Genomic DNA, 56,704 nt, shown 5'->3' with positions numbered 1-56,704 from the left:
GCGAAAGCCGAAAAAACCGCGCCGAAGGCCAAGAAAGCCGACGCAGGCACCGACGACCTGAAAGAGCTGAGCGGCGTTGGCCCGGCACTTGAGAAGAAGCTGCACGAAGCGGGGATCACTTCCTTTGCCCAGATCGCAGCATGGACCGAAGCGGATATCGCTGAAGTTGACGAGAAACTGTCTTTCAAAGGCCGTATCCAGCGTGAAGGCTGGGTCGATCAGGCCAAAGAAAAGACCAAAGGCTAAGGAGAGACCGAGATGGCACATAAAAAAGCAGGCGGTTCATCCCGTAACGGGCGCGACTCAGCTGGTCGTCGCCTTGGCGTGAAAAAATATGGCGGCGAAGCCGTTATCCCCGGCAACATCATCGTGCGTCAGCGCGGGACCAAGTTTTGGCCTGCAAATGGCGTTGGCATGGGCAAAGATCACACGATCTTTGCAACCGTCGACGGCGCTGTGACCTTCCACAAGGGTCTGAAAAACCGCACGTTTATTTCGGTTCTGCCACGCGCGGAGGCCGCTGAATAAGCCGTACCCCAAAGGGTTTGAAAAAATCAGGGATCGGCGATACCGCCGGTCCCTTTTCTTTTTCCGGGACATGTCCCATGCGTTTGTTTTTCAGTTCAAGGCTCGACGGCCTGTCAGATCGTTTTACCGTTCTTGGCGGGACAGGGCCGAATTTTGATAAAGTCGTTACATTCGGCAGGGAGGAATATGTCGGATGTATCAACGCCCCGAAGCGCTGTTTGCGCCTCATCGGGGCAGGGGCGGCCAGCTTGGACCAAAGCCCCCAATCCAGTCTGTTCGGAGGAGGAACATGACGATGCAGTTGGAAGCGATTGTGAACCAACCAGTTATTGAGACAAAGCGTTTTGACCTACGCCCGGTGCGCCGGTCGGATATGGGCATGATTGAGATGTATGCCAGCGACCCTCGGGTCGCCAATGCGACATCCTCTATCCCGCATCCGCTGCCGCCGGGCAGTGTCGAAGCCTATGTGACCCGCGCAATGTCGGATGACCGGGAAGAAGACGTCTGGGTCATGGATGGCACCCGCGCGGAGAGTTCCGAGGTCATGGGGGTGATCTCTCTCACCCGGCTCGACCGGAACCAGTCCGAAATCGGCTATTGGGTCGCCCCGGCGTTCTGGAACACCCATCTGGCCTCCGACGCGGTGCAGGCTTTGGTGGATGCCAACCCCTTGGGCAATGACGCGCTTTTTGCCTCTGTTTTCCATGACAACCCGGCCTCGGCCAAGGTGCTCACCAACGCAGGGTTTGTCTATCTCGGCGACGCGGAAACCTATTGCTTGGCCCGCGATGCTGCCGTACCCACATGGACCTATAGCTGCAAGCTGTAGCTCCGTTTCCCGCGCCTGAAAGGCAAGACCATGAAGTTTCTCGACCTGTGCAAAGTCTATATCCGATCCGGTGCCGGGGGCGGCGGCTGTGTGTCGTTCCGACGCGAGAAATACATCGAATATGGCGGTCCGGATGGCGGCGATGGCGGCACCGGCGGCTCGGTTTGGGCCGAGGCAGTGGATGGGCTGAACACGCTGATCGATTTTCGCTATCAGCAGCACTTCTTTGCCAAGAACGGGCAACCCGGCATGGGCAAACAGCGCACCGGCAAGGATGGCGATGACATCATCCTGCGTGTGCCCGTCGGCACGGAGATCCTCGACGAGGATCAAGAAACGGTCATCGCGGACCTGACAGAGCTGGGCCAGCGCGTCCAGCTAGCGCGTGGTGGCAATGGCGGCTGGGGCAACCTGCACTTCAAATCCGCCACCAACCAAGCGCCGCGCCGCTCAAACCCGGGCCAAGAGGGCGTCGACCGTACGCTCTGGCTGCGGCTCAAGCTGATCGCCGATGTGGGGCTTTTGGGTCTGCCGAACGCGGGTAAGTCGACCTTCCTCGCCACGACATCGAACGCGCGGCCAAAGATTGCGGATTACCCTTTCACCACGCTGCACCCGAACCTTGGGGTGGTTGGTGTCGATAACACAGAATTCGTCGTAGCCGATATTCCCGGCCTTATCGAAGGCGCTTCCGAAGGGCGCGGGCTGGGCGATCTTTTCCTAGGCCATGTCGAGCGTTGCGCGGTGTTGCTACACCTGATCGACAGCACGTCCGAGACTGTGGCGGAAGATTATCACACCATCATCGGCGAGCTGGAAGCCTATGGTGGCGATCTGGCGGAAAAGCCGCGCGTCACGGTGTTGAATAAAGTTGATGCGCTGGATGAAGAAGAGCGGGCAAGTCGTTTGAGTGAATTGGAAAAAGCTTGCGGCGGCGAGGTGATGATGATGTCCAGTGTCGCCGGTGAAGGCGTGACCGAAGTGTTGCGGACCCTACGCCAAAACATCGATGACGACCGCCTGCGCTTCCGCACCACCGAGGAAGACACGCCTTGGCAACCCTAAGCACCGCCCGCCGTGTCGTTATCAAGATCGGCTCCGCCCTTTTGGTGGACCGCGACAGCGGTAATTTGCGCCGGGACTGGCTGACCGGATTGGCGCAAGATGTATTGTGGCTCAAAGGGTTGGGCTGCGACGTTGTACTGGTTTCCTCGGGCTCCATCGCACTTGGACGGGGTGTCTTGGGCCTCCCGCCGACTGTCTTGGCGCTGGAGCAAGCACAGGCGGCGGCGGCTGTCGGGCAAATCCGCCTCGCGCGAGCTTACGAAGAGGTGCTCGCCCCCCATGGCATCACGACCGCGCAGGTCTTGGTCACGCTGGAAGACAGCGCCAACCGTCGCCGATACCTCAACAGCCGCGCCACGCTTGAGCAGTTGCTTTCGCTCGGCGTCGTGCCGATCGTGAATGAGAATGACACGGTGGCGACCGATGAAATCCGCTTTGGCGATAACGACCGTCTCGCGGCGCAGATCGCGGTGACAGTGGGGGCGGACCAGTTGATCTTGCTTTCCGATGTGGATGGGTTCTACAGCGCCAATCCTTCGCAGGATCCCACCGCGCAACGCTATGAGGTGATCGACAGCATCACGCCCGAGATTGAGGCGATGGCGGGCGATGCCGGGTCGGGTTTGTCCAAAGGTGGCATGAAGACCAAACTGATGGCCGCGCGCACGGCGACCACGGCAGGCTGCGCGATGGCGATCACCGATGGTTTCGTCTCGCGCCCGCTCACTGCGCTTGAAGGTGGGGCGAATGCCACGTGGTTCAGCGCGCAGAGCGATCCGCAGGCCGCGCGCAAACGTTGGATCGCCGCGATGAAACCGCGCGGGGCGGTCACTGTGGACGCCGGCGCGGTCGCGGCCCTGGCGCGGGGCACATCGCTGTTACCCGCGGGGGTGACGGCTGTCGAAGGCCGTTTTGAGCGCGGTGACAGCATCGCCATGTACGACCCGGCGGGGCATGCCGTGGGCCATGGTCTCAGCCGCTATTCCGCCGAAGAGATCGGGCAGATCAAGGGCCACAAAAGCGCAGAGATCGAGTCCCTGCTGGGCTATCCCGGGCGGGCGGCCTTGATTCATCGGGACGACATGGCGCTCTAGGCGCGCGCGAGATTAAGACAGGGGCATAAGGCTATGAGTGACATCGAAAATATCTCTAAATTGATGGCCGATATCGGGGCCCGCGCCCGCGCCGCAGCAGCGCGTCTGGCAAGCGCCACGGCAGAGCGTAAACATGCCGCATTGATCAGCGCCGCCGACGCCGTTTGGAAGAACCGGGCCGAGATCATCGCCGCCAATGCGCAGGATCTCGACTTTGGTCGCGATAAGGGACTGTCGGATGCGATGATGGACCGGCTGATGCTGGACGAAGACCGCATTCGCAGCATGGTCGACGGGCTGCGCTCGGTCGCGGAACAGGCCGACCCAGTGGGAGAGATCATCGCCGAATGGGACCAGCCTTCGGGGCTAAACATCCAGCGTGTTCGGACCCCGCTTGGCGTGATCGGCGTGATCTATGAATCGCGTCCGAATGTAACGGCAGACGCGGGGGCGCTTTGCCTCAAGGCCGGTAACGCGGTGATCCTGCGCGGCGGGTCTGAGAGCTTTCATTCTTCCCGCGCCATCCACGCCTGCCTGCAACAGGGGTTGCGGGATGCGGGCATGCCCGAGGATGCGGTGCAACTGGTGCCCACACGCGACCGGGCGGCGGTGCGTGAAATGCTAACCATGACCGATACCATCGACGTGATCGTGCCGCGGGGCGGCAAGGGTCTTGTTGGGTTGGTACAGCGTGAGGCGCGCGTGCCGGTCTTTGCCCATCTTGAAGGGATCGTGCATATCTATATCGACGCCGAGGCCGACCCTGAGAAAGCGCTTAAAGTGGTGCTGAACGCCAAGACACGGCGCACGGGAATCTGCGGCGCGGCGGAGTGTTTGCTGATCCACGAGGGTATCGCCAAGACCATTGGCAAAGGTGTGATCCGGGCCTTGATCGATGCCGGTGTCGAAGTGCGCGCCGATGCGGCACTGCAGGATATCCCCGGCACGGTTCCGGCGAGCGAGACGGATTGGGGGCAAGAGTACCTCGACATGATCGTGGCGGCGCGCGTCGTGCCCGATGTCCAGGCCGCCATGGCCCATATTCGCCAGTACGGGTCGGGCCATACGGACTGCATCCTGACCGAGAACACTGAGACAGCGACGGAATTCTTCAGCGGGTTGGACTCGGCGATTCTGATGCACAACGCCTCCACTCAATTCGCGGATGGGGGAGAGTTTGGCATGGGTGCGGAGATCGGCATCGCGACGGGCAAACTGCACGCCCGCGGCCCCGTCGGTGCGGCGCAGTTGACGAGCTTTAAGTACCTCGTTCGGGGCGCGGGAACGGTGCGCGGCTGACCCTTAGAAAGACAGGGTGAGGACCGTGTCAGCGCTGTCTACTGTGATTTCTTTCCCCTGCGCTTGGGCCAAAATGGGCAAGAGCGCGAATTGGACCTGTGCAGGTTGTAGCGACTGGTCTGGATTCGGCTGAGACAATAGCGCCCAAAGTGCGGGGTCTATCGCGATCTTGTCGGCTTCGGCATGCAGACGCCATTGGCCAGCCTCTACGATAATGGTGATCCGCCCGCCATGGTGCAAAGCCGTCTCCATACAAAGCAGCGACAGGAACGCCAATCGCACGCAGTTGCGCGATTGGGGGCTTGTGATCTGCCAGTCGATCTCAACCCGTGAGGCGGTATAGAGATCGCGCAGGATCGATGTCACTTCATTCTGGCCCATGGTCTGATCGCCAGCGGCCCCGAAAGCAATGCGGAAAAACCGGATACGGGCCGAGGCGCTTTCGACACTTTGGCCGATCAGGGCAAGCTCTGGCCCCGGTGCGGCCCCGGTGCCAGCCATTTCAAGCAGTTCAAGCCCGTTGTTGATGGCGCCGATTGGCGATATTAAGTCGTGGCAGATGCGGCTGCCGATCAGCGCGGGCAGGTCGATGTTAAATTGGTCCATGGTGGCCCCTTAGGATGATTGGAAACGGCATGGATGATCTGAACGCGCTGCTGACGCCGGGCATGCTGGTCATGCACCCGCAGCATCCCGAATGGGGCACGGGCCAAGTGCAAAGCAACATCGGCGGCAAGGTGACGGTCAACTTTCGTGACCAGGGTAAGGTGGTCATAGACAGCTTTCGTTTGGAATTAATGCCGGTCTTTGATGAGGGATGACCCTTTCCAAATCCTTAATGGTGGAAGAAATTTTCTTTGAAGCAACCAGAGGGAGAGTAGCCGGTTTTCGCTTTCCTTGCAACTGTTGCGCCTTGCCAGCCGATTGCCTATCAGGCGAAGACTTTCATTTCGGGCATAGGATTGGCCGATGCCGCGGGGCGTTGCAGCAGATTTTCAAGTCAGACTGGCGCAGACGGACGCTGATGTGCAGGCCGCGCAGCGGCTCCGCTATGATGTCTTCGTGCAAGAGCTGGGCGGCGGCGGGCCGATGGTCGATCACACCGCCGGGCTGGAGCAAGACCGGTTCGACCCCTACTTTGATCATCTGCTTTTGACTGATCTGCGCAATGGCGAGCTTGCGGGCGTTTACCGGGTGATGCGCGGGGATATGGCCGCGCGGGCAGGCGGGTTCTATTCAGAGACGGAATACGATCTGACACCGCTGAAGAATTCGGGACGTAAACTATTGGAATTGGGGCGGTCTTGCCTTGATCCTGCCTATCGCGGTGGCACGGCGATGCACCACCTTTGGGCCGCGCTCGGGCGCTATGTGGCCGAGCATGAGATCGAGGTTCTGTTCGGCGTGGCAAGTTTTCACGGCACGGATACGGCCGCCTTGGCCGAACCGCTTTCGCTGTTGCATCATCGGCACTTGGCGCCCGCAGACCTGCGCGTGCGCGCCAGTGAAATCACACCGATGGACCTGATCCCTGAGGCCGAGCTTGACCGGCGCAAAGCCATGCTGGCCGTGCCGAGCCTGATCAAAGCCTATCTCCGGCTGGGCGGCACCGTGGGCGAGGGGGCCTATATCGACCGTGCCTTTAACACCACGGATGTCTGCCTGATCCTAGACACGAAACAAATGAGCGCGCGTCAGGCGCGGTTCTATGGCGGAGGCGCAGGATGACCACGACTTGGGACAGTGACCAGCCACCGCCCAAGCGGCACCTGACCCTTTGGGGGATGTTGCGCGTGGCGCTGCGCGGTGTGCTCTTGGCGCTTTTTGTTTTTGGCGGGCTGGTGGTCTTGTTGCTGTTGCGGCTGATCGAGCGGCCAATTTTCGGCCTGCACCGGCCCATCACGCCCCATATCACGCAAATGGTATGCCGAGCCGCATTCTGGGTGCTTGGCATGCGCTTTGTCAGGCGGGGCACCCCGATGGAGCGGCGCGGCGCGGTGGTGGCCAACCATACGTCGTGGCTGGATATTTTCGCGCTGAACGCGGCCAAACGGATCTATTTCGTCTCCAAATCCGAAGTCGCGGGCTGGCCCGGCATCGGCTGGTTGGCGCGGGCGACGGGGACGGTCTTTATCCGCCGCGACCGGGCCGAGGCGCGCAGCCAGACAGAGGTTTTTCGGACGCGGCTGTTGGCGGGGCATAAGCTGCTGTTCTTCCCAGAGGGCACCAGCACCGACGGGCTGCAAGTGCTGCCCTTCAAAGCAACCCTTTTTGAGGCTTTTTTCGACCCGGCCTTGCGTGACGAGATCGCGGTTCAGCCGGTGAGTGTGATCTACCATGCGCCTCAGGGCGAAGACCCGCGATTTTATGGATGGTGGGGGGATATGTCATTTGGGGCGCATCTGCTGACGACACTGGCCGCGCGAAAACAGGGTGCGGTCGAGGTGGTCTATCACCCGCCGCTCCCGGTGGCCGATTTCGCCGGGCGCAAGGCACTGGCGCAACATTGCGAGGCGATCGTGCGGGCAGGGCATGCTGATCCCCGGTCGGGCCTGCAATAAGCCCCTTGCGCTGCGGCGCGCGCTGGCATATATGCGCACCACTTGAACCCGCAGTCGGGGTTGGGCCTTTTGGGGAGAAATCCCAAAACGTCCGCCGGTTGGCAGCATGACGCTGTCATACCCCCGATGAGGCTAAACCGGAAAGGTATAAAGACATGGCTCTTCCTGAGTTCTCCATGCGCCAGCTGCTTGAAGCAGGCGTGCACTTTGGTCACCAGACACAGCGCTGGAACCCCCGCATGGGCCCGTACATCTACGGCGCACGCAACGGCATCCACATCATGGACCTCACGCAAACCGTTCCTATGCTGGACGATGCGCTGAAAGTGATCCGTGACACCGTCGCCAAAGGCGGCAGCGTTCTCTTCGTTGGCACCAAGCGTCAGGCTGCTCAGCCGATCGCCGAAGCCGCAGAGAAATGCGCACAGTATTACATGAACCACCGTTGGCTCGGCGGCACGCTGACCAACTGGCAGACTGTTTCGCAGTCGATCAACCGTCTGAAAAACATCGATGAACAGTCCGAGCGCGGCTTTGAAGGCCTGACCAAGAAAGAGCGTCTTGGTATGGAGCGTGACCAGTACAAACTGGAAGCATCGCTGGGCGGCATCCGCGAAATGGGCGGCCGTCCTGACCTGCTTTTCGTCATCGACGTGAAAAAAGAAGCACTGGCCATCGCCGAAGCCAACAAACTGGGCATCCCAGTTGTGGCCGTGGTTGATACCAACTGCTCGCCCGACGGCGTTGACTACATCATCCCCGGCAACGACGACGCGGCCCGCGCCATCTCGCTTTACTGCGATCTGGCATCGCGCGCTGCTCTCGACGGCATGTCCGCTCAGCTGGGTGCGGCAGGCGTTGATCTGGGCGCCATGGAAGAAGCCCCCGAAGAGGAAGCCGTAAGCGAAGAAAGCACCGGCGTCGAAATCGGCAACGCATCCGAAGAGACCGTGCATGACGATGCCATGGGCAAAGACGCGCCGCTGGACATCGAATCCAAGAAAGAGACCGTCGCAAAAGCCGAAGGCTAAGCGTCACGGACCTGAAACACGGGGCAGGGTAACCTGCCCCGATTTCCACCAGTAGCGGGCCTTGGGCCTGCACCCGATTTCCAAAGGAGAACCAAGAGATGGCAATCACAGCATCCATGGTCAAGGAACTGCGCGACAGCACCGGCGCAGGCATGATGGACGCCAAGAAGGCACTGACAGAAAGCAACGGCGACATGGAAGCCGCCGTTGACTGGCTGCGCACCAAAGGTCTGGCCAAAGCGGCGAAGAAATCCGGCCGTACCGCAGCCGAAGGTCTTGTGGCTGTTAAGGTCGAAGGCAGCCGCGGTGTTGCGGTTGAGGTGAACTCCGAAACCGACTTCGTTGGCAAGAACGCCGAGTTCCAGTCCATGGTCAGCAACATCGCCGATGCAGCGCTGAAAGTGGACGATGTCGAAGCGCTGAAAGCGGCTGAGATCAATGGCAAATCCGTTGAAACCACGCTGACCGACGCCATCGCCAAAATCGGCGAGAACATGTCCCTGCGCCGCATGCAGAGCATCGAAGGCGAGACCGTTGTCTCTTACGTGCACAACGCAGCCGCGCCCGGCATGGGCAAGATCGGTGTTCTGGTCGCCATGAACGGTGGCAACGAAGAACTGGGCAAGCAGATCGCGATGCACATCGCCGCTGTGAATCCTGCATCGCTGTCCGAAGCTGATCTGGACCCAGCCGTGGTCGAGAAAGAAAAGCAAGTTCAGATGGACATCGCCCGTGAAAGCGGCAAGCCCGAAGCCGTGATCGAGAAAATGATCACCGGCCGGATGCAGAAGTACATGTCTGAAGTGACGCTGGTGAACCAGTCCTTCGTTGTGAACCCTGACTTGACCGTCGGCAAAGCTGCCGAAGAAGCGGGCGCGACCATCACCGGTTTCGTGCGTCTGGAAGTTGGCGAAGGCATTGAGGTCATCAAAGAAGACTTCGCAGCAGAAGTGGCAAAAGCCGCGAAAGGCTAAGCCTTTTCGTCATGCTGAATATGGGGCGGCGCATTCCAATGCGCCGCCCTTTTTCGTTGGAGGGATACGCATGGCGGCGCTGCCAATGCGCAGCGCGGGGGCCGTGAACGAAGAGTATCTGGGGATGGGTCGGGATCCGGTCAGCCAGGTGAAAAATAAACCTGACTGAAACCGGCGGACCAAAAAGCGCCTTGGTATTACAAGGATTTAGAGCCCGTCGTACCGTTGATGCGAACACCCGCGATACTGGCGGACCATGGCCATCTACTACCTGAGGTGCCAGTAAGGTATTCCATACCCTAATATATTACGGATCCATCACAAACATCTGGTTCGCAAAAGCGGCCTTCAGCACCGCCTGAGCTGTCGTCTCAACCGACAGCGCCTCTCGGGCGAGGCGAAGGTGTTTTTCGACGGTGGGGGCTGTCAGACCCATCAACAGGGCGATGTCCTGCGTTGTTTTGCCATCTCCGACCCATTGCAGCACCTCCAACTGGCGCCGCGTGAGGCTACGGTTGGGGCTGCTATAGGGCAGGGACAGGATTTTTAGGTGTGCGATTTCATTCATCAACTGAATGTCGGCGCCATGCTCGTCCCAGATTGCATCGACCTCGTCTTGGGTCAGGCCACGCCGTGCCGTCAAGGCGATCGCGCCTTTGGACCGCGCCGAGATTGAGCGGAAACTGATCGTGTAGCCCGCGGTCACCTCCATCCGCGCGTTGAAATCAACCACCCGTTTCTCGGACTCCGACAGGTCATCGCCATGCGTGATCTCGGGCAGGGCGCCCCAGCTACAAGCGCCTTCGTTGTTCAGCGCCCATCTGAGCATAGGCGCGTTGAAGTACAGCCCGCTATGAAGATAGCCGTTAAGATACTCCGGGCTTTGATTGCTCAGAATAACAAAATCCGCCGGATCCCCCAGCGATGTCGGCGTTCGGTAGCGCGTAAACCCGTAGATCAGCCGGTCAAACCCATAGTCAGCCATCTGTCGTGTATGGGCATCCCAGAGTTCTTCGATTGTCGGGCTATGCGCGATTTGATGAAGATAATCGCGCAAATTCATTAGCTTACAATGCAACGTTGAAGGGCTTGGATGGCCAAAACATAGCCGTGTACACCGAAACCGCAGATTTGTCCGATGGCCACAGGGGCGATGTAGGACCTATGGCGAAAGCTCTCACGGGCATGGATATTACTCAAATGCACTTCGACCACAGGGAGTTCGACCGAGGCAATGGCATCCATCAGCGCGATCGACGTATGCGTATAGGCGCCAGCATTCAGAATGATACCAGCATGTTGGCCACGGGCTTCATGGATCAAATCGATCAACGCGCCTTCGTGATTGGACTGCGCAAATTGCATCTCCAATTCCAGGCGCGCAGTTTCCGCCGCGCAGAGAGCCTCAACATCCGCCAAGGTCGTCTTGCCATAGACCTCAGGCTGTCGCGTGCCCAATAGGTTCAGGTTCGGGCCGTTCAAAATAAGTACAGAGGCCATAATCACTCGCTTTAAAACATCTAGATAGTGTTAGCGGAGCGAAACTGGCGCTGTCCAGCGTCAGGTGGCATTGAGGTGCTACTGTGGCGAGAAGATCGCAACAACGGGGCCAATACCGTAATATGTAAAACTCATAATCAGTATTATGTAGATAAATGGCTTCCTAAGGATGAACAGAATGCCTTAGCCCAAAGCATAACCCGCGCCCCGCACAGTGCGGATCGGATCACCACCGCCTTCACGGGTTAACGCCTTGCGCAGTCGTGCAATGTGAACGTCCACAGTGCGCGTGTCGACATAGATATCGCGGCCCCAAACGTGGTCGAGCAACTGGTCGCGGCTGAACACGCGGCCGGGTTTCTCAAGCAGCGTTGTCAGCAGCCGATATTCTGTTGGCCCCAGTTTCAGTTCATTGCCCGCACGGCTTACGCGATGGCGTTCTGGATCAAGCTGGATGTCATCGAAGCTGAGCAGCGCGCCTGCGGCTGCTGGTCGCGTGCGCCGCAACTGCGTACGGACCCGCGCCATGAGTTCGCGCAGATTGTATGGCTTGATCACATAGTCATCCGCGCCGGTCTCAAGGCCCCGCACGGTGTCCACTTCCTCGGATCGCGCCGAGAGCATGATGACCGGGATATGCCGGGTGCTCTCTCGCGACTTCAGCTGGCGGCAGACTTCGATGCCGCTCATTAAGGGCATCATCCAATCGAGGATTACCAGATCAGGTGCGGCCTCTGACACCAGCAACATGGCTTCTTCACCATCCTCGGCGCGCCGCACCTCAAAGCCTTCGGCTTCGAGGTTGTAGGCCAATACCTCACGTTGCGCGGGTTCGTCTTCTACCAGCAAAACCTGTGGCCGGGTCACGTCCATGGTTTCAGTCCTTCGTGGTGATCGAGGTGCGGTCGGCCTTGGGCCTGTCGTCCTCAGGCGTCTCACCGGTCACCAGATAGACGACTTGTTCGGCGATGGCGGTCACATGGTCACCCATACGCTCGACGTTTTTGGCGATGAAATGCAGGTGCATGCAGGCGGTGATGCTGCGCGGGTCTTCCATCATGAAGGTCAGGAATTCACGGAACAGCGCATTATACATCTGGTCGACATCTTCGTCGCGGGTGATCACGTCACGCGCAAGATCGGCGTCGCGCTGGATATAGGCGTCAAGCGCGTCTTTCAGCATCGCCTCAACTGCGCCGGCCATGCGGCGGATCGCACCGGTGCTGTCGCTGACTGGCTCCATCTGGTTCAGCACGTTGCTGCGCTTGGCCATGTTTTTCGCATAGTCGCCAATACGTTCGAGGTTGGCGCTAATCTTGATGACACTCAATGTCAGCCGCAGGTCAATCGCCGTGGGCGCGCGCAAAGCGATGACGCGGGCGGCGCTTTCGTTGATCTGCTCTTCCAGCCCGTCGATGGCCTTGTCCCCTGCCCGCACCTCATTGGCGAGCTCTTCGTCGCGGGTTTCAAGTGACTGTGCGCCACGGCGGATGGCGTCTTCGACCAAGCCGCCCATTTTGAGGATCTGGGCCTGAACCGCTTCCAGATCGCGGTCGAATGCTGATGCAATGTGTTGATCTGACATGATATTATCCAATACGGCCGGTGATATAGCTTTCGGTGCGCGGGTCTTGGGGGCGCGTGAAGATGTCGTCGGTGTCGCCAAATTCCACAAGGTTGCCGAGGTGGAAGAAGGCGGTTTTCTGGCTCACTCGCGCGGCCTGTTGCATGGAGTGTGTGACGATCACGACGGAGTAGTTCTGACGCAATTCGTCAATCAATTCCTCGACTTGCGCGGTGGCGATCGGGTCGAGTGCGGAGCATGGTTCGTCCATCAAAAGTACTTCTGGCTCCGTGGCCACGGCGCGGGCAATGCAGAGGCGTTGCTGTTGTCCACCCGACAGGCCGGTGCCCGGCGCGTGCAGACGGTCTTTCACCTCGTTCCAGATTGCCCCACGGCGCAGCGCTTGCTCGACGATATCGTCCAGATCTGCCTTGTTGCGCGCCAGCCCGTGGATGCGCGGGCCATAGGCGACATTGTCATAGATCGACTTGGGGAACGGGTTCGGCTTTTGGAACACCATGCCCACCTTGGCGCGCAGCTGCACCGGATCGACGCGCTTGTCATAGATGTCTTCGCCGTCGATACGGATGTCACCGGTCACGCGGGCCGCATCAATTGTGTCGTTCATCCTGTTGATACAGCGCAGAAAAGTCGACTTGCCGCAGCCCGAGGGCCCGATAAAGGCGGTCACGGTTTTGTCGTTGATGTCGATGTCCACGTCGCGAATGGCGTGGCTGTCACCGTAGTAGACCTGCACATTGCGGGCCGCGATCTTGACGGGTTGGGTTGTCACGTCACTCTCCGAATATCTGTTGTCTTTCATGGGTCCCGTCCTTTGTTTACCAGCGTCGCTCAAAGCGGCGGCGCAGCAGCACGGCGATGGCATTCATCGAGATCAGGAACACCAGCAAGATGATGATACCGCCCCAAGCGCGTTCATAGAAGGCCGGGTCGGCGCGTTTGGCCCATTCGTAAATCTGGGCCGGCATGGCGGAGTTCGGGGACATCAGCCCTTCGGCGATGCTTTCCGGTGGGTTGGAGGCGATGAAGCCGACCATGCCGATCAGCAGCAAAGGTGCCGTTTCGCCAAGGGCTTGCGCCAGCCCGATGATGGTGCCGGTCAGAATACCTGGCGCGGCCAAGGGCAGCACATGGTGAAAGACCGATTGCATCTTCGAGGCCCCTACCCCAAGCGCCGCATCACGGATCGACGGCGGCACGGATTTCAGCGAAGCGCGGGTCGAGATGATGATCGTCGGCAGGGTCATCAGTGTCAGCACCAGACCACCGACCAAGGGGGCGGAGTTCGGCAGGTGCATATAGTTGATAAATACCGCAAGGCCGAGGATACCAAAGACGATCGACGGCACCGCAGCGAGGTTGCTGATGTTCACCTCAATGATGTCGGTGATCCAGTTCTTGGGGGCGAATTCTTCGAGGTAAATCGAGGCCGCAACACCGATGGGCAGCGCCAGCACCAGCACCACCAGCATCATGGCAAAGGAACCGATCATCGACACCCCCATGCCCGCCGCTTCGGGCCGCGCGTCAGAGGCGTCGGCGCCCGTGATGAAGTCGATGTTAAAGCGCTTTTCGAGGCTGCCGTCAGCAATCAAAACATCTACAAAATCAAGCTGTTCGGCGCTGATGTTCTTGTCATTGGCGATGCTTTCGCGGGTCACACGGCCCTTGAGGTAGCCATCGACGCGGCTGTTGGTCAGGAACTCGAACTCGGCGGCGGTCCCGATCAACTCTGGGCTCGCCAGAACATGATCGCGAAGCTGTGCAGCGGCGTCTTTCGACAGGATGTCAGCCATGTCTTTCGACTTGAGATCAGTCTCGATCCCCGCCGCTTCGACCTTGTTTTCAAAGGCCGCTTTCAGCAAAGGCGAATAGCCGAAGGTCGAGACCTTTTTAATGTCTTCCAGATCACGGTTGCCGTTCTTGTCGAGCTTGTCCTCCAGAAGTGGCACGGAAAGCGTCACATAGGTCTGCTGGAACGCGCCGGTACCGCGGGAGATGATGGTGAAAAGCAGCGTCAGCAGCATCAGTAGGCCGATGACGATGGCAATGATCCCATAGAGCTTGAAACGGCCCTCGGCGGCGTTGCGGCGTTTGGTCCGCCCGTCTTGCACCAGCAGGGACGCACCGCGCGGGTCTGCAAAAGGGGCTGCGGGGTTGGGGATATCGCTCATTCGTACTGCTCCCGGTATTTACGCACGATGTAGAGGGCCAGCACGTTCAGGCCCAAGGTCAGGACGAAGAGGGTCAGGCCAAGGGCAAAGGCCACCAGTGTTTCTGGGCTGGCGAAATCGCTGTCCCCGGTCAACTGGCTAACGATGCGGGTGGTGATGGTGGTCATGGCTTCCAGCGGATTGGCCGAGATGCGGGCGATGGCCCCTGCCCCCAGCACGACGATCATCGTCTCACCGATGGCGCGGCTGGCGGCCAGCAAAACGGCCCCGACGATGCCCGGCAAAGCGGCGGGGATCACGACCTGACGGATTGTCTCGGACTGCGTTGCACCCAAGCCGAAGGAGCCGTCGCGTAGCGACTGGGGCACCGCGTTGATGATGTCGTCCGACAGGGAGGAGACGAAAGGGATCAGCATGATGCCCATGACCAAACCAGCGGTCAGCACCGAGGTCGCGCCAGACATCCAGTCAACGCCCAGCAGCCCTGCATCCCCCCGGCCAAAGACCTGCACAAGGAACGGCCCAACCGTCAGCAGCGCGAAGAGACCGTAAACGATGGTGGGGATACCAGCGAGGATCTCCAGCAGCGGCTTGGCTGTGGCGCGCACTTTGGGACCGGCATATTCACTTAGGTAAATCGCCGCGAAAAGCCCGATGGGCACAGCCACCAGCAGCGCAATGAAAGAGATATAGAGCGTCCCCCAAAGCAGCGGCAGGATCGACAGGTCACTGTCCCCGCGGAAATTCGGCGCCCACGACGAGCCGAAGAAGAAATCGGTCCACGGATGCAGATTAAAGAAGTTGATCGTCTCGAACAGCATCGACAGCACAATGCCCACGGTGGTGAGGATCGCGAGGGAGGCCGCAAGGATCAGCAGCGCTTTGATGCCACCCTCGACTCGGTTGCGCGCGCGGAATTCGGCATCGGTTTCGCGCAGCACCAGAAAAAGCGCGATCAAGGCGATGAGTGCGACGACAATGTTGCGCCAAAAATTGCCCGTGGCCGTCATCTCGCGGTAGGCCTGCGCGGCGGCGAGGACTTCGGGGCTGATCTCGGCCCCGATGGCGACGCCGCGTTCGGCCAGCCATGCGCGCAGATCGTCCGCGGCAGATAGGTCCGTTGCGTCGCCCGCGCTGAGAGCGCCGGCAGAAACCGCCGCATCCAGCCCATCGGCCAACCGGCGTACATCGCTCATGATCAGGTTAACAGAAGACCCTTCGGGCACAGCCTCGGCAGGGATCATGTCGACCACCGAAGATTGCACCAGCATCGGCTGCACCAGCAGCCAGAGGCCCAGAACCAAAAGCGCGGGCACTGCCACGCTCATCACCGCGTTATAGCCGTAATAGCTTGGCAGCGAATGCAGATTGCGGCTGTCGCCTTGGGCAGAGGCCAAAGCCCGCCGCCGCGCAAGAAAGTAGCCGCCCAGTGCCAAAGCCGCGATCAGGATGACCAGTGGCAGCACCGCGCCTGTTGTCAGTATTTGTCCCACATGTCCCCCGGTGGATCAAAAAGCGAAAAACCGGGGGCAGTTGCCCGCCCCCGGCGTCGTTTAGGTTAGGTTTAGGAACCGCTGCCCATGACGGTCTCGTCGGCAACCACGGACTGGGTGTCGGCCAGCTCGGGGTCGGACACCAGACCGTATTCGGCCAGCGGGCCGTCGGGGCCAGCAACTTCGTCCGCGACGAAGAACTCAGCGTATTCTTTCAGACCGGGGATCACGCCGATGTGGGCTTTCTTGACGTAGAAGAACAGCGGGCGCGACACGGGGTAGTCACCCGAGGCGATGCTCTCGGTGGTTGGCTCAACGCCGCCCATGGTGGCAACCTGCAGCTTGTCGGTGTTGTTCTCATAGAAGGCCAGACCAAAGACGCCGATGCCGTCTTGGTTGCTTTCGATGCGTGCCAGCGTTTCGGTGTAGTCGCCGTCGATGTCGACGGATTTACCATCGGTGCGCAGGCTGATGCACTCTTTCTCGGCGGCTTTCTTGTCGCCGTCCGCCGCTTCGAGGAAGGCCTCAAAATCGCCGGTTTCTTCGCAACCCGCGAGGATCACCTTGTCTTCGAACACTTCGCGCGTGCCGTGCTTGGTGCCGGGAACGAAGGCTTGGATCGGCTGGGCGGGGAAATCGGGGTTGACCTGATCCCAAGTTGTGTAAGGGTTTTCAGTCACTTCGCCGTCTACGACAACCTTGGCGCTCAGGGCTTTGTACCAATCGACCGGCGTGAACTCAAAAGTTTCGCCGTTGATGTCGGAGGCAAAGACGATGCCGTCATAGCCGACGCGCACTTCGATGATGTCGGTCACGCCGTTTTCGGCACAGGCCGCCACTTCGGCTTCTTTGATCTGGCGCGAGGCGTTGGCCACGTCGATGGTGTTCTCGCCCACGCCTTCGCAGAAACGCTTGAGGCCAGCCGAAGAGCCGCCCGATTCCACGACCGGTGTCGGGAAGTCAAAGTTTTCGCCGAAGGCTTCGGCGACGATGGAGGCATAGGGCAGCACGGTCGAGGAACCGGCAACCTGTACTTGGTCACGCGCGGCAGCGGCAGTTGCGGATACGGCGGCAATCGCCAGGGCGGAAGTGGTGAGTTTTGCGAGTGACATGATATCTCCTGTCAGATGCGAATTGGTGACCACCCCATGGTGATCTGCGCCCCGTCTATGAAGGCGGTGCTGTGCTTTTGTGACAGCAACGTTACAGTTTCATGACAGTCGGCCTGAATCACCAAATTTCTGCAAAATTTAGTCAGATTCCGTTTTCATCGGCAAAATCACGCGGAATTCGGCCCCTTGGCCGGGGGTGCTGGTCACCTTAAGCCGCCCGCGGTGGCGATTCATGATGTGTTTGACGATGGCCAGACCCAACCCTGTCCCCCCAAGCGCGCGGCTGCGGTGACTGTCGACGCGGTAAAACCGTTCGGTCAGGCGCGGCAGGTGAATTGCATCAATGCCGGGGCCGTGGTCGCGCACGCTGACATAGACCGCCGGGCCGCGCATGGCGGGGTCATGGGCCGTGCTTTTGACCGAAATCTCGACCCTGTTGTCGCGCCCGCCGTATTTGATCGCGTTCTCGATAAGATTGGTAAAGACCTGCACCAATTGGTCCGCATCCCCCAGCACAAGCGCCGGGGCATCGCCCAATGTCGGCGCCAGTGTCACGTTGCTATCCACCGCCAGCGGGGCGAGGTTGCGCAGGGTGCCGCGCAGCACATCGCGCAGGTCAATCGGCACTTCCGGGCGCACGCGCTCTTCGGCCTCGACCCGGCTGAGCGACAAAAGCTCGCCCACCAGTCGGTTCATCCGCTCGGCTTCCTGCGCCATGATCCCCAGAAAACGCTCGCGCGCCGCCGTGTCATCACGCGCCGGGCCTTGCAGCGTTTCGATAAATCCGATGAGCGCGGTCAGCGGGGTGCGCAACTCGTGGCTGACATTGGCCACGAAATCGCGGCGCATTTGCCCGGCCTGCGCCATCTCCGTCACATCGTTGAAGCTGAGCAGGACAATCCCATGCGCCCCCACCGGGCGCAGGCTGACGTCATAGGTGGTGCCGTGTTCGCCGCCAATGCTGGTGAAACGCGCTTGGCAGGGGCCCGCCCCCGAAAGACACCGCTCCACCGCTTCGACCAGCCCCGGCTGGCGCAGCGCGGTGACAAAGTGGCGGCCCAGTAGCCCCTTGCCCAGCAAATCTTCGGCGGGGGCGTTCAGAACGGTGATCCGCTCTTCGGCGTTGATGGCCACGCTTGGCAGCGGCAGCGCCGCCACCACATCGGCAAGGGTCACGGCGGTGTTGCCCATGTCAGAGCGGTTCAAGATCGCGACGGAAGCGCGCGGCGTTTTCGGCATAGTGTTTGGCGCTGGCGGTCAACTGTTGGATCGCCTGTGCATCGAGTTCGCGCACCACTTTGCCCGGCACGCCCATAACGAGTGATCCATCGGGGATCACCTTGTTTTCGGTGATCAGCGCCCCTGCCCCAATCAGGCAGTTTTTGCCGATCTTAGCGCCGTTCAGCACCGTGGCTCCCATGCCGATCAAGCTGTTGTCGCCGATGGTGCAGCCGTGCAGCATGACTTTGTGGCCGATGGTGCAATCCTCGCCCACGGTCAGCGGATAGCCCATATCGGTGTGAAAGACGCAGTTCTCTTGCACGTTGCTGCCGCGGCCCACGGTGATCATCTCATTGTCGCCGCGCAGGGTGCTGCCGAACCAGACAGAGGCGTCAGGCCCGAGTGTGACTTTGCCGATCACATTGGCATCCGGCGCGACCCAAGCATCGGGAGAGACATCGGGGCGGGCATCAGCAAGGGCGTAAAGGGTCATTTCAACTCCTCAAATTCAGATTGCAGACGGCGGACATGGTCCTTGATCGCGGGCTGTTGGCTCAGCCGCAGCCGCGCGGCGGTGATGATGGATTTCAGCCGTGCCTCGGTCTGATCAAGGTCGTCATTCACCAGCACGAAGTCATAGCCATCCCAGTGGCTGATCTCGTCCCAGCTTTTGCCCATGCGTTTGGCAATGGTCTCGGCATCGTCCTGCCCACGGCTTTCCAAACGGCGTTTCAATTCGGTGATCGAGGGCGGCAGCAGGAAGATCGACAGCGTGTGGGTGTTCAGATCCGAGTTGCGGATTTGCTGTGCGCCCTGCCAGTCGATGTCAAAGAGGATATCTTGCCCCTGATCGATCGCCGCCTGCACGGGCGCCTTGGGCGAGCCGTAGAAGTTGCCAAAGACATGGGCATGTTCCAGCATCTCGCCCTCAGCCACGGCCTGACGGAAGTGCTCTTCGCCGACGAAGCGGTAATCGGTGCCGTCCTCCTCGCCCGGACGGGGGGCGCGGGTGGTGGCGGAAACCGAGAAGTTGATCGTCGGATCCCATGCGCGCAGGGCGCGGGCCATGGTCGATTTGCCCGCCCCAGAGGGGGAACTGAGAATGATCAGAAGGCCGCGTCGGCTTGGGTTGGTCACGTCTTACTCCACATTTTGCACTTGTTCGCGCATTTGGTCGATCACCGCCTTCAGGGCCAGACCGACAGTCGTTAATTCCGTGCTCTGCGCCTTGGAGCAGAGCGTGTTGGCTTCGCGGTTGAACTCCTGCATCAGGAAATCCAGCTTGCGCCCCACCGGCCCGCCCTGCCCGATCAGCGCCCGGGCGGCGGCGACATGGGCAGCAAGGCGGTCAATCTCTTCGGTGACATCGGCTTTGACCGCGATCAAGGCCAGTTCCTGCGCCACCCGGTCGGCATCCGCGCCTTCGCTGTTGTCGAGCACCCGCGCGAGGTTGCGGCGCAGGTTGGCGGCGCTGTCTTCGCGGCGCGCCTCGGCCAATGCGGCGGCTTCGGCGGCAAGGTTTTCGACCTCGGTCAATTGCGCTTGCATGACCGTGGCCAGCGCCGCGCCTTCCTGCTCACGCATGGCGTTGAAGTCGCGCAGCAAGGCGGGCATTTCCGACAGCAAAGCGTCGCGCAGCGCGTCGATGTCCTGTGCCTGCTCGGCCTGTTCCAGCACGCCGCGCATGGTGAGAATGTCGCTTGCCCGCGAGGGCGCGAGCGACACACCGGCATCCATCGCGCGGGCCTCAATCTCATGCAGGGCGGTCAGCAGCGTGTCGACATGCGCCGCGTTGACCTGCAAGCTGCCGTCGCTCTCAGCCGAGGATATGCGCAGGTTGCAGGTGATATTGCCCCGCGCCACCTGAGCCGTCACCTGCTTGCGCAGGGCGACCTCCAGCCCGTCGACCCAATCGGGCACACGCAGCCGCAGGTCGAGCCCTTTGCCATTGACCGCGCGCAGTTCCCAAGACCAGCTCCAGCCTTCCAAAGTGCCGGAGGCAGAGGCGAAACCTGTCATGGACCTGATCATCGGTGCGTTCCTTGCAAGGGCGGTCATGTCCTGCCTTACGGCGAAACCCCCGCGAGGGGCAAGCCCCCGGCCCCGATGGACCGGCTGATCCCAAGGCAATGTCGTTAACCACTTCGCCGAAAGCGGGACGAATTCTCTCTCGGGGTGCGGTATTAATGATTTGGTAATGTTTTCGGCCACATTGTGCCGCTGTCGTTTCAAAAACGGCAGCTGTATTGGCCAAGTCCTTATGGGTGAGTTTTAATGGGCAATACAGGCCACACCGCGCAGAATGTTGTCGCCATGTCAGATCATCGGACGCATGTTGGCTATGGCCCGCTGGCGCAGGTCGAAGCCTATTGGGAAGCCTTGCGTGGCAACAGATTGATGCCGCGGCGGTCCGATATCGACCCGCGCGGAATAGAGGCCGCGCTGGAATACGCCTTTATCCTTGAACGTGTCGCGGTGGGTGTTGGGCGGTTGCGTATCGCGGGCGGCCATCTGCGCGATCTCATGGGGATGGAGGTGCGCGGCATGCCAATCACCGCCTTTTTCGGCACGCAATCGCGTCCCCGCGTCAGCGAGGCGCTGGAAGAGGTTTTTCAACTGCCCGGTCAAACCACCCTGCATCTCAGCGCGGCTGCCTCCTATGGGCGACCGGCTTTGACGGGGCGCATGCTGCTTTTGCCGCTTAAAAGCGATCTGGGCGATGTCAGCCGGGTGCTGGGCTGTCTGGTCGTACGAGGCGAGGTCGGCCAAACCCCGCGGCGTTTCGATCTGGCGCAGGCGACGCGGCGCAGCGGCATTGGCGGAGCGACCAGACCGTTGCGCTATGCCGCCCCGTTGCAACAGTCGACTTTGCCAAGGGAAACCGGATTTGCAGAGGGAAAAGCCAGCTTCACCAGTGCCACGACGGGAAATCTGCCGCCCTACCTGCGGTTGGTGAAGTCAGAGCAGGAATAGCGCGCAAACCTGCCCTTCGAACGTAAAAAAACGCCGCCCTGCATTATGCGGGGCGGCGTCAATCTCATCGTGGGTCGGCCAAGGCCGCGTCTGTTACCCAGCTGCCCGCGCTGTCTGTGCCGTGCGGCGGTTCGACAGTTCTTCGGCAACCAAGAACGCCAATTCCAGCGATTGGCTGGCGTTAAGGCGCGGGTCGCAGGCGGTGTGGTAGCGGTCCGACAGGTCTTCGTCGCTGACCGCCCGCACACCGCCGGTGCATTCGGTCACGTCTTGGCCGGTCATCTCGAAATGCACACCACCGGGGACAGAGCCTTCGGCGTTATGCACGGCAAAGAACTCATGCACTTCGCGCAGCACGGAATCAAACGGCCGGGTCTTGTAACCGGTCGAGGATTTGATCGTGTTGCCGTGCATCGCGTCACAGGTCCAGACGACATTCGCGCCCTCTTCCTGCACGGTTTTGATCAGACGCGGCAGGTGATCGCCCACCTGCCCCGCACCAAAGCGCGAGATTAGCGTCAGACGGCCTTCTTCGTTGTCGGGGTTCAGCTTGGCCATCAATTGCTTGAGGTCATCGCTGGTCATCGAGGGGCCGCATTTCAGGCCGATAGGGTTTTGCACACCGCTGGCGAATTCCACATGCGCGCCGTCGGGCTGCCGCGTGCGGTCACCGATCCAGATCATATGGCCCGAGCCTGCTAGCCACTTGCCAGTCTGGCTGTCACGACGGCAAAGCGCCTCTTCATACTCCAGCAACAGCGCCTCGTGGCTGGTGTAGAATTCCACCGATTGCAAGGTATGCGCGGTTTCGGCGGTCACGCCAGCGGCGGCCATGAAATCCAGGGTGTCAGAGATGCGGTTGGCAATCTCGCGGTATTTCTCGGCCTTTTCGTCATCGGTGAAGCCCAGCGTCCAGCCGTGGACTTGATGCACATCCGCATAGCCCCCGGTTGAGAATGCCCGCAACAGGTTCAGCGTGGCGGCGGCCTGTGTGTAGGCGCGCAGCATCTTTTGCGGGTCCGGAATGCGGGCCGCTTCGCTAAAGGCCAGATCGTTGATGATATCACCGCGGTAGCTGGGCAGTTCCACACCATCGACCACTTCGGTCGGAGCCGAGCGCGGTTTGGCGAATTGACCGGCCATACGGCCCAGTTTGATCACCGGCACTTTGGCACCGTGGGTCAGCACGATGGCCATCTGCAACATCACTTTGAATGTGTCGCGAATGGCGTCCGAGCTGAACTGCTCAAAGCTCTCCGCGCAATCGCCGCCCTGCAAAAGGAAGGCTTCGCCACGTCCAGCGGCGGCCAGATGTTTCTTCAGTCGGCGTGCTTCGCCCGCAAAAACGAGGACCGGATAGCGTGCCAGCTGTGCCTCAACCGCTTGCAATGCGGCTTGGTCAGGGTAATCGGGCATCTGGACGCGCGGTTTGCTGCGCCAGCTTGAGGTGCTCCAGTCTGTCATCTTTCTACTCCGCTCCACAGCGCCGAGTGTCGGCGCTTCGTGATCTTTCTCTATACAAAGGCGCGGGTAAAGTGACCAGAACCGAAATGCGCCCTATTGACGTTACGACAGGCCCGTGGGCAATGTTTTCGGCAAGTTCTGGCGGCTATGGCACATGTCGGCAGAGACGACCTGAGTAGAAAGACGCCGAGATGTCCCAACCGCGCCCGGCCACCCGCATGCCCCCCCAGACCGACAAGCCGCGGCGCTTCGTCTTTGTGCTGTTGGAGAATTTCACCCTGCTGAGCTTTGCCTCGGCGGTGGAATGCCTGCGTATCACCAACCGCATGCTCGAACGCGAGGTCTATCAATGGCAGGCCGTGGGCGAAAGCGGTGAGACCTGCACAAGCTCAGCCGGCGCGGTCTTTGCGCTTGATGGCGGGTTAGAGGAATTGGGCCGCGACGACACGATTGTGATCTGCGGCGGCCTCGACGTACAGGCGGCGACTACCAAGAAACTGTTGGCTTGGTTGCGCCGCGAGGCCCGCAAAGGGTTGGTGGTGGGCGGCCTGTGCACCGCAGCGCACACGCTGGCCAAGGCCGGGCTGCTGGATGGCAAACGCGCAACAATCCATTGGGAGAATCAAGACAGCTTTGGCGAGGAATTCGAAGAGGTTATCCTGACGAAATCGGTTTTCGTGGTGGACGGCAACCGGTTGACCACGGCGGGCGGCACCTCGTCTCTGGATTTGATGCTGAAACTCATCGCCGATGATCACGGCGAAGAAACAGCCAATGCCGTGGCGGATCAGCTGATCTATTCGTCGATCCGCACGGACCAAGACACGCAGCGCCTGTCGGTGCCCACCCGAATCGGTGTGCGGCATCCCAAGCTCAGCCAAGTCATTCAGCAGATGGAGCGTAATATCGAAGAGCCGATCAGCCCTTCGATCCTTGCGCGGGATGTTGGCATGTCGACCCGCCAGCTGGAGCGGCTGTTCCGGCGTTACCTGAACCGCAGCCCCAAACGGTACTATATGGAACTGCGGCTGCAAAAGGCGCGTAACCTGTTGATGCAGACGGATATGAGCGTGATTAACGTGGCGCTGGCCTGCGGCTTTGCTTCGCCCTCGCATTTCTCCAAATGCTACCGGGCGCACTATCAAACCACGCCCTATCGCGAGCGCGGCAGCCAATCCACCCGGCAGCCCGCCTGAGGGTCAAGGCGTGATCCGGTAGACGGTGCCATTGCCCTCTGAAATGAACCAGATCGCCCCTTCGGGGCCTTCGACAACATCGCGCACGCGGGCAGTCTCGGCGGTTTTGATCTGCTGGACCTCTTCCAGCGGGTCACCGCTCAGCCGAGCGATATAGTCGAACTTGAGCGAGCCTACGAAGATATCGCCCTCCCATTCGGGGAATTGCGCGCCGGAGTAGACCACCAGTCCCGCAGGCGCGATGGAGGGATCCCAGTAGAATTCGGGCTGCGCCATTCCCTCTTTCGAGGTGCCCTCGCCGATCTTCGCACCCGAATAATGCTCCCCGTAGGAAATTACCGGCCAGCCGTAATTCGTGCCCTTGGTGATGCGGTTCACCTCGTCGCCGCCCTTGGCCCCGTGTTCCGACACCCAAAGCCGCCCGTCCAAATCCAGCCCCGCGCCTTGCGGGTTGCGGTGGCCATAGGACCAAATCTCGGGCAGCACATCGGGCATATCGACAAAGGGATTGTCGTCGGGGATCGAGCCGTCGCGGTTCACGCGGATGATGCTGCCGTTATGGGTGCTGCGGTCTTGGGCTGCGGGGCGATCGCCCCGTTCGCCGATGGTCACCAGCAGCGTGCCATCCCGCGCCTCGACCACGCGAGAGCCGAAGTGCTGCCCGCCGTTGCTGCCCGGTTTCATGGCGAAAAGCTCGGTCAAGTTTTCCAGACTACGGGCATCTTCCGACAGGCGCGCGCTGGCCAAAGCGGTGCCCGCGCCGCCGCCTTCTTGGGGTTTGGCATAGGTCAGGAACAACAGGCGGCTCTGCGCGAAATCCTCGGCCAGGGTGATGTCCAACAGACCGCCCTGCCCGACCACGGCCACCTCGGGCAGGCCCGACACCTCATGCCGTGCGCCGTCTTTTTGGTAGATCAGCCGCCCGGCTTTCTCGGTGACCAACAGGCCGCCGTCGGGCATGGGGGCGATGCCCCAAGGCGCCTCTAGACCCTCGGCCATGGGGGTGATCGTCAGGCTGCTCTGGGCGCTTACCGCGCCTGCGGCGCAGAGGCTGCTAAGGCTGATGAAAGTGGCGGTCGCGAATTGTTTGGCGGATGTCATGGGCAGGCTCCTTTGGGCGTGGGGGCTTGGAACAAGACATAGCCAGCAAGCGGCCCATTTCCAGCATTCCACTCGGCACACGCGAAAAGCCGCCCGCGCAGACCACGTGATAAATCGCCTTTTCTTTTTCGAAACCACGACCTAACGTTCGATCAGAACGAGAGTTCAACTAAGGGAGAGTTCCAAATGAAAAAAATATTGATGGCCACAACGGCCGTAGCTTTGCTCGCCACCGGCGCGCATGCAGAAGACACAAAAATCGGCATTCTGCTGGGCTTCACCGGCCCGCTGGAATCGTTGGCCAATGACATGGCTGCCGGTGCTGAACTGGCGATTTCCGAAGTTAATGAATCCGGCATGTTCCTCGACGGTGCCACCGTTTCGTCCGAGCGTGGCGACACCGGCTGCATCGACGCGGGTCTGGCCGTGGCTTCTGCTGAGCGTCTGATCACCTCTGATCGCGTCAGCGGCATTGTGGGCGGCATGTGCTCGGGCGAGACGACAGCCTCGCTGCAGAACGTCGCCATTCCGAACGGCATCGTGATGATCTCGCCATCGGCGACATCGCCTGCTCTGTCGACCGTCGAAGACAACGGCCTGTTCTTCCGCACATCACCGTCTGACGCGCGTCAGGGTCAGGTCATGGCCGACATCTTGAACGACCGTGGCATCAAAGAAGTCGCCGTCACCTATACCAACAACGACTATGGTAAAGGTCTGGCCGACAGCTTTGAAACCGCGTTTAAGGAATCCGGCGGCACCGTCACAATCAACACATCGCATGAAGACGGCAAAGCGGACTATTCCGCCGAAGTCGGCGCGCTGGCCTCTGCCGGTGGTGAAGTGCTGATCGTTGCAGGCTACGTCGACCAAGGCGGTGCGGGCATCGTGAACGGCGCGCTGGACGCAGGCGCGTTCGACACCTTCATGTTCCCCGACGGCATGGTCTCCGACACGCTCGAAGAAAAATTCGCCGAGATCGCGGATGGCTCTTTCGGTCAGAACCCAAGCGCCTCTGGCGAAGGCCCCGACAACTACAAGAAGATGGGCGAAGAAGCCGGTTTCGAGCCGACCAACGCCTTCTCGCCCGAAGCCTATGACGCGGCGGCTCTGATGCTGCTGGCGATGCAGGCCGCAGGGTCCAACGATCCGGCGATGTACAAAGAAAAAGTGATGGAAGTCGCCAACGCACCGGGCGAAAAAATCCTGCCGGGTGAGCTGGGCAAAGCGCTGCAGATCATCAAAGACGGCGGCGATGTCGACTATGTCGGTGCGTCGGCGGTTGAGCTGATCGGACCGGGCGAAAGCGCGGGCAGCTACCGTGAGATCGAAATGAAAGACGGTAAGATGGTGACGGTCGGCTACCGCTGATCTAAGCTTCGTCTGAAACACTTGCAGAGGCCCGGTTGCATCGCGATCGGGCCTTTTGCTTGGGAAATCGGCTTTTCTTCCGCGCAGGCAGCCAGTACAAAACTCCTATTGAGGACGTGGAAAACACGTCCCGTCTGGGAGGACAGGATGAAAAAGCAACAGATGGCCGTGCCGGTCAGGGCTCTGAGCATGTATCTTGCTGAGTGTGATTTCGGCAATGCTGTGCGATCTGCCTTTAACGAGGCAGCGGCAAGCTTTCTTCATAAAAGGACCGCAGCGGTCCCTTCCAAGAATCTCAGCAGACTGTAAACAGGTAAGGCAGCGCGGATATGCGCGGCCCACCGCAAGACGACCAATAAAAACCAGCCACAAGGTGGCGGACACGGGGATGGACATATGATCGTCGTAGACGACGTACACAAACACTTCGGCGGGTTTCACGCCGTCGACGGGGCAAGCCTGTCGATTGAAAAGGGATCGATCACCGGATTGATCGGCCCCAATGGCGCGGGTAAAACCACGCTGTTCAACGTTATCGCAGGCGTGCTGCAGCCCACTTCGGGCCGGGTGACCATGGACGGTGAAGACATCACTGGCCTGCCCCCGCATGAGCTGTTCCATAAAGGGCTGCTGCGCACCTTCCAGATTGCGCATGAATTTTCGTCGATGTCATGCCGTGAGAATCTGATGATGGTGCCGGGCAACCAGTCGGGCGAAACACTGTGGAACACATGGTTCGGTACCAAGCGCATCGCCGATGAGGAACGCGCACTGAAAGCCAAGGCCGATGAGGTGCTGGAATTCCTGACCATCGAACATCTGTCCGAGCAAAAGGCCGGTCAGATCTCGGGCGGCCAGAAAAAGCTACTGGAACTGGGCCGCACCATGATGGTGGATGCCAAGATCGTCTTTCTGGATGAGGTCGGCGCGGGCGTGAACCGGACGCTGCTCAACACCATCGGCGACGCCATCATCCGCCTGAACCAAGAACGCAATTACACATTCGTCGTCATCGAACATGACATGGATTTCATTGGCCGCCTTTGCGATCCAGTGATCTGCATGGCCGAGGGCCACGTGCTGGCCGAAGGCACGCTGGATGAGATCAAGGCGAACGAGCAGGTGATCGAGGCCTATCTCGGCACTGGTCTGAAGAACAAGGACAAGGTAGGCGCATGAGCAATGATCCCTACGGCGACCGCGGCAACAAAGATTGGTCGGTCGGCAACGCAAAGGGCCAAGGCAGCATCATGCCCAAGGCCAGCGGCAAAACTCACCCCGCCCCCGGTGGCCCCTTTCTGATCGGCGACAGCATGACCGCCGGATACGGCGCAGGCCCCGACATTCTGCATGACTGCACCATCGCGGTGGATCGCGGCGAAATCGCCGTGATCGTCGGCCCAAATGGTGCGGGCAAATCCACGGGTATGAAGGCGGTCTTTGGTATGCTCGACATGCGTAAAGGCCATGTGCGGCTAGATGGGGAGGATATTACCAACCTCAGCCCGCAAGACCGGGTGGCCAAGGGCATGGGCTTTGTGCCCCAGACCTCAAACATCTTCACCTCGATGACGGTCGAAGAGAATCTAGAGATGGGGGCCTTCATCCGCCGTGACGATTTCCGCGATACGATGGCGCAGGTCTATGACCTCTTCCCGATCCTCAAGGAAAAGCGCAATCAGGCGGCGGGCGAATTGTCGGGCGGTCAACGCCAGCAGGTCGCCGTGGGCCGGGCGTTGATGACGCAGCCGAAGGTTCTGATGCTCGATGAGCCGACAGCGGGTGTCTCGCCCATCGTGATGGACGAACTCTTTGACCGGATCATCGAGGTGGCCCGCACCGGCATCCCGATCCTGATGGTCGAACAAAACGCCCGTCAAGCGCTTGAGATCGCGGACAAAGGCTATGTGCTTGTGCAGGGGGCGAACGCCTTTACCGGCACCGGCAAAGAGCTTTTGGCCGATCCTGAAGTCCGCAAATCGTTTCTGGGGGGCTGAACATGGATCTGCTCAACGCAATTATTGCACTTTCGAACTATGTGCTCATTCCGGGCATCGCCTATGGCTCGCAGCTGGCGCTTGGCGCGCTTGGCGTGACGCTGGTCTACGGCATTCTGCGGTTTTCCAACTTCGCCCATGGCGACACGATGGCCATGGGAACCATGGCGACGATCCTGATAACATGGCTGTTCCAATCCATGGGCCTCAGCCTCGGCGTGCTGCCCACGGCGCTTCTGGCCCTGCCCTTCGGCATCGCCTTTGCCATGCTGCTGGTGCTGGGCACCGACAGGGTGGTCTATAAATTCTACCGCGAGCAAAAGGCCAAACCGGTGATCCTTGTGATCGTCAGCCTCGGTGTGACCTTTATCTATAACGGCATCACCCGCTTCATCATTGGCGCGGACGATCAGAACTTTCTCGACGGGCAGCGCTTCATCATGTCGGCGCGGGATTTCAAAGAGATGACCGGCCTGCGCGAAGGTCTGGCCTTCAAGACGACCCAAGGCATCACCATCATCACCGCGATCATCGTTGTGGCCGTGCTGTTCTGGTTCCTCAACAAGACCCGCGCGGGCAAATCCATGCGGGCCTATTCCGATAACGAGGATCTGGCGCTTTTGTCGGGCATCAACCCTGAGCGGGTGGTGATGATCACATGGATGATCGTGGCCGCACTCGCGACCATCGCGGGCACGCTTTACGGCCTTGATAAGTCGTTCAAACCCTTCACCTATTTCCAACTTCTGTTGCCGATCTTCGCGGCGGCCATCGTCGGCGGGCTTGGCTCTCCGGTGGGGGCGATCGCGGGCGGTTTCGTGATCGCATTCAGCGAAGTCACGATCACCTATGCGTGGAAAAAGGTGCTGGGCTATGTGATGCCCGAAGGGCTGCAGCCTGACGGCTTGGTGCAGCTTATGAGCACGGATTACAAATTTGCGGTCAGCTTCGTCATTCTTCTGATCGTTCTGCTGATCAAGCCCACCGGCCTGTTCAAGGGGAAATCGGTATGACCCAGACTGTGAAAAACACGATCCTTTTCGGGATCATCGCCCTGATGATCATCTACACTGGCTTTGCCCAAAGCTGGAACTCTGCCCTGCTTATCATCGCCATGGGCCTGATCTCTTCGATCATGGCGCTTGGGGTGAACCTGCAATGGGGTTTTGCGGGGCTGTTCAACGTCGGCGTCATGGGCTTTGTCGCCTTGGGTGGTCTGGCGGCTGTGCTGGTCTCCATGCCCCCGACCGAGGGCGCTTGGTCCACCGGTGGTTTCGCCATTCTGGGGGCGCTGGCCCTTGGGGCGGGCACCGTGGTGGCGGCGGTCATGCTGATGAAACGCATGGCCCCCGGCACGGCGCGCACCCTTGCGGTGATCGCGGTGCTGGTCATCGGTTTCTTCATCTTCCGCGCCCTGCTCGATCCTGCGGTTGAGGCTGTCGAGGCGATCAACCCCGCGCAGACCGGCTATCTCGGTGGTCTTGGCCTGCCGGTGCTGATCTCTTGGCCTGTGGGTGGTCTCTTTGCTGCGGGGGCGGCTTGGCTGATCGGTAAGACGGCGCTTGGCCTGCGGTCGGACTATCTGGCGATTGCCACGCTGGGGATTGCCGAGATCATCATCGCGGTGTTGAAAAACGAAGACTGGATGAGCCGCGGCGTGAAAAACGTGATCGGCCTGCCCCGTCCGGTGCCCTATGAGATCGATCTGCAGAACAGCACCTCCTTTGTGGAACGCGCCGCCGGCTTCGGGTTTGACCCGGTGGAAGCCTCGACGCTTTGGGTAAAACTGCTTTATATCGCGCTTTTCGCGGCGGTTCTGATCCTTTTGCTGTGGATGAGCCAGCGTGCGCTGCATTCCCCATGGGGTCGGATGCTGCGGGCAATCCGTGACAACGAAGTCGCGGCTGAAGCCATGGGCAAGGATGTCACCGCGCGGCATTTGCAGGTTTTCATCCTCGGCTCTGCCATCTGCGGCATTGCGGGTGCGATGATGACCACGATGGACAGCCAGTTGACGCCGGGTACCTATCAGCCGCTGCGCTTTACCTTCCTTATCTGGGTGATGGTGATCGTTGGCGGGTCGGGCAACAACTTCGGCGCGATCTTGGGTGGTTTCCTGATCTGGTTCCTCTGGGTGCAGGTCGAACCGATGGGTCTGTGGCTGATGAGCCTGATCACCGCTGGCATGTCCGAAGGCTCGGCTTTGAAGGCGCATCTGATCGAAAGCGCCGCGCATATGCGGCTGTTGACCATGGGCGTCGTGCTGCTGCTGGTGCTACGCTTCAGCCCACGCGGGTTGATCCCCGAGCGGTAAGCTGTGGGTGAGATCACCTCACGAAAAGGGGCGCGGTATTGCTACCGCGCCCCTTTTTTGTCTGTCCAGCCTCTCAGCGCCCTTTGAACAAGCCGCCTAAGATGCCGCGTACGATACGGCGCCCGGTGGTGCCTTTCAGTTCCTTGATCACCGCGCTTGCGATGGCATCGCCAAACCCGTCTGATGCCTTGCGGCCCGACCGGCTGCCGCCGCTGCTGCGCGCCCCGCCATAGCGGCGGGCCTTTTGAAACTCGCGGGCGGCTTCATCCTCTGCCTCGGCGGCGGCTTCGATTTTCTCGGCCTCTTTGGCCGCCGCTTCCGCGCGGGCCTTCAGCATCTCATAGGCCGAGTTGCGGTCTTGAATGGTCTCGTATTTCCCCGCCAGATCGGACTCCGCCAGCACCGCCGCACGCTCTGCCACCGTGATTGGCCCCAGCCGAGAAGACGGCGGGCGGATCAAGGTGCGCTCCACCACGCCCGGCACGCCCTTGCGTTGCAGCATAGAGGTCACCGCCTCGCCCACGCCGACCTCGCGGATCGCCTCTTCGGTGTCGAAACGCGGGTTTTCGCGGTAGGTCTCTGCGGCTTGGCGCAGTTCCTTGCGGTCGCGCGCCGTAAAAGCGCGCAGCGCGTGTTGGATGCGGTTGCCAAGCTGGCCCAAGATGTCATCGGGCACATCGGCCGGGTTTTGGGTGACAAAATAGACGCCGACCCCCTTGGAGCGGATCAGGCGTGCCACCTGCTCTACCTTGTCGACCAGCGCCTTGGGCGCGTCGTCAAACAGCAGATGCGCTTCGTCGAAGAAGAACACGAGCTTCGGTTTGTCGGGGTCGCCGACCTCGGGCAGTTCCTCGAAAAGCTCGGACATGAGCCACAGCAGGAAGGTGGCATAGAGCTTGGGCGAGGCCATGAGCTTGTCGGCGGCGAGGATGTTGATCCGTCCCCGGCCTTCGGCATCGCAGCGCATGAGGTCCGACAGCGCCAGCGCCGGTTCGCCGAACAACTGCGCGCCGCCTTGGTTTTCCAGCACCAACAACCGCCGCTGGATCGTGCCCACCGACGCGGTCGAGACATTGCCATAGCGCAGCGCCAAGTCCTTTGCATTCTCGCCCACCCAGACCAGCAGGGATTGCAGGTCTTTCAGGTCCAAAAGCGGCATCCCCTCTTCGTCGGCCACGCGAAAGGCGATGTTCAGGATGCCCTCCTGCGCCTCGGAAAGGCTGAGCAATTGGGCGATCAGCAGCGGCCCCATCTCGGAAACGGTGGTGCGCACGGGGTGGCCCTGCTGCCCAAAAAGATCCCAAAAGGTCACCGGAAAGGATTGATAGGCATAGTCGTCAAAGCCGATCTTTGCCGCGCGTTCGGTGAAGGGGACATGCAGTTTGGCGGTCTCGCTTCCCGCGACTGCAAGGCCGGACAGATCGCCTTTCACATCCGACAGAAACACCGGCACCCCGGCATTGGCAAAACCCTCGGCAAGGATTTGCAGCGTCACCGTCTTGCCCGTGCCCGTCGCCCCTGCGATCAGCCCGTGGCGGTTGGCATAGCCGAGGTCGAGGAATTGCTTGGTCGCATAGTCGGGACCGCCGCCGCCGATAAAGATGTCACTGCTCACGCTGGGGCCTTTCTGTCAATTTTAGCCATTCGTCCGTTCCACTAGAGCATACAAACTTAACCTTTGCGCGCCATAGTGAAGACATCCCGCCCATATGTCCTTCTACCGGGCGGGTATACTTCCTCCCTGTTAGACTGGCCGCGCCCTCGGGTGCGGCCCTTTTTCTACCACAGGCTGTCGCATCACCTTGACACATTGTCGCATTTTTCCTGTTGACCGGCGTCACGCGCTTGCCTAACGTGGCATTAATAAGTCGGCCCAGTCCGACGGGGAGAAAGTAAACGGAAGGGGGCGCGCTGCGTCCCCTTTTGCTTTTGTGCCGCCTAAACCCTTGAGAACGTAGGGAAACCGCCCCCGCGCAGGTCGGCATGAAATTGCCCGAACCATGATTGAAATGCGGCCATGGCCACTGACAATCCCGCGGCGGCGTGGTAAGGGGCGGTAACGCAACAAATGTGGATATGACATGAGCAAGTTTATGACCGCCCTGCCGCTTTGTGCAGCGCTTGCACTGACGGCCCCAATGACGGCTTTCGCCCAGACCGCCGCGGAAGAAGAGCCAGCACAGACCGAAGAGCAGCAGCCCCAGCCCGGCACCAGCGGCAATGCCGCCCAGATCGAAGAACAGCTGAGCCTTGGCGAAGACGCGGACAAAGACCCCGAACTGGGCAAGCCCTACACCAAGAAAGAGATCGGCTCTTGGGAGATGCGCTGCATCAAGACCGAGGAAGAGGTCGACCCCTGCCAGATGTACCAGCTCCTCGCTGATGGCGAAGGCGCGCCGGTTGCCGAAGTCTCGCTTTTCCGTCTGCCTGATGGTGGTCAGGCCAAAGCCGGTGCCACGGTTGTTGTCCCGCTTGAGACCGCCCTGCCCGCACAGCTGACCCTGTCGGTCGACGGTGGAAAAGCCCGCCGCTATCCCTATGCCTTTTGCAACCCGGTGGGCTGCTACGTGCGCATGGGTCTGACCGATGCCGATATCGGCGCCTTCAAACGCGGCAAGCAAGCGGTGCTGACCATCGTGCCCGCCCTTGCCCCGGATCAAGAAGTGAAACTGACACTCTCGCTCGACGGGTTCACCGCGGGCTATGACGAAGTGTCGGTGATCGAGCAGTAAGACACTGCTGGTGACGTGAGTTTAAATGCCGCTCCCGACCTCGGGGGCGGCATTTTTCGTTGCCGGTTCTGGGATCAGGTGCGGCGCAGCGCCAAGACGGCGTTCATCCCGCCAAAGGCGAAGGCATTGCTGAGCGCCACATCGACCTGCGCCTCCCGCGCCTCATTGGGCACCACGTCTAGGGCGCATTCCGGGTCGGGTTCTTCATAGCCGATGGTGGGGGCGATCACCCCATCGCGCAGCGCCATGATACAGGCCAAAAGCTCAACCGCGCCGGTGCCGCCGATGACATGGCCGTGCATCGACTTGGTGGAGGAAATCATCAACCGATCCGCATGGGTGCCGAAAACATCCGCCACGGCGGCGCATTCGGTCTTGTCGTTGGCCGCCGTCCCGGTGCCATGAGCATTGATATAGCCGACCTCTTCGCGGTTGATCCCCGCATCCTGCAGCGCACCCTGCATGGCCCGCGCGGCCCCGGCCTTGGAAGGCATGACGATGTCGCTGGCATCCGAAGTCATGGCGAAACCTGCAACCTCGCAAAGGATTTCGGCCCCCCGTGCCCGCGCGTGATCATAGTCTTCGAAGACAAAGACCCCCGCGCCCTCGCCTTGCACCATCCCATTGCGGTTGGCCGAGAAGGGCCTGCACGCATCGCGGCTCATCACGCGCAGCCCTTCCCACGCCTTAACACCGCCGAAGCACAGCATCGATTCCGATCCCCCCGTCACCATCACCGGGCTCATGCCAGAGCGGACCATAGCAAAGGCCTGCGCCATCGCGTGGTTGGACGACGCGCAGGCGGTCGACACGGTAAAGGACGGACCACGCAGGTTCCACTCCATGCTGACATGGCTAGCGGCGGCGTTGTTCATCAGTTTGGGCACCACGAATGGATGAACCCGGTTTTTGCCCTCTTCATAGACCGCGCGATAGTTGTCGTCCCACGTGGACACACCACCGCCCGCCGTGCCCAGCACCACCCCGGCGCGGGCGGCCAACTCATCGGTAAAGGTCAGCCCCGACTGCTCAATTGCTTCGCGTGCGGCGGCGAGGGTGAATTGGGTGAAACGGTCATAAAGTGCGATCTGCTGGCGGTTGTAGCGCCCTTCGGCCTCAAACCCGCGCACCTGCCCGCCAATCCGGATGGCCAGCCGCTCCACATCGCGGAACTCCAGCGGGCCGATGCCGCATTTGCCTTCGCGCATCGCGGCGAGCGTCTCTGGCACCGACAGGCCCAGAGCGTTGATCGTGCCGGCGCCGGTGATGACAACTCTCTTCATGCGCTTAGCTCTGTTCGGCCTTTAGCCGCTCCACTCCGGCGACGATGCTGCGCACGGTCGAGATGTCGAAATCGCTTTCGCTGGGGCTATTGGCATTAAAGGGCACGTTGATATCAAACGTCTCTTCAATGGCGAAGATGCTTTCGACGACCCCCATGCTGTCGATGCCCAGATCCTCCAGCGTGCTGTCCAGCGTGACATCCTCCGGCTCAATCATGGCCTGTTCGGCGAGGATGGTGATGACCTGATCCTGAGTGCTCATGGCGGCGTCCCTCACATATGTCCGCGGCAGGTTTAGTCAGCCTTGTCGGCTTTGGAAACCAGCTTCTGCAAGGCTGCGACATCACGCAGCAGTTTGGGCAAGCGGCGCAGCGCCTTGTAGATTTCGGTCTGCTTGCTCATCTGCGTGGCGGGATAGCCGAGCATCGTGCGGCCCTCGGGTACGTTGGACAATACAATCGTCCCGCCGCCTGCGATCACCCGGTCGCCGATCGTGATGTTGTCGGCCAGACCGACCTGCCCGCCCAGCACAACATTGTCGCCCACGCGGGTTGAGCCGCCAACACCGGCCTGCCCGCAAAGCAGACAGTTTTTGCCGATCACCGCGTTATGGCCGATGTGGACAAGGTTGTCGATTTTCGTGCCATCGCCCACGCGGGTATCCCGGATGGTGCCATTGTCGATGGTGGAGCCCATGCCCATTTCAACATCCGCGCCGATGGTCACCGCGCCGAGCGAATGAATGCGGGTCCAAGGCTGTGGCGCGGCGTCGCCCTGATCGCCCAGCGTTTGCCGGGCTTTTTCGACCGTGGACAGCTCTGGCGTCACAAAGGAGAAACCATCGCCGCCCAAACGCACGCCGGACTGCGCAATGAAGCGTGGGCCAATGGTGACGCGCGCGCCGATGCTGACGTGTTCTCGTAGGAAACAGCCCTCGCCCAATGTCGCATCCACGCCGACAAAGCACAGCGGTCCGATGACGCTCCCTGCGCCAATCGTAGCCCCGGCAGAGATCACCGCCAGCGGCCCGACCGAGACATCATCGCCAAGCACAGCATCGGGGTCGATCACGGCTGTAGGATGGATGCCCGGCTTGAACCCCTGCCCTTTGTCGAGCATGCGCGTCACACCGGAAAGCGCATAGCGCGGACGGTTCGGCAAGATTGCCGCCTTGAGACCCAGAGCCCGCCAATCCGCGCCTTCCCAGAGCATCGCCACCTCGGCGGCACCCTCAGAAAGGCTGCTGGCATAGCGCGGGTCCATCGCCAGCGCCATCTGACCCTGTTTGGCACTGGCCGGTTCGGCAACGCCGCTGACCATGAGTTCGATGTCGCCCTCGGCGGTGGCGCCGACGGCTTTGGCGATTTGCTGAACACTATAGGTCATTTCGGGCGGCCCTTACTTGTTGCGCGCCCGAGAGTTACCCCTGAACGCCGCGCAAGGCCACCCCCGCCTTGGCCAGCGCGTTCCAGATCAGCGCATCCCGGCCATAGACGTCATCGCGGTATTCGGTGTGACCACGGGCGTTGGTGACGGCGGTGCGGTAGATCAAATGCACGGGCACCTGCTCTTCTAAGACGATCCGTGTCTCGCGTCCGCTGCGCAGCACGGCCTGAAACTCGCCCTCGGGATCCGCAGACTGCGGGGCCAGCAGCGCATAGGCAAACTCAAACGGTTCGGCCAGACGCACGCAGCCATGGCTGAAGGCGCGCACGTCGCGGTCGAACAGGCTCTTGGCCGGGGTGTCATGAAGGTAGATGTTGTATTTGTTGGGGAACATGAACTTCACCAGACCCAGAGCATTGGTGTTGCTGGGCGGCTGACGCATGGAAAAGGGGAAGGTCCGCGCGGTGTATTTGCTAAAATTCACGGCACCGCGGTTCACCTTCCGGCCACTTCTGTCGGTGATTTCAATATGGCTCACCGCATTACGGTTCTGCTTAAGCTGCGGCAGGTATTCCCCAACGATGATCGAGCGTGGGACGTACCAGCTTGGGTTGACCACCATATGCTCCATCACATCCGAAAATTCCGGCGTCGGGCGGTCTTCGCGGGCTGCCCCAACGACCGAACGGGTCTGGAAGGTGGTCTTGCCATCGTCGATGATCTTGGCCGAGAAATCGGGGATGTTCACAAGGATATGACGTTTGCCGCGGTCGGTGTTGAACCACCGCTCGCGCTCCAGCGCCACCATGACCGATTGCAGCCGCTGCTCTACACCGATGTTGATCTGCTTCATCGTGGCCGGACCTGCGACACCATCGGTGTTCAGCCCATGGGCCTCTTGGAACTGGCGCACGGCATCGGTGAGGCTGGCGTCATAGCCAACGGCGTTGGACCGCTCCAGATAGCCCATGGCGATAAGACGGTTGCGCAGTGCGATCACGTCATTGCCAGTATCGCCCGGCTCAAGCTTGCCTGCGGGAACCGATGGGCCCCAGCCGCCCTGCGACAGCAGCTTTTCCATCGCGATTTTCTCTTTGAGCAGCGCATTATACTCAAGGCTGCGCGGCGGCAGGGCGCGGAAATAAGCAGCGGGAGTGGATTTGGGCAGGTCTTGCAGATAGGTCTTGCGGTCACGGTAAGGGATTTCACGCACGATCTGGCTGATGATCCGCTTGGGGATCAGCACGCCGGTCTGTATGTCGCGAGCGTAGCGCAGGAAGACGCGGCTCAGTTCAACTTCGGCGAATCCCCGGTCGCGCGGGCTCTGCGCGTTGCGCAGCATGTCCAGAACGGCATCGGGGTTATAGCGCGTCACCGGCAGGCCGTGGTCATCCGCCGTGGTGATCGCCCGCAGCAGTTCCGAACGGCGCACACGGTGTTCCTCGGCGGCGCCGGTCCAGATCGCGGCGTAGTCATTTTCGCGGTAGAAAGCAGCGATATCATCGTCCTGCGCGGCGGCCTCGGCGACCGCCTGTTTGAAGGCAGTGACCTGCGCCGTGGCGGGCGCGGCAAAGATCAACGCCGTGATCATCAGGGCCAGCCCCGCGATAAGATTGGGCAGATGCCGTGAAGAGGTCGCGCTGAATCCCATGTCGTTCCCCGTGAATTTACCATTGCCGCCGAGCGACCCTATTGCCTGCCCGGTTTGCCAATAATAAGACGCGCAAGTCCATTCAAATTTCCGTTCGCAGGGAAATCTGGTTTTGGTCTGTGCGCATCGGGCATCGGTTTTCCCTGTAAACATTGGGTTTTTTAACCACATTGCGCAAAAACTTGCCTAAATTTGTACCTCTCGGGAACCTTTCCGATTCAGCCCTTGGTCAGATTTTCCCGCTATGCAATAACAATGTTGCATCTGGGGATGAGATGAATGGCCCATGTAACATCTTGGGTAACTTAGGCAGACGACGGGACAGAGACACATGACAGGCACAAGCTCCTCGGGTATGACCCGACGCGCCCTTCTGGGTGCATTCGCAGCAACCACCGTTGCAGCAGCTCCCACCTTCTCTAACGCGGCAGGTTTTCTGCGTGGCGCTGGCGATATTCGCCGCATCCGCATGTTCTCCGGCCGCACAGGCGAACGGCTGGACATGATCTATTGGATCGAAGGTCACTATATCAAAGACGCCTTTGCCGAGATCAACCACTTTATGCGCGATTGGCGGACGGATGAGGTTACCAACATGGACCTGCGTACCGTCGACATCATGGCCGCGTCGCACAACCTGCTGGATGTGAATGAGCCCTATATGCTCCTGTCCGGCTACCGCAGCCCAAAGACCAACGCGATGTTGCGCTCCCGCTCTAGCGGTGTGGCCAAGAACTCGCTGCACCTCAAAGGTCAGGCCGCTGACCTGCGCCTCGCATCGCGCTCGGTGCATCAGGTGGCCCGTGCGGCGATGGCCTGCGGCGGCGGCGGTGTTGGGCGCTATTCCGGCTCCAACTTCACCCATATGGACTGCGGCTCGGTGCGCAGCTGGGGCGGCTGATCGCAGCCTCTCCGGTGAAATGAGTGGTTTGTTAAGGGCGCCTTCGGGTGCCTTTTTTTTAGCGCGCTTTTGTTGCGCGCGGGCTTTCCCCTGCCATGGCGCGCCTCTACGGTCGCGCTGGAATAAGACCGGGGAGCGACATGCAGCCAAAGGGTACAGCGCGAATTGCGGTGATCGGATTCGGGCCACGGGGCCTTGGCGCGTTGGAGGCCCTGTCACAGCGCCTCAAGTCCACCGACCGCCGCGTGCAGATCGATATTTACGAGCCCGGCCCCTATCCCGGCGCCGGACCAAACTTCGCCCCATCAGAGCCGGCCTATTGTCTGCTCAACATCCCATACCGCGATATCGCCATCCGGCCGCCGCAAGGAACGACCGTGGGGCGCTTTGCGGACTGGCAAGACAGGCCCATCGATCCCGACAGTTTCCCATCCCGCGCCGATATGGGCCGCTACCTTAACGCGCGTTGGGACGATCTTTTTGCACAGGGTTTTAAGAAAACCGACGCGATGCTCAGGCTAATCCCGGCCCAAGTCTCGCGGATCTCGCGGAAAGACTCAGGCTGGCGTGTCGAATCGAAGTCCGGCGCGGAGGCAGTCTATAACGAGGTCCTTCTCACCCTCGGCCAGCCGCCCGTAGAGGCGGACGCGCAATGGGCCGGTTGGCAAGATCACGCGGCGCAGACCAAGGCGGAGGTCGCGCAGGCCTATCCTGCGGCAGCGCTCGGTGAACAGGCGGCGGGCTGGCAGGGCAAGCAAGTCGCCATCCGGGGCTTGGGTCTGTCGACCTATGACGTGTTGCGCAGCCTGACCACGGCGCAGGGCGGCGGTTTCGATGCGGCGGGCTATCACGCCTCGGGCCGGGAGCCGAGGCGCATTCTGCCCTTCTCGCTCAACGGTCAGCCGCCCTTCCCCAAACCGGGGAATGCCGCCCTCGACGCGTTTTTCGAGCCATCACCGGAGGAGACCGCCCGTTTCACCCAAGCCGCCACGGCAGCGGTCAGCGCGGGGCCTGAGGTGGCACCCTCGCTTATCTCTGGGGCCTTGATGCCCGTGGTGGCCCGCATCCTTGGGCCGCAGAATGTGTGCGAGGCGGAGGTCGCGGAGTGGCTGGAAACGGAATGGTCAGACCCCGGCGCGCAGGACCGTCTGCCCCCGATGGACGCCCTGCGCTATGGGATAGACCTAGCCGCCGGAGAGGTCGCACCAAGCCCCGGCTACGCGCTTGGGCAGGTTTGGCGCAAATGGCAGGATCAATGGCGCGCCGCCTTTAATCCGGGCCACGCAACCCCGGAGACGGCAAAGCGGTTGATAGACTTCGACGAGGGGCTAAAGCGGTATTCTTACGGGCCGCCCCTGTCGTCGGCGCGAGAACTGCTGGCCCTGATTGACGCGGGATTGGTTGATCTGGCGCTCACCATGAACCCCGAAATTGCAGAAACAGAGCAAAGTTGGACCCTCCGCTCACAAGGGCGGGCGGCGAAAGTCTCAGTCATTATCGACGCGGTGCTTCCCGCGCCGGATCTCTCCAACATCAAGGGCCCGCCCCTGCCCGACCTCATCACGCAGGGTCTTCTCGCGCCGGTCTCAACCGATCTGGCCGCGGCGATTGCGCCCGACGGCACCCTATGTGACCAAGGCGGACACCCCGTTCCCGGCCTGTGCCTATTGGGCCGTTTGGCGCTTGGCAGCGTGACGGCGGTGGATTCGCTGCATGATTGCTTTGGCCAATCCGCCGACCGTTGGGCGCAGGGCGTGATTGAGAGACTGTCGGCCTAAAGCGCTGTTGAAAAGCTACAACAGTTTGTGATCCCGTTATAATGATGGAACAGCCCGGCCCTGAAACGGTTTCCCCTTCAACACGAGACTGAAGAATAGGGGAAAGACGCAATGAGAAGACGACATTTCATCACCGGTATAGCAGCCAGCGGCGCAGCATTCAGCGGCGGCCTCGCCACGCCCGCATTGGCGCATCCGCCCAAGGAAATGCCGAACTATGATGTGCCGCCAGAGATGATGCCGCGCAAAGTGCCGATCGCGGCAGGCGCGCCGCCCTATGAGATCCACGTCGATCCCGATAACTTCGCGCTCTACTGGACGCTGCCCGACAATATGGCGTGGCGCTATACCGTGGGCGTCGGTCGCCCCGGTCTCTACGAATCCGGTGAGTTCTACGTGGGCGCCAAGAAGGAATGGCCAAGCTGGACCCCGACGCCGGATATGATCGACCGTGAGCCGGAGAAATACGAGAAATACGCCGATGGTATGGATGGCGGTCTGGACAACCCACTAGGGTCTCGGGGCCTCTACCTCTTTACCGAAGAGCGCGGCGACACCTTTCTGCGGATCCATGGCACCAACGATCCCAGCACGCTGGGCAAGCGCGTCTCCAACGGCTGCGCCCGTCTGGTGAACGACCAGATGGCCGAGCTTTACGATCGGGTACCGATGAACACCCGCGTGGTGCTTTACGAGCCGCTGGGCTAAGCGATCCCGCAGTAAAAACCAAAAGCCCGGAGCGGAGAAAATCCGTTTCGGGCTTTTTTCTGTCGCCAAACCAACCCTAATGATTGAAACATTCTACACGCGCGGAGGAGCAGGCCGTGCAGTGGCGTGGGACACGTTCCTGCGACGGGTCTGTAACAGGGCTTGAAGGGGGGCATTTGGCCCCTGCTTGCAGTGCGCGTCAAACGTTTTGATCCAGAGAACATATATCCTAAACAATGCTTTGGGAGATTCCTGCCGATTGTTACGCTCCAATCGCGCGGCGTCTCGCCTCAACACAGCGCGGTGAACCGAGTTGCTTTGTAACAGCGCGTTGGCACCCCTTAATATCATTGTATCGAACGGGCCTCCCGACCTCCCCGCCTCTCCCCAGAGCGAGTAAGCCGACGCCCTTTCCCAAACCTGAAAGGACCTAAAAATGAAACTCTTTATCGCAACCGCCGCCGCCACTTTGATCGCCACTGCCAGCCTTGCCGGTCAGTCGACCCGCTACGAAGACCTGCGGCTCGACACCTCCGTGACCTCTGGCGTCGTCTACGCTGAGCAGGCCGGTGCCACCCGTCCCAATGAACGCGCTGCAGACCTTCGGCTAGAAACATTCTCGGATGATCGCGCGCCTGTCGCCACCTTCTCAACCAACGGCTTGCAGAGCAGCTTGGGCGAAGGTTTTGCCTATGGCGGTTTTGGGGCGGGCAACGACTCCCGCTGAGCCGGCGTGAATAGGACTGAGAAGGCCCGGACCGAGAGGTGCCGGGCTTTCTTGCATGCATCATCGAACGGCCCAGACGGGCTGAAAAACTATATTCTCAAAAAAAGGGGAAAATGGCGGAGCGACAGGGATTCGAACCCTGGAGACGGTCTCCCGCCTACACACTTTCCAGGCGTGCGCCTTCGACCACTCGGCCACCGCTCCGTTGATGCGCGGTTTAGCTTGGGGGGACAGTGAGTTGCAAGAGCGAAATCCCCCCAAGACAGATAAATTTGCCTAACCGCCCAGATGGACATAGACCCGGCGGTTCAACCGGCCCTTTTTCTCAATCTTTCCAAGGCGAAGCGCGCCGATTTCGCCGGTTCGGGCTACATGGGTGCCGCCACAGGGCTGCAAGTCGATGGGGTCTTGCGCGTCACCAATGCGGATCAGACGAATGTCACCCCGCCCGCGCGGCGGCGCGACGGACATGGTTTTGACCAGTTCCGGGGCCGCATCAAGTTCGGCTTCGGTGATCCAATCCTCGCTCACCCGCGCGTCGAGGGAGACGAAGTGGTTCAGCGCCTCTTCCAGCTCCGCCCGGTCTTGGGGCGCATCGGGCATGTTGAAATCAAGCCGTCCGTGGCTGGCCGAGATCTGCCCCCCCGTCACCGGATGCGGGATCACGACCGACAACAGATGCAGCGCCGTATGCACGCGCATATGTTTGTGGCGCCGGTCCCAGTCGAGCTCTTGGGTCACATAGGCCCCGACGGGCGGCAGGGCACGCGGCTCGGCCGGAACCAGCGCGATACGGCCACTGTCACGGTCGCGCACGGTGGTGGCGATGGAGAGTTCCTGTTTGTCCCATGTCAGCCAGCCGCTGTCGCCCGGCTGGCCGCCCCCAGTGGGGTAGAACAGGGAATTGTCCAAGATCACCCCGCCCTCTGGCGTATGGGCCGCCACGCGGGCCGGCGCGTCGCGCAGATAGGTTTCCTCTCGAAACAGTTCGCCTGTCATGCCTGCGGCTCCGCCTTTTCGCTGCCGAGTTCCTGCGCGGGCGCGGCATCGCTTTTAAAAGCCTCAGGATTGCGCAGCCAGAGGTCACGCTGGGCAAAGGGAATTTCGATCCCTTCTTCGTTGAAACGCGCGGCGATGGCGTGGTTGATGTCGTTCTTGACCTTCATCATCCAATTGACATCCCGCAGGTAGCAACGGACCTCAAACTCCAGCGCGTCGGCACCGAAGTTTAGGAACAGCACCGCGGGCGGCGGGTTGGTCAGCACGATGGGCTGTGCTTGGGCGATCTCTTGCAAGATGCCTTCCACCCGTTTGGTATCGGTGCCATAGGCCACGCCCACGGGCACGATCAGGCGGCCCACGGTATTGCCACGGGTGTAGTTGGTGACCGTGCCGCTGATCAGATCGGCATTGGGCACGATGACATCGGTACGGTCAAAGGTCTCGATCCTTGTCGAGCGTACAGAGATGTCGCGCACATAGCCCATCTGGCCGCCCACCTCGATCCAATCGCCTTCGGAGATCGGGCGTTCGATCAACAGGATGATCCCGGACACGAAGTTCGACACCACGTTTTGCAGACCGAAACCGATACCGACCGACAGCGCACCGGCGACATAGGCAAGCGCGGAAAGGTCGATCCCGGCCCCGGTGATGGCCAGCAGCGCGGCGAGGAAAATACCGACATAGCCAATCCCCGAGACGATGGCGTTCTGTCCGCCGATGTCCATCCGCGTCTTTGGCAAGACGTTGCTGCGCAGCGCACCTTGAATAAGACGGGTGGCGGCATAGCCGATCACGAAAATCACTGCGAAAGAGAGGAAGTCCGTCGGACGGATCCGCGTCTCGCCAAAGGCGAAGCCTCGGCTGAAGAGCGCCCAAAGCTCGGTCAGATCGGTGACCCGCGCGCCCCATGCCAAAGCCATCACCGGCAGCGAGAGCAGCAGTAGGATCAGGCCAAAGAACACCGGCATCAGCGCATCACGCGCCTGCACGCCCTGCCCGGTCATTGCGCCGTAGACATCCGCCAAGAAGCGTTGCAGCGTCATCACCAGCCCCAAAAGGACCAATGTGGTGACATAGGGAGGCAGCAGCGACACGGCGGCGTTGTAATAGCCACTGATCAGCAAAAGCGGTGCCACCACGGCCACGATCATCGCGCCCAAGCCCAGACCGCGCACCACGCGGCTAAGGGTCGAAACGCGCGGCTCTTCAGAGGCCGGGGCATCCTCCGCCACCGGGTCGCTGTGGCCGTGCAGAATGCGACCGATGCGGAACAGCGCAAAGGCGCTGAGCAGCATCACAGGCAGGCGCAGCACCGCTTCGGTTGTCTCTGCCGGTTGTTGACCGTCGAAAATGGCGGTGATGATGGCGCCCAAGATCACGGTGACGGTGATGATACTGACGTAGAAACGAACCGCCTTGCGCTCGGCCGATGGCAGCAGGATCAACGCTTCGTCATCATCGCGTGAAAACACCCGCTCGGCCACCCAGCGAACGCCCAGCATCGCACCGCCGATCACCGGGATAAGCTGCACCAAGGCCGAGCCGCGCGGCCCCAGCCAATCGGTCGCCAGTACGGCCATAGCCAGCAAGACCAGACCGACCGTGGGCAGGATGATCCGCAAAAGCGAAACCACGAAGCGCCAGATGCCAAAGCCGCGCGCGCCGAACTGCTGGAGCCGCCCAACGATTGTCGTCGACCAGTGGTGTCCGCGCAAAATCAGCACCAAGCCGAGTATGGTGAGCCCCAGAACCGCGGGTAGAGAGGACCGCAGACTGCGGCGCGCCGTGTCGGCATCATCCGGCGCTTCGGCTGCGATTTCACCGGCGGCGGTGGCCAAATCATCGATCGCCGTGCGCCAGTGCACCGGGTTGAGCGGCGTGGGCACGACCTCCATCAACTGTTCGGTCTGACGTTCGCGCAGAGCCACGTCGATTTGGCCGATCAGCGCATCGGCGCGCAGGTACGCCGCTTCGGCCCGCTGAACCGGCGTCAGCAGGGTGTTGAGCTGTCGGTTCAACTCTTCGCGGTTGGCGGCAACCTCGGGCGATTCCGGTTCGGCCCCTTCGCCCTCTGGCGGGGTGCCGAGCGCGGCCAATTGTTCCCGCAGCGTGTTGATCCGCGCCGCGTTCAGGTTTCGCGCAGCGTCAAATTTCGCGCGATAGTCCACCAGCCGGGCGCGCTGCACCTCAAGCATGGTTTCGGTGGTATCCGGCGCGTCGATGGCTTCTTCAGCGGTCGAGGCGACGGATTCCCATTGGTCAAAGTCCGGCAGAACCGGTTCTTGAGCGACAGCCGCGCCGGTCAGCCAGACCAGCAAGACGGTGAGGCCGAGGGCGAAGCGGAGCATTTGGGTCATGTATCCTCGAAAACACCTGGGATGGATTGTGGTGCGGCATCAAGCCAGTTGGGCGTTGGCAGCCCCTTCTCGCGGAGGAACTCCGGGTTGAAGAGCTTGGACTGATAGCGCGTGCCGAAATCGCAAAGCACGGTGACAATCGTATGCCCCGGCCCCATCTCTTTCGCCATGCGGACGGCCCCCGCGACATTCACGCCCGAAGACGCACCAAGGCAAAGCCCTTCGTTCTCCAGCAGGTCAAAGACCACCGGCAGGGCTTCTTCGTCTGAGATGTTGTAGGAATAGTCCGGTTTGAACCCTTCGAGGTTCGCGGTAATCCGCCCCTGACCGATGCCTTCGGCGATGGAACTGCCCTCGGCCTTCAACTCGCCTTCGGTGTAATAATTGTGCAGTGCCGCTCCATCGGGATCCGCAAGCGCAATTTTCACGCCCTTCGGCTGAAGCGCCATGGCCACACCGACAAGCGTGCCACCAGAACCTACAGCGCAGCAGAAACCATCCACCTTACCACCGGTTTGCTCCCAGATCTCGGGGCCAGTGGTTTCGATATGCGCCTGACGGTTGGCGGTATTGTCGAACTGGTTGGCCCAGATCACCCCTTCGGGCGTGGTCTTGGCCAGTTCCTTGGCCAAACGCTCGGAATAGCGGACGAAGTTGTTGGGGTTTTTGTAAGGAGCCGCAGGCACCTGCACCAGTTCGGCACCGGCAAGCCGCAGCATGTCTTTCTTTTCCTGCGACTGTGTCTCAGGAATAACGATAACGGTTTTGAACCCCATCGATGCGCCAACCAGCGCCAGCCCGATGCCGGTGTTGCCCGCCGTGCCCTCGACGATGGTGCCGCCGGGCTTCAACTCGCCCCGTGCGATGGCATCGCGGATGATAAACAGCGCCGCGCGGTCTTTGACCGACTGGCCGGGGTTCATGAATTCCGCTTTGCCCAAGATTTCGCAGCCGGTCTCTTCGCTCGCGCCGCGCAGCCGGATCAGCGGTGTGTTTCCAATGGCCTCGGCCAGATCTTTTGCAACCTGCATGTTTGCCCCCAGTTCATGTTCCGTCCGGTTTAGCTGTCGCGCTCGCGGACCTCAAGCGTTCGCGGTGGCGGGCCAGCCAATAGGCGCTTGCCACCAATGGCGCATTGGCAAGCGCCTGCGCATCGGCCAAGGCCATCAGATCGTTGAAGGACATCAAATGTGACCGTATATCCTCGCCCTCTGAGGCCAAACCGCCCGTGCCGATGATATGATCCGGCAAATCCGCCAATCCCACGAAAATGTGAAAGAATTCCGTCGCATTGCCGGGAGAGGCGTAGACGTTTCCTACGGGTTCCAAGGCACCTAATGTGATCCCCGCCTCTTCGAGCGCCTCGCGCCGTGCGGCGGCCTGCGGTGTCTCACCGGGATCAATATGGCCCGCGATGGGCTCTAACTGCCAGCAGGTGTGATCGCCCCGCGCCAAAGGGCCCATGCGGATCTGCTCAACCAGCAGCAGGCGGTCGCGTGCGGGGTCATAAGGCAGCACCAACGCCGCATCCGCGCTGACAAAGACCGCGCGGTCGATCTCCTCGGAGATGGCACCGTCGAAGGTCTCGTGGCGGAGGGAAATTTCATCAAGGGCAAAGAACTTTGCGTAAACGCGATCTCGGCCGGTAATCTCAATCTTTCCGTCGAGGGCCAGCGGATCATGCGCGCTCGTTTCAGCCAGCACCTGTTGATGGGCGCGGCGGCGGATCATCGGGAACATCGCGTCGACCTCGGCGCGGGGGCGTTTGCCCATATAGCTCATCACCTCGCGCGCCGCGTGGCACGACAGCGCAGCCCAATCGGCCTCCCATGCCTCAAGCGACCATGGCCCCTCACCCGTCCAGCGCCCCGGTTGCGGCAGATAGACCTCTGCCGCCTTCCCGTCTGCCAGCGTCACCGGCACCAGATCATAGTCAAAGGCGCCTTCATAGAAATCGAGCCGGGCAAAATCATCCGCACTCAGCCCTTGAACCAGCAGCCCTTCGGCCTGCGCGGCCTCGCATGTCTCAATCGTGGGAAACGGCCCCTCGGCGGCGGCTGAGACGCGGTAGCCCGGCAAGGTCGCAGGCCGCAGGTCAATCGCTCCGGCGGAACGGCCAAGCACAATTTCCAAAAGCGGCAAATGCCGCAGGGTGCCGTAAATAAAAAGATGTCGCATGGGGATCAGGACCAACGGTTATAAGCAAATTCGGTCAAAAGACCTGCGATCACAGCCCCGACGACAAGCGCCACACCGATGGGAAGTGTGGCAATCATCACCCCGAACTCCGCGCCGATCTGAAACACGGCAACGATGGCTTCGAATGGGTCGTCATAGCGGTTGCGCAGGGCCAGACGGACCATCTCATTCGCCGCCTGCAAGAAAATCGCCCAGAGCATCAGCACAAAGACCCCGGCCAACCCGTTATTGATCGCGGCCACTATGCCGCGCCCGGCGCGCTTGCCCATCACTCGCCAGCCCACCACAAGGCCAAGAAGGACGTTCAGCGGCAGGAAATACCCGAAATCCGTGCTTTCCGGCATCAGGGGCACCACCATGCCCGACAGGACAAAGGCCAGCACCGCGAGTGAGATCGCTGCCATAAGTCGTGCACCAGTCGGCATTTTCCGGCTCCTTGCGGGGATGGACCGCGGGCGCGGTCACACAGGTCGCCGTACCGTAATCTGCGTCACGTCGCAATTGCCACTGTCAAATGTCGCGGCACAGGAAGTGAGGTAAAAATTCCACATCCGGCGAAAGCGTTCGTCAAAGCCAAGCGCGGTGATCTGATCCCATTTCGCGTTAAAGGTCTCATGCCAGCGGCGCAGCGTGATGTCATAGCTCTTGCCGAACTCGACCGAGCGGTCGACCACCAGACCGGCGCGTTCCACCTGCTCGCGCAGCACCTTAGGGCTGGGCAACATGCCGCCCGGAAAGATGTATTTCTGAATGAAATCCACGCCGCGTTTGTAAACATCCCAGCGGGCGTGATCGACGGTGATGATCTGTAGCGTGGCTGCGCGTCCGGGCTTCAGCCTCTGGCGGACGGTCTCGAAATAGATCGGCCAATATTGCTCGCCCACCGCCTCGAACATCTCGATACTGGCGATGCCGTCATAAAGCCCGCGCTCATCGCGGTAGTCCTGCAATTTAAAGGTCACACGGTCTGACAGCCCGGCTTTTTTGATCCGGTCCACGGCGTATTTATATTGCTCGGCACTGATCGTCAGCGCGGTGACGTGCAAGCCCCGTTCGGCAGCGGCATATTCAGCGAAACCGCCCCAGCCGCAGCCGATCTCCAGCACGTGGTCGCCCGGTTGGACACCCATCTGGTCAACCATGGATTTGTATTTGGCGGTCTGCGCGGCCTCTAGCGACATCTGCGCGCCGTCCTCGAACATGGCCGAGGAATAGGTCATCGTCTCATCCAGCCAAAGCCCGTAGAACTCATTGCCAAGATCATAGTGCTTGCTGATGTTGCGTTTGGCCTGCTTGCGGTTGTTGCGTTGCAGCCAAAAGCGGAACTTCTCAAACTGACGCAGCAGCCCTTGGCCAGGGAAGCCGTCATAAACGGTTTCGTTGCCAGCATGCACCAAATCCATGAAAGCTTGGAGGTCTGGGGTGGACCACCATTCATCCAGATATGCGTCGCAGAAACCCAAATCGCCTTCGCGGATCAGGCGGGCAAAGAGGTCATCGTTGTGGATGTGCACCTCGGCCACCGGGCCGGGTTTGGCCCCTTCGGCCCGGAAAGCGCGGCCATCGGGCAAGACGAAATCCACCCGCCCATGCTGCATCGCCTGCGCCATGGCAAAGACCTGCGGGAAATAGCGCGGCAGACCCTTCTGCCCCTCTGTTGTCGTCAGCTTCATACCTCGGTTCCGTTCTTGTTCTTGGCGCCTACTGTAACCGCAGGCTGCTGTTTCGCAAAAATTTAAAATTCACGATTGCGGTAGGCATCAAGCGCCCGTTCGCGCCCTTCCGAAAGATCGACGATCGGGTCGGGATAGTCGTCATCCGGGCTTAGGCCCCAGCGGCGCGGGACTGCGTCGAAATAGGCCAGCGCATCCTTGCTTGGCTTCGCGCGGCCCTCGGCGATCCAGCGGCGGGTATAGTCTCGGCCCTTGTCGAACCGATCAAGCTGGGTCTCAGGATTGAAGATGCGAAAGAACGGCGTTGCATCGGGGCCAGAGCCTGCGGCCCACTGCCAGCCCATCGCGTTATTAGCCGGATCCCAATCGATCAGGTGCTCTTCGAACCACTTTTGGCCGATGCGCCAGTGACACATGAGGTGTTTGGTCAGATAGCTCGCCACGATCATGCGGCCCCGGTTGTGCATTCGCCCGGTGACCTGCAATTCGCGCATGGCGGCATCGACAAAGGGCACGCCGGTGCGCCCCTGTTTCCACGCCAAGACCTCGGCGCCGCGCTCATCCTCGTTCCACGGGAAAGCCTGCCATTCCTCGCGCCAGTTTTGGTCAAGGATGCGCGGCGTGTGGTACATCAGATGATAAGCAAACTCGCGCCAAGCGAGTTCTTTCAGAAAGGTCTCTGCCCCGCGCTTGCCTTCTTGCATCGCACGCTGACCGGCATGCCAACATTGCGCCGGGCTGATTTCGCCCAAAGAGAGGTTTTCGGACAGTGCAGAGGTGCCGTCTTCGCCCGGCATGTCGCGGCTTTCATCATAGCCTTCGACGATATGCGCGATGAAGGACCCCAGCCGCGCCTGCGCTGCGGCCTCGCCCAGACGGACAAAGGGGCGCACGATATCACGCCCGCGCTGCATCGCGGCATCCATCTGCCAATCGTCCAAGGCGTCACTCTCGGGCCAATTTTCGGGCACCGCAATATCGCTCGGGGTCGCCACGGGTGCCGCCACATCGCGGCCTCGGACGGATTTCCAATAAGGGGTGAACACCTTGTAAAAGCCGCCGGTCTTGGTTTCGACCGTCCAAGGCTCAAACATCAGGTGTCCGGCAAAGCTTTGGGCGTCGATGCCCCCCTCTTTCAGCGCATCTTTGACCTTGGTGTCGCGGTCGATCGCGGCGGGATCATAGAGGCGGCTCCAATACACCGCCCCTGCCCCGGTTTGCTTGATCACATCGCGCAGAATGTCCAGCGCATCCCCGCGCCGCAGGGTCAGGCGGCTGCCCTTTTCTGCAAGCGTCTCCCCCAGACAGGCCAGCGCCAGCCCCAGCCGAAACTTCGGTGCGGCCCCCAGAGCCTCTGACTGGTCGTCATGAATGAAAAGCGGGATCACCGGGCGGCCCGACTTGCAGGCCGCCGCCAAAGCGGGCTGATCGCTCAGCCGCAGATCGCGGCGGAACCACATGATAATCGGGGAATTTTCGTTCACGTTCGGGGTCTTGCTCCTGGCCTGACCCCGAAACATAGCGCCCCCACGCCGGGGTCAAGGCTCAGAGCAGATCATCCAGTGCGTTCAGCAGTTTATCCATCTCGTCCTTGGTGGTGTAATGGGTGAAGCTTAGCCTTAGCACGCCCTTGCTGTCCTCCACCCCCATCGCGCCAAGCGCACGGCCCGCGTAGAAGGTCCCGCCGCCCGCCATGATGCCCCGCTCGGCCAGCGCCTGCGCCACGTCAAAACCGGGCCGGTCAAGCGCCAGTGCCACGGTCGGCGCACGTTTTTCCGCATCGCTCGGGCCGATCAGCCGCACGGAATTCCGCGCCGCCATGGCGTCCAGCAGCGGTTGCAGCAAAGCCGTCTCATGGGCCCGCATCGCATCATGCACGGCGACACCGCGCGCCGTCGCATCGGCGCTGCCGCCGATGTGGTGGGCGTGGAAAGCGTCGATATAATCCGCCATGCCTGCGCTGGCCGCGATCTGTGCGTGATCCGGGCCCGCCGGGGTGAACCGCTTATAAAGCACATCGCCGTTGAAGTGATGCGCTTGGTTCGGCAGCAGTTCCGCCAGCGCCCGGCGGATAACCATGACGCCCTGATGCGGCCCGAAGGTCTTGTAGGCGGAAAAGAGGTAGATATCCGGCCCCAGCCCCCCGACATCGGCAAAGCCGTGGGGCGCATAGGACACGCCGTCAACGCAGACGAAGGCGCCAGCGGCATGGGCCAGCGCCGTGATCTCGGTCACCGGGTTGATTTCCCCCACCACGTTGGAGCAATGCGGAAAGCAGACCAGCCTGACCTTCTCGTCCAACAGATCTTCAAGCTTGGCTGGATCCAGATGCCCCGTCTCTGGATCGATCTGCCATTCGCGGATTTCGATCCCCCTCTCGGCCAGCCGCCGCCATGGGCCGGTGTTGGCCTCATGGTCTTGGTTGGTCACGACGATCGCCTCACCGGGCTGCATCATCTGGCCGAAGGCCTGTGCCAGCACATAGGTGTTTTGCGTGGTCGAGGAGCCAAAGCTCAGCTCTGCCGGTGTCACGCCGAGGATTGCAGCCATGCGGGTGCGGGCCTCGTCCATCTCCTCTCCGCCAAGGCGGCTCGCCTCGTAGGGGGCGTAGGGCTGCACCTTTCGCTGGGTGTAAAAGCGATGCAACCGGTCGATCACTTGGCGGCAGGTGTAAGACCCACCGGCGTTCTCGAAAAAGGCCTGCCCCTGAAGGCTCGGCTCGGCAAAGGCGGGGAATTGGGCGCGGACCCAGTCGGAATCAATATGCATGGCGCGAAGGTCCACCGCTGCGCGGCCAAGGTCAAGCGCCCAAAGAAAACGGCGGCCCCAAGGAGCCGCCGTTGTTGGTGTCGCACTGCCTGTGGAGCTTAGCGAATTTTACGCTCGTCCTGCAGGCCGCGGAAAATGCAGAAGCACATGAACAGCAGCAGCAGCGTGAACAACAACCCGGTAGAGATCACCATGGATTGCAGCGCCGCCAACCCGCCGCCGATCAGCAGAGCGATGGCCACGGCACCTTCAAAGATGCACCAGAACACCCGCTGCGGCACCGGCGCGTCGACCTTGCCGCCTGCGGTGATCGTATCGATGACCAGCGAGCCGGAGTCCGACGAGGTGACAAAGAACACCACCACCAGCACGATGCCGATGAAAGAGGTGATCGAGGCCAGCGGAAGCGCGTCCAGCATCTTGAACAGCTGCAGCGGCAGGCCCGCATCTTGAGCCGCGGTGTAGCCATCATTCAGCACCTGATGGATCGCGGTGCCGCCAAAGATCGACATCCACAGCACACAGACGAGCGACGGGATCAACAGAACGCAAACGATGAATTCGCGCACGGTACGGCCCCGGCTGACGCGGGCGATAAACATGCCAACGAAAGGTGACCAGCTGATCCACCACGCCCAGTAGAACGCCGTCCAACCTTGGGAGAAGTTCACGTCTTCGCGGCCAAAGGGATTTGCCAGCGCGGGCAGATACTCAATGTAAGCCACCAGCGAGTCCCAGAAGAAGGTCAGCAGGAACACTGTCGGACCAACGATCAAGGTGAACAGCGCCAGCAAGGCGGCCAGCCCCATGTTGATCTCACTCAGCACCTTCACGCCGCCATCAAGGCCGCGCAGCACCGAAATCAGCGCCACGGCAGTGATGAGCGAGATCAGAACGACCTCGGAAGTGGTGCCAATCGGGATCCCGAACAGCTCGTTCAAACCCGCGTTCGCCTGTGTCGCACCCAGACCCAGCGAGGTGGCCAAACCAAAGAGCGTGGCAAAGACCGCGATGATGTCGATGATATGCCCGGGCCAGCCCCAAACACGTTCGCCCAGAACCGGATAAAAGGCCGAGCGGATCGTCAGCGGCAGACCTTTGTTATAGGTGAACAACGCCAGCGCCAGCGCAACGACCGCGTAGATCGCCCAAGGGTGCAGACCCCAGTGATAGATCGTCGCCGCCATGCCTAGGCGGAGCGAACCGGCCTCATCACCCGTTGCCGCGCCCAGAGGGGCCCAGTCGGTGCGCAAACCGTTCTCTGTCGTGATTTCGCCCATGGAGGTCGAGAAATGCGTCAGCGGCTCGGACACGCCGTAGAACATCAGCCCGATGCCCATGCCCGCGGCGAAAAGCATCGCGAACCAGCCCAGATAGGTATAATCCGCAATCGCCTCATTACCGCCAAGACGGACATTGCCGAAAGGCGTGACAATCAGCAAAAGCGCAAAGATCACCACCAAATCGGCAGCGCCGATCAGGAACCAATCAAAGTTCTTGGTCGTAAAGTTGAACATGGCCGAGAAGACCGCGGCGGCCTGCTCTGGGAGTGCAATGGTGTAAAAGACGAAGATCACCACAGCGATCCCCGAAATCAGAAAGACCGGGTTGTGAATATCCAGCCCGAACGGCCCGATCTGCCGCTCGATATTGTCTTGACCGATTTCATAATCGGTATTGATGACATCCGCCTTGCCCTCAGGCTCGGGGATGCCGTGCGAATTTGTATCGCTCATAATCTGTTCCCTCTTTGATGACAGATCACCACGCAGGACGCGGCTTCTGTTTTTCTCATCCGTGCGCAAAGGATAGAGGCTTGCGACCATTGGGCAAGCTCTTGCGGCCAAGCTCCCTTGGAAACTTGGCTAAAACGACCTTTTCGTTATCCGCTGCGACGTAAGTTTGGGGGGTTACCCTGTCCCGAGCGCCGCTGCAATCGCATCGGCCTGTTCGCGAATCCGGTCCATGTCCCCTTGGACGCCGGGCGGGCGCAGCTTGTCGCCCTCATGGCGGGGCAAGATATGGTAGTGCAGGTGAAAGACCTCTTGCCCGCCCGCGGCTTCGTTGAATTGCTGCACCGTGATGCCATCAGCACCAAAGGCCCGCAGGCAGGCATTGCCGACCTTTTGAACCGTCGCCAGACAATCGGCCAACTGCGTTTGGCTGGCGTCGAGCATATTGCGGCAAGGCGACTTGGGGATCACCAAGCAATGCCCCTCGGCGCGGGGCATGATGTCCATAAAGCAATAGGTCTTGTCGTCTTCATAGACCTTGAAGCTGGGGATTTCCTTGCGCAGGATCTTGGCAAAGATATTGTCGTCGTCATAGGTGGCCATCATGCTCTCCTTCTGGCGGTCGGGGCGGCGTGGACCATTAACCACACCGCCCCGCGCCGAGGCAATATCAAGCGTTTACGTCGACAACCACCCGGCCCTTGACCTGCCCTTTGAGGATGTCCGCACCGAGTTGGGGCAAATCGCTGAGACCCGCGGGTTGAACCATCGCCTCCAGCTTCTCCATCGGCAGGTCTTTCGCCACCCGCTCCCATGCGCGCAGACGGTTGTCATAGGGCTGCATGACGCTGTCGATGCCCAACAGGTTAACGCCGCGCAGCAAGAAGGGGATCACCGTGGCGGGCAGTGCCGCGCCGCCCGCAAGGCCCACTGCAGCGACGCTCGCGCCATATTCCATCTGCCCCAAAACACGGGCCAGCATCGCGCCGCCCACGGCGTCAACACAGCCGCCCCATGTCTCGCCCTCGAGCGGGCGTTTGACCGTCTCATTAATCTCATCGCGCGCGACAATCCGGCTGGCCCCGAGGCTTTTGAGGTAGTCCTCGGTCTCGGGTCGCCCGGTGACGGCTGCCACCTCGTAACCGAGATTGGCAAGGATCGCGGTCGCGACCGAGCCCACGCCACCCGCGGCCCCCGTGACCAGCACCGGCCCTTTCTTGATCCCGTGGTCTTCTAACGCCATCACCGCCAGCATCGCGGTGAAGCCCGCCGTGCCCACGGCCATCGCTTTGCGCGTATCCAAACCCTTGGGCAGCGGCACCAGCCAGTCGGCCTTGACCCGCGCCTTTTGCGCATAGCCACCCCAATGCGCCTCGCCTACGCGCCAGCCGGTCAGCACGACCTTGTCGCCGGGTTTGTACCGCTCGTCACTCGACGTCTCGACCGTCCCGGCAAAGTCGATCCCCGGCACATGGGGATAGTTGCGGACCAGACCACCGCCGGGCCCAATGCAGAGCCCGTCTTTGTAGTTCACAGTCGAATATTCGACCGCGACCGTCACCTCGGCTTCGGGCAGTTGATCCTCGGTGATCTGGGTCACCTCAGCATGGGTCTTGCCATCGTCATCTTTGTTCACGATCAACGCATTAAAGCTCATCTTTTATCTCCTTTTCAGGTTTCAATTTGCCGGGCCTCAGGCCCAGAAACTCTCACGCACGGTCACATCCCGCAGGCCCTCGGGTGTCTGAACCTGCAACCGCGTGCCCGGATCCCAATGGGTCATCCGCACCATTCCGATAGCGACATTCACCCCAAAATCGGGCGACCAAATGGTCGAGGTCACCTGCCCCACGCGCTTGTCACCTGCCATCAGCGGCCAAGCTCGGTCACAAAGCGGCACCGGATCGCCCACAATCTCTAGGGGGCGTATCTGTTGCACCGGGCCTTCCTTGGCCACCCGTAGCAGCGCATCTCTGCCGATACAGCCCATCGCGGCATGGGTGTCGCAAAGCTTGCCAAGGCCGCATTCATGCGGGGTGTTATCGTCGGTCATGTCATTGCCATAGCTCAACATTCCGCCTTCGATCCGCTCTATTAGATTTGGACAGCCCGCGCGGACGTCCAAATCGCGCCCCGCCTCGAACAGAGCATCCCACAGCGGCATGGCGATATCCGCGCCCTCTGCGTAGATCTCAAAGCCGCCCTGTTTGGAGTAGCCAGACCGCGCGATATTCATGGCGCGCCCTTGGAAGTGGAATTCACCGAAGCGGAAAAACTTTACCTCCCGCACCGCCGCACCAAAGAGGCGTTCCATCAGGTCTTCGGCCTTTGGCCCCTGCACTGCCAGCAGGTTCACATCCGGCTCGTCCACCAGCACATCTAGGTGATAACCGTTGCATATCCCCTTGGCCCAGAACAATAAATCACTGTCAGCGATGGAGATCCACCAGCGATCCTCGGCCAGTTTCACCGCCACCGGATCATTGAGCATACCGCCCGTCTCATCGACGATCGGCACATAGACGCAGCGCCCCGGCGCCACTTCACGCAGATCGCGCGGTGTCAGCATTTGCATCAACCGCGACGCATCCGGCCCCCGCAGCTCAACCTGTCTTTCGCAAGCCACGTCCCAGACTTGGACGGCTTTCTTCAAGTGATGGTAATCGGCCTCGGTGCTTTCAAAGACGGTGGGCAGCAGCATTCGGTTATAGACGGTGTAGGCCTTCACGCCTGCCGCCTCTACCCCGGCAGAAAAGGGCGTGCGCCGTATCCGGCGCGAGGGGGAGAGTTCAGCCATCACACGTCCTCCGGCATTAGGATAAGATCGGTCACTGGCGCATCGTACCCGGCGCTGGTCAGCATGGCATGCACTTGGCCCCGATGATGGGTCTGGTGGTTAAAGAAATGCACGACGGTT

The 56,704-nt window shown here is 60.9% G+C and carries 56 protein-coding genes and 1 tRNA gene (2 of these 57 cut by a window edge); 23 read left to right on the top strand and 34 right to left on the bottom strand.

Translation table 11 applies throughout. The annotated features are described in order from the left end of the window. The 6 genes from B5M07_RS09285 to B5M07_RS09260 form a co-directional block, all read left to right on the top strand. On the top strand, positions 1–246 hold the end of the coding sequence (locus tag B5M07_RS09285) for a 50S ribosomal protein L21 (RefSeq protein ID WP_120351095.1). It extends 444 nt beyond the left edge of the window; the window shows 246 of its 690 coding nt (coding positions 445–690); the start codon falls outside the window, past its left edge; the stop codon is at positions 244–246. A 12-nt stretch (positions 247–258) separates the two neighbouring features. Continuing rightward, a complete protein-coding gene (rpmA, locus tag B5M07_RS09280) occupies positions 259–528 on the top strand; it encodes a 50S ribosomal protein L27 (RefSeq protein ID WP_007119633.1) in 270 nt (89 codons plus the stop codon). A 295-nt stretch (positions 529–823) separates the two neighbouring features. Next, entirely contained in the window at positions 824–1,360 is a 537-nt protein-coding gene (locus B5M07_RS09275) for a GNAT family N-acetyltransferase (RefSeq protein WP_120351094.1), read from the top strand. A gap of 30 nt (positions 1,361–1,390) precedes the next feature. Then, on the top strand, positions 1,391–2,425 hold the full coding sequence (gene obgE / locus B5M07_RS09270; protein WP_120351093.1) for a GTPase ObgE: 1,035 nt from the start codon (positions 1,391–1,393) through the stop codon (positions 2,423–2,425). Then, entirely contained in the window at positions 2,413–3,519 is a 1,107-nt protein-coding gene (gene proB / locus B5M07_RS09265) for a glutamate 5-kinase (RefSeq protein ID WP_120351092.1), read from the top strand. Before obgE ends, proB begins: the two co-directional genes overlap by 13 nt. A gap of 33 nt (positions 3,520–3,552) precedes the next feature. Next, complete coding sequence (locus B5M07_RS09260) at positions 3,553–4,818, top strand: glutamate-5-semialdehyde dehydrogenase (RefSeq protein ID WP_120351091.1); 1,266 nt, start codon at positions 3,553–3,555, stop codon at positions 4,816–4,818. Between the two features lie 3 nt (positions 4,819–4,821). Here B5M07_RS09260 and B5M07_RS09255 read toward each other — a convergent pair whose 3' ends face one another. After that, positions 4,822–5,424, bottom strand: a complete 603-nt coding sequence (locus B5M07_RS09255) for a histidine phosphotransferase family protein (protein WP_120351090.1) — start codon at positions 5,422–5,424, stop codon at positions 4,822–4,824. A gap of 29 nt (positions 5,425–5,453) precedes the next feature. Between B5M07_RS09255 and B5M07_RS09250 the strand changes: the two genes are divergently transcribed. The 5 genes from B5M07_RS09250 (at position 5,454) to tsf (ending at position 9,384) form a co-directional block, all read left to right on the top strand. Beyond that, complete coding sequence (locus tag B5M07_RS09250) at positions 5,454–5,639, top strand: DUF3553 domain-containing protein (RefSeq protein ID WP_067262087.1); 186 nt, start codon at positions 5,454–5,456, stop codon at positions 5,637–5,639. Between the two features lie 148 nt (positions 5,640–5,787). Beyond that, positions 5,788–6,546 carry a GNAT family N-acetyltransferase gene (locus tag B5M07_RS09245; protein WP_120351089.1) on the top strand — a complete coding sequence of 253 codons (759 nt, stop codon included), beginning with the start codon at positions 5,788–5,790 and terminating at the stop codon, positions 6,544–6,546. Beyond that, positions 6,543–7,379, top strand: a complete 837-nt coding sequence (locus B5M07_RS09240; protein ID WP_120351088.1) for a lysophospholipid acyltransferase family protein — start codon at positions 6,543–6,545, stop codon at positions 7,377–7,379. The genes B5M07_RS09245 and B5M07_RS09240 overlap by 4 nt, the downstream gene beginning before the upstream one ends. A 155-nt stretch (positions 7,380–7,534) precedes the next feature. Continuing rightward, complete coding sequence (rpsB, locus tag B5M07_RS09235; RefSeq protein WP_067629648.1) at positions 7,535–8,410, top strand: 30S ribosomal protein S2; 876 nt, start codon at positions 7,535–7,537, stop codon at positions 8,408–8,410. 98 nt (positions 8,411–8,508) lie between these two features. Beyond that, positions 8,509–9,384 carry a translation elongation factor Ts gene (gene tsf / locus B5M07_RS09230; RefSeq protein WP_120351087.1) on the top strand — a complete coding sequence of 292 codons (876 nt, stop codon included), beginning with the start codon at positions 8,509–8,511 and terminating at the stop codon, positions 9,382–9,384. Positions 9,385–9,691: 307 nt separating this feature from the next. Here the strand turns inward: tsf and B5M07_RS09225 are convergent, their stop codons facing one another. From B5M07_RS09225 to B5M07_RS09170, 12 genes are all read right to left on the bottom strand, one after another. Next, on the bottom strand, positions 9,692–10,447 hold the full coding sequence (locus B5M07_RS09225) for a LuxR family transcriptional regulator (protein WP_120351086.1): 756 nt from the start codon (positions 10,445–10,447) through the stop codon (positions 9,692–9,694). Continuing rightward, entirely contained in the window at positions 10,447–10,884 is a 438-nt protein-coding gene (gene aroQ / locus B5M07_RS09220; protein ID WP_120351085.1) for a type II 3-dehydroquinate dehydratase, read from the bottom strand. Before aroQ ends, B5M07_RS09225 begins: the two co-directional genes overlap by 1 nt. A 183-nt stretch (positions 10,885–11,067) precedes the next feature. Next, positions 11,068–11,757: a phosphate regulon transcriptional regulator PhoB gene (phoB, locus tag B5M07_RS09215; protein WP_067936042.1), complete on the bottom strand. Its 690-nt coding sequence runs from the start codon at positions 11,755–11,757 to the stop codon at positions 11,068–11,070. A 4-nt stretch (positions 11,758–11,761) separates the two neighbouring features. Then, positions 11,762–12,469: a phosphate signaling complex protein PhoU gene (gene phoU / locus B5M07_RS09210; protein ID WP_120351084.1), complete on the bottom strand. Its 708-nt coding sequence runs from the start codon at positions 12,467–12,469 to the stop codon at positions 11,762–11,764. Between the two features lie 4 nt (positions 12,470–12,473). Then, complete coding sequence (gene pstB, locus B5M07_RS09205; protein WP_120351083.1) at positions 12,474–13,271, bottom strand: phosphate ABC transporter ATP-binding protein PstB; 798 nt, start codon at positions 13,269–13,271, stop codon at positions 12,474–12,476. A 16-nt stretch (positions 13,272–13,287) separates the two neighbouring features. Further along, on the bottom strand, positions 13,288–14,643 hold the full coding sequence (gene pstA / locus B5M07_RS09200) for a phosphate ABC transporter permease PstA (protein ID WP_120351082.1): 1,356 nt from the start codon (positions 14,641–14,643) through the stop codon (positions 13,288–13,290). Continuing rightward, the gene (gene pstC, locus B5M07_RS09195) at positions 14,640–16,136 is read right to left on the bottom strand and encodes a phosphate ABC transporter permease subunit PstC (RefSeq protein WP_441351390.1); all 1,497 of its coding nucleotides are present in this window, start codon (positions 16,134–16,136) and stop codon (positions 14,640–14,642) included. Before pstC ends, pstA begins: the two co-directional genes overlap by 4 nt. A 71-nt stretch (positions 16,137–16,207) precedes the next feature. Beyond that, positions 16,208–17,248 (bottom strand): substrate-binding domain-containing protein, encoded by a 1,041-nt coding sequence (locus B5M07_RS09190; protein ID WP_120351081.1) that lies wholly within the window; start codon positions 17,246–17,248, stop codon positions 16,208–16,210. A gap of 138 nt (positions 17,249–17,386) precedes the next feature. After that, entirely contained in the window at positions 17,387–18,439 is a 1,053-nt protein-coding gene (locus tag B5M07_RS09185) for a sensor histidine kinase (protein WP_120352203.1), read from the bottom strand. A gap of 1 nt (position 18,440) precedes the next feature. Next, a complete protein-coding gene (locus B5M07_RS09180; protein WP_120351080.1) occupies positions 18,441–18,962 on the bottom strand; it encodes a gamma carbonic anhydrase family protein in 522 nt (173 codons plus the stop codon). Beyond that, positions 18,959–19,606: a guanylate kinase gene (gene gmk, locus B5M07_RS09175; protein WP_120351079.1), complete on the bottom strand. Its 648-nt coding sequence runs from the start codon at positions 19,604–19,606 to the stop codon at positions 18,959–18,961. The genes B5M07_RS09180 and gmk overlap by 4 nt, the downstream gene beginning before the upstream one ends. Positions 19,607–19,609: 3 nt before the next feature. Further along, complete coding sequence (locus B5M07_RS09170; protein WP_120351078.1) at positions 19,610–20,500, bottom strand: YicC/YloC family endoribonuclease; 891 nt, start codon at positions 20,498–20,500, stop codon at positions 19,610–19,612. 282 nt (positions 20,501–20,782) lie between these two features. On the opposite strand from B5M07_RS09170, the gene B5M07_RS09165 reads away from it, so the two are divergent. After that, the gene (locus B5M07_RS09165; protein ID WP_254693913.1) at positions 20,783–21,442 is read left to right on the top strand and encodes a PAS domain-containing protein; all 660 of its coding nucleotides are present in this window, start codon (positions 20,783–20,785) and stop codon (positions 21,440–21,442) included. A gap of 93 nt (positions 21,443–21,535) precedes the next feature. Here B5M07_RS09165 and B5M07_RS09160 read toward each other — a convergent pair whose 3' ends face one another. Then, the gene (locus B5M07_RS09160; RefSeq protein WP_120351076.1) at positions 21,536–22,906 is read right to left on the bottom strand and encodes a class II 3-deoxy-7-phosphoheptulonate synthase; all 1,371 of its coding nucleotides are present in this window, start codon (positions 22,904–22,906) and stop codon (positions 21,536–21,538) included. 191 nt (positions 22,907–23,097) lie between these two features. On the opposite strand from B5M07_RS09160, the gene B5M07_RS09155 reads away from it, so the two are divergent. After that, complete coding sequence (locus B5M07_RS09155) at positions 23,098–24,102, top strand: GlxA family transcriptional regulator (RefSeq protein ID WP_120351075.1); 1,005 nt, start codon at positions 23,098–23,100, stop codon at positions 24,100–24,102. A gap of 3 nt (positions 24,103–24,105) precedes the next feature. Here the strand turns inward: B5M07_RS09155 and B5M07_RS09150 are convergent, their stop codons facing one another. Continuing rightward, positions 24,106–25,203, bottom strand: a complete 1,098-nt coding sequence (locus tag B5M07_RS09150) for a PQQ-dependent sugar dehydrogenase (RefSeq protein WP_120351074.1) — start codon at positions 25,201–25,203, stop codon at positions 24,106–24,108. A 186-nt stretch (positions 25,204–25,389) separates the two neighbouring features. Here B5M07_RS09150 and B5M07_RS09145 point away from each other — a divergent pair, with 186 nt between their 5' ends. From B5M07_RS09145 to B5M07_RS09125, 5 genes are all read left to right on the top strand, one after another. Then, entirely contained in the window at positions 25,390–26,574 is a 1,185-nt protein-coding gene (locus B5M07_RS09145) for an ABC transporter substrate-binding protein (protein WP_120351073.1), read from the top strand. Positions 26,575–26,970: 396 nt separating this feature from the next. Further along, positions 26,971–27,753 carry an ABC transporter ATP-binding protein gene (locus B5M07_RS09140; protein ID WP_067628634.1) on the top strand — a complete coding sequence of 261 codons (783 nt, stop codon included), beginning with the start codon at positions 26,971–26,973 and terminating at the stop codon, positions 27,751–27,753. Beyond that, complete coding sequence (locus B5M07_RS09135) at positions 27,750–28,571, top strand: ABC transporter ATP-binding protein (RefSeq protein ID WP_093926183.1); 822 nt, start codon at positions 27,750–27,752, stop codon at positions 28,569–28,571. The genes B5M07_RS09140 and B5M07_RS09135 overlap by 4 nt, the downstream gene beginning before the upstream one ends. A gap of 2 nt (positions 28,572–28,573) precedes the next feature. Continuing rightward, complete coding sequence (locus tag B5M07_RS09130) at positions 28,574–29,584, top strand: branched-chain amino acid ABC transporter permease (RefSeq protein WP_067628635.1); 1,011 nt, start codon at positions 28,574–28,576, stop codon at positions 29,582–29,584. Then, positions 29,581–30,885 (top strand): branched-chain amino acid ABC transporter permease, encoded by a 1,305-nt coding sequence (locus tag B5M07_RS09125; protein WP_120351072.1) that lies wholly within the window; start codon positions 29,581–29,583, stop codon positions 30,883–30,885. Before B5M07_RS09130 ends, B5M07_RS09125 begins: the two co-directional genes overlap by 4 nt. Before the next feature lie 73 nt (positions 30,886–30,958). Here B5M07_RS09125 and B5M07_RS09120 read toward each other — a convergent pair whose 3' ends face one another. Beyond that, a complete protein-coding gene (locus B5M07_RS09120; RefSeq protein WP_120351071.1) occupies positions 30,959–32,500 on the bottom strand; it encodes a helicase HerA-like domain-containing protein in 1,542 nt (513 codons plus the stop codon). 466 nt (positions 32,501–32,966) lie between these two features. Between B5M07_RS09120 and B5M07_RS09115 the strand changes: the two genes are divergently transcribed. Next, entirely contained in the window at positions 32,967–33,617 is a 651-nt protein-coding gene (locus tag B5M07_RS09115) for an invasion associated locus B family protein (RefSeq protein WP_120351070.1), read from the top strand. A 74-nt stretch (positions 33,618–33,691) separates the two neighbouring features. Here the strand turns inward: B5M07_RS09115 and B5M07_RS09110 are convergent, their stop codons facing one another. The 4 genes from B5M07_RS09110 to B5M07_RS09095 are packed head-to-tail and all read right to left on the bottom strand — an operon-like array spanning position 33,692 to position 37,937. Continuing rightward, positions 33,692–34,900 carry a beta-ketoacyl-[acyl-carrier-protein] synthase family protein gene (locus B5M07_RS09110; RefSeq protein WP_120351069.1) on the bottom strand — a complete coding sequence of 403 codons (1,209 nt, stop codon included), beginning with the start codon at positions 34,898–34,900 and terminating at the stop codon, positions 33,692–33,694. 4 nt (positions 34,901–34,904) lie between these two features. Beyond that, positions 34,905–35,162, bottom strand: a complete 258-nt coding sequence (locus tag B5M07_RS09105; RefSeq protein ID WP_007119669.1) for an acyl carrier protein — start codon at positions 35,160–35,162, stop codon at positions 34,905–34,907. A 32-nt stretch (positions 35,163–35,194) separates the two neighbouring features. Continuing rightward, complete coding sequence (lpxD, locus tag B5M07_RS09100) at positions 35,195–36,286, bottom strand: UDP-3-O-(3-hydroxymyristoyl)glucosamine N-acyltransferase (RefSeq protein ID WP_120351068.1); 1,092 nt, start codon at positions 36,284–36,286, stop codon at positions 35,195–35,197. A gap of 34 nt (positions 36,287–36,320) precedes the next feature. After that, entirely contained in the window at positions 36,321–37,937 is a 1,617-nt protein-coding gene (locus B5M07_RS09095; RefSeq protein ID WP_120352202.1) for a L,D-transpeptidase family protein, read from the bottom strand. A 331-nt stretch (positions 37,938–38,268) separates the two neighbouring features. Here B5M07_RS09095 and B5M07_RS09090 point away from each other — a divergent pair, with 331 nt between their 5' ends. From B5M07_RS09090 to B5M07_RS09075, 4 genes are all read left to right on the top strand, one after another. Next, positions 38,269–38,838, top strand: a complete 570-nt coding sequence (locus tag B5M07_RS09090; RefSeq protein WP_120351067.1) for a YcbK family protein — start codon at positions 38,269–38,271, stop codon at positions 38,836–38,838. Between the two features lie 140 nt (positions 38,839–38,978). Beyond that, entirely contained in the window at positions 38,979–40,616 is a 1,638-nt protein-coding gene (locus tag B5M07_RS09085; protein ID WP_162931837.1) for an FAD/NAD(P)-binding protein, read from the top strand. A gap of 111 nt (positions 40,617–40,727) precedes the next feature. Continuing rightward, positions 40,728–41,324 carry a L,D-transpeptidase gene (locus B5M07_RS09080; RefSeq protein ID WP_386283378.1) on the top strand — a complete coding sequence of 199 codons (597 nt, stop codon included), beginning with the start codon at positions 40,728–40,730 and terminating at the stop codon, positions 41,322–41,324. A 436-nt stretch (positions 41,325–41,760) separates the two neighbouring features. Then, positions 41,761–42,051 (top strand): hypothetical protein, encoded by a 291-nt coding sequence (locus tag B5M07_RS09075; RefSeq protein WP_120351064.1) that lies wholly within the window; start codon positions 41,761–41,763, stop codon positions 42,049–42,051. Positions 42,052–42,165: 114 nt separating this feature from the next. Here the strand turns inward: B5M07_RS09075 and B5M07_RS09070 are convergent. The 14 genes from B5M07_RS09070 to B5M07_RS09005 form a co-directional block, all read right to left on the bottom strand. Continuing rightward, positions 42,166–42,255, bottom strand: a tRNA-Ser gene (locus B5M07_RS09070). A gap of 72 nt (positions 42,256–42,327) precedes the next feature. Then, positions 42,328–43,050 (bottom strand): alanyl-tRNA editing protein, encoded by a 723-nt coding sequence (locus tag B5M07_RS09065; RefSeq protein WP_067936316.1) that lies wholly within the window; start codon positions 43,048–43,050, stop codon positions 42,328–42,330. Continuing rightward, on the bottom strand, positions 43,047–45,413 hold the full coding sequence (locus B5M07_RS09060) for a DUF3772 domain-containing protein (RefSeq protein WP_120351063.1): 2,367 nt from the start codon (positions 45,411–45,413) through the stop codon (positions 43,047–43,049). Before B5M07_RS09060 ends, B5M07_RS09065 begins: the two co-directional genes overlap by 4 nt. Next, positions 45,410–46,444, bottom strand: a complete 1,035-nt coding sequence (locus tag B5M07_RS09055; protein WP_120351062.1) for a cysteine synthase A — start codon at positions 46,442–46,444, stop codon at positions 45,410–45,412. Before B5M07_RS09055 ends, B5M07_RS09060 begins: the two co-directional genes overlap by 4 nt. Positions 46,445–46,457: 13 nt before the next feature. Continuing rightward, complete coding sequence (locus B5M07_RS09050; protein ID WP_120351061.1) at positions 46,458–47,591, bottom strand: NUDIX domain-containing protein; 1,134 nt, start codon at positions 47,589–47,591, stop codon at positions 46,458–46,460. Positions 47,592–47,596: 5 nt separating this feature from the next. Next, on the bottom strand, positions 47,597–48,037 hold the full coding sequence (locus B5M07_RS09045; RefSeq protein WP_120351060.1) for a TrgA family protein: 441 nt from the start codon (positions 48,035–48,037) through the stop codon (positions 47,597–47,599). Positions 48,038–48,073: 36 nt separating this feature from the next. Beyond that, the gene (locus B5M07_RS09040; RefSeq protein WP_120351059.1) at positions 48,074–49,285 is read right to left on the bottom strand and encodes an SAM-dependent methyltransferase; all 1,212 of its coding nucleotides are present in this window, start codon (positions 49,283–49,285) and stop codon (positions 48,074–48,076) included. A gap of 62 nt (positions 49,286–49,347) precedes the next feature. After that, positions 49,348–50,769 carry a cryptochrome/photolyase family protein gene (locus B5M07_RS09035; protein WP_205570853.1) on the bottom strand — a complete coding sequence of 474 codons (1,422 nt, stop codon included), beginning with the start codon at positions 50,767–50,769 and terminating at the stop codon, positions 49,348–49,350. Between the two features lie 61 nt (positions 50,770–50,830). Beyond that, positions 50,831–52,054 (bottom strand): aminotransferase class V-fold PLP-dependent enzyme, encoded by a 1,224-nt coding sequence (locus B5M07_RS09030; protein WP_120351057.1) that lies wholly within the window; start codon positions 52,052–52,054, stop codon positions 50,831–50,833. Between the two features lie 98 nt (positions 52,055–52,152). Beyond that, on the bottom strand, positions 52,153–53,790 hold the full coding sequence (locus B5M07_RS09025; RefSeq protein WP_205570852.1) for a BCCT family transporter: 1,638 nt from the start codon (positions 53,788–53,790) through the stop codon (positions 52,153–52,155). Positions 53,791–53,964: 174 nt separating this feature from the next. Beyond that, complete coding sequence (locus B5M07_RS09020; protein ID WP_120351056.1) at positions 53,965–54,390, bottom strand: HIT family protein; 426 nt, start codon at positions 54,388–54,390, stop codon at positions 53,965–53,967. A 67-nt stretch (positions 54,391–54,457) separates the two neighbouring features. Further along, a complete protein-coding gene (gene acuI / locus B5M07_RS09015; protein WP_120351055.1) occupies positions 54,458–55,444 on the bottom strand; it encodes an acryloyl-CoA reductase in 987 nt (328 codons plus the stop codon). Positions 55,445–55,480: 36 nt separating this feature from the next. Beyond that, the gene (locus B5M07_RS09010) at positions 55,481–56,584 is read right to left on the bottom strand and encodes a dimethylsulfoniopropionate demethylase (protein WP_120351054.1); all 1,104 of its coding nucleotides are present in this window, start codon (positions 56,582–56,584) and stop codon (positions 55,481–55,483) included. Then, a protein-coding gene (locus B5M07_RS09005; protein WP_254693912.1) for a DinB family protein crosses the window boundary here: on the bottom strand, positions 56,584–56,704 show its final stretch. 380 nt of this gene lie beyond the right edge of the window; the window shows 121 of its 501 coding nt (coding positions 381–501); the start codon falls outside the window, past its right edge — the gene reads right to left on this strand; its stop codon occupies positions 56,584–56,586. Before B5M07_RS09005 ends, B5M07_RS09010 begins: the two co-directional genes overlap by 1 nt.

This window comes from Sulfitobacter sp. D7 (assembly GCF_003611275.1).
Classification (GTDB): Bacteria; Pseudomonadota; Alphaproteobacteria; order Rhodobacterales; family Rhodobacteraceae; genus Sulfitobacter; species Sulfitobacter profundi.
This window is presented reverse-complemented; position numbering and strand designations above follow the sequence as displayed.

Bases quoted from the DNA above. Each gene is read 5' to 3' on its own strand.
- B5M07_RS09140 (WP_067628634.1), top strand. From the start codon at position 26,971: ATGATCGTCGTAGACGACGTACACAAACACTTCGGCGGGTTTCACGCC.
- B5M07_RS09010 (WP_120351054.1), bottom strand. From the start codon at position 56,584: ATGGCTGAACTCTCCCCCTCGCGCCGGATACGGCGCACGCCCTTTTCT.
- B5M07_RS09040 (WP_120351059.1), bottom strand. From the start codon at position 49,285: ATGAAGCTGACGACAACAGAGGGGCAGAAGGGTCTGCCGCGCTATTTC.
- B5M07_RS09260 (WP_120351091.1), top strand. From the start codon at position 3,553: ATGAGTGACATCGAAAATATCTCTAAATTGATGGCCGATATCGGGGCC.
- B5M07_RS09150 (WP_120351074.1), bottom strand. From the start codon at position 25,203: ATGACATCCGCCAAACAATTCGCGACCGCCACTTTCATCAGCCTTAGC.
- B5M07_RS09095 (WP_120352202.1), bottom strand. From the start codon at position 37,937: ATGGGATTCAGCGCGACCTCTTCACGGCATCTGCCCAATCTTATCGCG.
- phoU (WP_120351084.1), bottom strand. From the start codon at position 12,469: ATGTCAGATCAACACATTGCATCAGCATTCGACCGCGATCTGGAAGCG.
- B5M07_RS09225 (WP_120351086.1), bottom strand. From the start codon at position 10,447: ATGAATTTGCGCGATTATCTTCATCAAATCGCGCATAGCCCGACAATC.
- pstB (WP_120351083.1), bottom strand. From the start codon at position 13,271: ATGAAAGACAACAGATATTCGGAGAGTGACGTGACAACCCAACCCGTC.
- B5M07_RS09250 (WP_067262087.1), top strand. From the start codon at position 5,454: ATGGATGATCTGAACGCGCTGCTGACGCCGGGCATGCTGGTCATGCAC.
- obgE (WP_120351093.1), top strand. From the start codon at position 1,391: ATGAAGTTTCTCGACCTGTGCAAAGTCTATATCCGATCCGGTGCCGGG.
- B5M07_RS09110 (WP_120351069.1), bottom strand. From the start codon at position 34,900: ATGAAGAGAGTTGTCATCACCGGCGCCGGCACGATCAACGCTCTGGGC.
- B5M07_RS09050 (WP_120351061.1), bottom strand. From the start codon at position 47,591: ATGCGACATCTTTTTATTTACGGCACCCTGCGGCATTTGCCGCTTTTG.
- B5M07_RS09115 (WP_120351070.1), top strand. From the start codon at position 32,967: ATGAGCAAGTTTATGACCGCCCTGCCGCTTTGTGCAGCGCTTGCACTG.
- B5M07_RS09085 (WP_162931837.1), top strand. From the start codon at position 38,979: ATGCAGCCAAAGGGTACAGCGCGAATTGCGGTGATCGGATTCGGGCCA.
- B5M07_RS09255 (WP_120351090.1), bottom strand. From the start codon at position 5,424: ATGGACCAATTTAACATCGACCTGCCCGCGCTGATCGGCAGCCGCATC.
- tsf (WP_120351087.1), top strand. From the start codon at position 8,509: ATGGCAATCACAGCATCCATGGTCAAGGAACTGCGCGACAGCACCGGC.
- phoB (WP_067936042.1), bottom strand. From the start codon at position 11,757: ATGGACGTGACCCGGCCACAGGTTTTGCTGGTAGAAGACGAACCCGCG.
- acuI (WP_120351055.1), bottom strand. From the start codon at position 55,444: ATGAGCTTTAATGCGTTGATCGTGAACAAAGATGACGATGGCAAGACC.
- B5M07_RS09190 (WP_120351081.1), bottom strand. From the start codon at position 17,248: ATGTCACTCGCAAAACTCACCACTTCCGCCCTGGCGATTGCCGCCGTA.
- pstA (WP_120351082.1), bottom strand. From the start codon at position 14,643: ATGAGCGATATCCCCAACCCCGCAGCCCCTTTTGCAGACCCGCGCGGT.
- aroQ (WP_120351085.1), bottom strand. From the start codon at position 10,884: ATGGCCTCTGTACTTATTTTGAACGGCCCGAACCTGAACCTATTGGGC.
- B5M07_RS09245 (WP_120351089.1), top strand. From the start codon at position 5,788: ATGCCGCGGGGCGTTGCAGCAGATTTTCAAGTCAGACTGGCGCAGACG.
- B5M07_RS09020 (WP_120351056.1), bottom strand. From the start codon at position 54,390: ATGGCCACCTATGACGACGACAATATCTTTGCCAAGATCCTGCGCAAG.
- B5M07_RS09025 (WP_205570852.1), bottom strand. From the start codon at position 53,790: ATGAGCGATACAAATTCGCACGGCATCCCCGAGCCTGAGGGCAAGGCG.
- B5M07_RS09105 (WP_007119669.1), bottom strand. From the start codon at position 35,162: ATGAGCACTCAGGATCAGGTCATCACCATCCTCGCCGAACAGGCCATG.
- B5M07_RS09185 (WP_120352203.1), bottom strand. From the start codon at position 18,439: ATGGGCAACACCGCCGTGACCCTTGCCGATGTGGTGGCGGCGCTGCCG.
- B5M07_RS09080 (WP_386283378.1), top strand. From the start codon at position 40,728: ATGAGAAGACGACATTTCATCACCGGTATAGCAGCCAGCGGCGCAGCA.
- B5M07_RS09135 (WP_093926183.1), top strand. From the start codon at position 27,750: ATGAGCAATGATCCCTACGGCGACCGCGGCAACAAAGATTGGTCGGTC.
- B5M07_RS09060 (WP_120351063.1), bottom strand. From the start codon at position 45,413: ATGACCCAAATGCTCCGCTTCGCCCTCGGCCTCACCGTCTTGCTGGTC.
- B5M07_RS09090 (WP_120351067.1), top strand. From the start codon at position 38,269: ATGACAGGCACAAGCTCCTCGGGTATGACCCGACGCGCCCTTCTGGGT.
- B5M07_RS09275 (WP_120351094.1), top strand. From the start codon at position 824: ATGCAGTTGGAAGCGATTGTGAACCAACCAGTTATTGAGACAAAGCGT.
- B5M07_RS09065 (WP_067936316.1), bottom strand. From the start codon at position 43,050: ATGACAGGCGAACTGTTTCGAGAGGAAACCTATCTGCGCGACGCGCCG.
- B5M07_RS09075 (WP_120351064.1), top strand. From the start codon at position 41,761: ATGAAACTCTTTATCGCAACCGCCGCCGCCACTTTGATCGCCACTGCC.
- B5M07_RS09165 (WP_254693913.1), top strand. From the start codon at position 20,783: ATGTCAGATCATCGGACGCATGTTGGCTATGGCCCGCTGGCGCAGGTC.
- lpxD (WP_120351068.1), bottom strand. From the start codon at position 36,286: ATGACCTATAGTGTTCAGCAAATCGCCAAAGCCGTCGGCGCCACCGCC.
- B5M07_RS09170 (WP_120351078.1), bottom strand. From the start codon at position 20,500: ATGATCAGGTCCATGACAGGTTTCGCCTCTGCCTCCGGCACTTTGGAA.
- B5M07_RS09240 (WP_120351088.1), top strand. From the start codon at position 6,543: ATGACCACGACTTGGGACAGTGACCAGCCACCGCCCAAGCGGCACCTG.
- B5M07_RS09130 (WP_067628635.1), top strand. From the start codon at position 28,574: ATGGATCTGCTCAACGCAATTATTGCACTTTCGAACTATGTGCTCATT.
- rpmA (WP_007119633.1), top strand. From the start codon at position 259: ATGGCACATAAAAAAGCAGGCGGTTCATCCCGTAACGGGCGCGACTCA.
- B5M07_RS09055 (WP_120351062.1), bottom strand. From the start codon at position 46,444: ATGCAGGTTGCAAAAGATCTGGCCGAGGCCATTGGAAACACACCGCTG.
- B5M07_RS09160 (WP_120351076.1), bottom strand. From the start codon at position 22,906: ATGACAGACTGGAGCACCTCAAGCTGGCGCAGCAAACCGCGCGTCCAG.
- B5M07_RS09145 (WP_120351073.1), top strand. From the start codon at position 25,390: ATGAAAAAAATATTGATGGCCACAACGGCCGTAGCTTTGCTCGCCACC.
- B5M07_RS09155 (WP_120351075.1), top strand. From the start codon at position 23,098: ATGTCCCAACCGCGCCCGGCCACCCGCATGCCCCCCCAGACCGACAAG.
- B5M07_RS09045 (WP_120351060.1), bottom strand. From the start codon at position 48,037: ATGCCGACTGGTGCACGACTTATGGCAGCGATCTCACTCGCGGTGCTG.
- B5M07_RS09180 (WP_120351080.1), bottom strand. From the start codon at position 18,962: ATGACCCTTTACGCCCTTGCTGATGCCCGCCCCGATGTCTCTCCCGAT.
- B5M07_RS09030 (WP_120351057.1), bottom strand. From the start codon at position 52,054: ATGCATATTGATTCCGACTGGGTCCGCGCCCAATTCCCCGCCTTTGCC.
- B5M07_RS09125 (WP_120351072.1), top strand. From the start codon at position 29,581: ATGACCCAGACTGTGAAAAACACGATCCTTTTCGGGATCATCGCCCTG.
- rpsB (WP_067629648.1), top strand. From the start codon at position 7,535: ATGGCTCTTCCTGAGTTCTCCATGCGCCAGCTGCTTGAAGCAGGCGTG.